Here is a 57,369-nt window from a genome sequence, read left to right on the forward strand (position 1 = left end):
GTGCCGCCCGTGGCGCCGCCCGTGGCGCCGATCAGGCAGGCCCGTTGCCTGCGGCGGCTTGGGGTCAGGCGTGGGTGAGTGGGGGGATTGGGGGGGCGTCTACTGAGCGGGCGGCTCGGTCTAGGGCGCTGGCCAGTAGGGCCAGGTCTGTGGGGCCGTTGCCTAGTTCTCGGACCGGGCGGCGGGTCGGGGGGTCGCCCATGCGGTCCCATTCCAGGGGGACGACGGTCGGGCGGAGGGTTGCCGTGCGGGGGATTCGGCCTGTGACGCGGCCTGCCTGGAAGGGGGTCACGCGGCCGTCGGGGTGTCCCAGCCGGCCGCGGCCGGGGGACGGTACGTCCGGGCCGGGTGTGCTTGGCGGGGCGTCCAGGACCACGCGGAGGCGGGCGCCGTGTGCCAGGTCCGTGTCGGCGGTTCGGTCGGGGCGGGCGGAGGTCGCGATCAGGTGGACGCCGAGTCGTTCTCCGTGCCGTGCGACCGCCTCCAGGGCGCGTACGACGGATCCGGCCGCCGGTCGGCCCGGTGCGCCCAGGGCGGGTGCCACCAGGGCGTCGAAGTCGTCCACGAGCACGATGAGCCGCGGCAGCGGCAGTCGGCCGGTGGTGGCCGCCGGTCTCGGGAGGTGGTCCTCCTCGGTCCCGGGCCTGGGCACGCGCGCGTTGGCGTGGCCGTCGTCCGTGCGCAGCGTCCTGCCGGAGGGGCGTTCGCCCAGGTCTGCCGCGCCCGGGTACGCCGTTCGGCCGCTCGGGGTGCCTCGGAGGTCGCCCGTGCCCGGGTACGGGGTGCGGTTGCTGGAGGTGCCGGTGACGTCTTCCGTGCCGGGGTAGGGCGTGCGGGTGGGGGGTTCGTCGGTGTGGAGGGTGCGGCCGCTGTGGGTGCGGGTGGTCAGGCGGTCGCTGGGGGTGGAGGGGAGTTCGTCCGCGGTCTGGTAGGGGGTTCGGGCGCCTGGCGGGGTGTCGCCCACCGCGCCCGCGCCCGTGCGGAGGGTGCGGCCGCTCGGGCGGTCGCCGAGGTCCGACGTGTCGGGGAGGCGGAGGGTCGCGCGGACGCCTTGGGGGACCGACTCCGTGGCGCTCGGGGTTCGTTGGCCGATCACCGCGCGGGGGTTCCGGCGGTCGCCGAAGTCCGCGTCGCCCAGCAGCTCCGCGCGGCGCTTCAGCTCCGCGCCCAGCGCCTGGGCGAACTCCCGCATCCGCACCGGGTCCGACGCCACCAGGTGCTCGGTGACGTGCGGCAGCTCCGTACAGGCCGCGAGGCCCTCGCCGCGCTCGCCGCCCGCGCCGTCCACCAGGAGCAGCCCGAGCCGGTCGGGGCGGCCGCCGGCCGCGAGGGAGGCGGCGACGGCGCGCAGCAGCTCCGTGCGGCCGCTGCCCGCCGGGCCCTCGATCAGCAGGTGGGGGCCCTCCGCGGTGAGGTCGACGGAGAGCGGGCCGCGCGGGCCCGCGCCGAGGACGGCCGTGCCCTCCCCGGCCGACGCCCAGCGGGCCATCAGCGACGCGGGCGTGGCCCGCGCGAGGCCCAGTTCGTCCAGGAGCCGGGCCGCCTGCGGCAGCGCGGCGGCCCGTCCGGGCGCGGCCGACGCCGAGTCCGTACGCAGCGGGGCCAGCGCCCGCCCGAAGCGCTCCGCCCAGGCGACGGAGACCGCGTCCACGACACCGACCGTGCCGTGGCCCGCGACCCGCCCGCCGGACGTCCGCAGCAGCCGCAGCGCCGTGGCCACGTCACCGCTGAGCAGAGCCGCCGCCCCGCACTCGCGGAAGGCGAGGGAGGCCGCGCAGGCCGCCTCGTAGGTGGCGGCCACCGGCGAGGCGGGGGAGGCGGACGGCGCCTCGGCCAGGCAGATCAGATGGATGCCGGCCGCCGCGCCCGCCCCCGCGAGCCGCGCCACCGTCTCGCGCAGCGCCGCCGTGCCGGGGTCGCCGTCCACGACGACGACCGTCGCCGGGCCCGCGTACCGCGCGGCCGCCTCCACGACCGCGGCCCGGTCCGCGCTGGCCCAGCCGGGCCCGAGCGGCCCGTCGTCCAGCCGCCGGGTCAGTTCGGCCGTACGGGCCTGCGCCTGCTCGCGGTCGTACGCGAGGAGCAGCCGGCAGTCCTGGCCGTGCGCGGGCCGCACGTGCGGGAGCCAGCCCAGCCAGCCCCAGGCGCGCCGCCGCTCCTCCAGGGAGCGGTTGCGGTCGGCGCTGACGAGCACGATCTCCAGGTCGGCGGGGGAGTGCAGCGCGGCCAGCTGGGCCACCACGGACCGGGCCAGGCCCGCCAGTCGGTCCGGCGGCCCCGCCAGGCCCAGGGAGCCCGCCTCGCGCAGTCCGACGGTGACCGGTACGCCGGACAGCTCGGCGCGGTCGGCGGTGCCGAGCCGCACCACCAGTGCCTCGGGGTGGCCCGCGGGCCGCTCCCACAGCCGGGGGCCGGGGCCGAGCGCGGTGAGCAGGACGGCCGCCGGGTCCGGCCAGGTGTCGGGCGCGGCGGTCTCGCCCGGCGCCTCCGACCAGGGTGCCTCGGGGGTGGCGGGCGACGGCCGCGCACCCGGCGCCGGGTCCGCCTCGCGTCCGCCCGCGAGCCGCCGGGCCCAGGCCCCGAGCCCGCGCCTACCGGTCCTGCGCGTGGTCGGGTCGGTGCCGTCGGAGGCCGTACGGACACGGCTGTGCGCCTCGCCCCCGTCACCGCCCTCGCCCTCCCGTGCGCGCGCGTGCCCGGCGTCCGGCCACGCGTCGGCGAACGGCACCCCCTGCGCACCACCGTGCGTCTCGGCCCCCCGCCCGCCCCACGCGGGCGCACCCGGGCCGCTTTCCCGGCCCGTGAGGCCCTCGCGGCCCGGGGTGCCCGCCCGGCCCGCGTGCTCGCGGCCCGTAGCGCCCTCCCGACCCTGAGAGCCCTCCCAACCCGGGGAACTTCCCCAACCCGGGGCGCTCTCCCGGCCCGCGCCCTCGCGGCCCGTAGCGCCCTCCCGACCCTGAGAGCCCTCCCAACCCGGGGAACTTCCCCAACCCGGGTCGCTCTCCCGGCCCGCGCCCTCGCGGCCCGTAGCGCCCTCGCGACCCGGAGAGCCCTCCCGACCCGGAGAGCCCTCCCGACCCGGAGAGCCCTCCCGACCCGGGGAACTCCCCCAACCCGGGGCGCCCTCGCGGCCCGTGGTCCCGCCGGGCCCGGTCCACGAGCCTGCGGGATCGCCCTGCGTCGTCCACGCCCCCGCAGAACCGTCCTGCGTCGTCCACGCGCCGGCCGAGCCGCCCTGGCCCGTCCACGCGCCCGCAGCACCACCCTGCGCCGTCCACGCGCCCGCGGCACCGCCCTGAGCCCCCCACGCGCCCGTGGAGCCGTCCACCGGCGGCAGCCCACCGCCGGCCGCGTCCACGTTCGCGCCCGCGTCCGTGAAGGTCGTCGCGGCCGGCAGGGGGACGCGGAGGTGGCCCTCGCCGTCGGGGGCGGTGGGGAGGGTGGCGGAGTCCGCCGGGGCTTCTTCGGGGCCTGTGAGGCGGAGGGTGGACTCGCCCAGGCGGAGGAGTGCGCCGGGGCGGAGGCGGACCGGGCGGTCGCCTACGGGGGCGCCGTCGAGTGTCGTGCCGTTGGTCGAGCCGAGGTCGGCGACGGTGACGCGGCCGCCTTCGGTGACGGTCACCGTGCAGTGGGCGCGGGAGACGTCGGGGTCGTCCAGGGGCACGTCCGCCTCGACGGAGCGGCCGATCCTGATCGGCCCGCCGTGCAGCAGGTGCACCCCGCCCGCGTCCGGACCGGCGACGACGTGCAGCCGGGCGGCGGAGGAGGCGGTGGCGGCGGCGCCGGCCAGGTCGTCCGGGTCGGGGGTCTGGAGCGAGAGGACCGCGCCGTCGACCAGCGGCGGCTCGCCCAGCACGCAGCGGCGGGCGTCCAGCCGCTCCGCGCCCGCGTACAGCACGGGCGTGCCGGTGCCGGCGGTGTCGGGGCCGGTCACGGCGGCGGCGAGGTTCGAGGCCACGGCGGACAGCGCGGTGCCCGCGGGGGCGGTGACGAGCACGTCGCAGGCGCGCCCGGCGCCGTGGCCGGCGTGCGGCGCGAGGACGGTCAGCCGGATCTGCATCGCCGTCAGCGGTCCCTTCTGCGCGACATGCCCGGCAGGGGACCGCCCCGTGTCACCCCCCACCCGGCACGGACGCGTCGCCCGGTACAGGTCGGCACGGCGCGGGGGCTCCCGACCCCACCGATGCGACGTGCTGGAGGCATCCTCGCACCTGCCGCCGACAGCCCGCCGCCGGGTCACCCCGAAGTGATCATGAACGGTCACCGGCGGTCGCCGCGTATGACGCGAAAACGCCAGGTCGGCCACGGCCGCGGGGCCGGTGCGGCAACCATCCCGGCCGGGGGAGCGTCTTCTTCCGGACAAGTTCGGTCGGAATCCGGGTGGGATTCCGTCAGTGATCACGGACGGAGGCGGACAGCCTTCCGGCGCCCCGGCGGTTCGAACGTGCCAGCGGAAATCCGCCTGTGGACGACGGGCTGTGACTCGTTCGGCGGCACTACAGTGGGTCGGACACCCGGACGGGTCACAACAGAGAACAAGAGGGACCTCCGGGGCCCCGGCTCGACACCCGAGCGGGACCGGCCACCCAGGACCACGATCAGCAGGGAGCGCGTGACGTGCGGCCAATCGGCAGCAAGTACCTGCTCGAGGAGCCGCTCGGCCGCGGCGCCACGGGCACCGTCTGGCGAGCCCGCCAGCGGGAGACGGCGGGCGCCGAGGCGGCCGTGGCCGGCCAGCCCGGCGAGACCGTGGCGATCAAGGTCCTCAAGGAGGAGCTGGCCAACGACGCGGACATCGTGATGCGCTTCCTGCGCGAGCGGTCCGTGCTCCTGCGGCTCACGCACCCGAACATCGTGCGCACCCGCGACCTGGTCGTCGAGGGTGACGTCCTGGCCCTGGTCATGGACCTCGTCGAGGGCCCCGACCTGCACCGCTACCTCCGCGAGAGCGGCCCGCTGACCCCGGTCGCCGCCGCTCTGCTCACCGCGCAGATCGCCGACGCGCTCGCCGCCAGCCACGCCGACGGCGTCGTCCACCGCGACCTCAAGCCGGCCAACGTGCTGCTGGCCGAGCGGGACGGCGCCATGCACCCGATGCTGACCGACTTCGGCATCGCCCGGCTGGCCGACTCCCCGGGCCTCACCCGCACCCACGAGTTCGTCGGCACGCCCGCGTACGTGGCGCCGGAGTCCGCCGAGGGCCGCCCGCAGACCTCCGCCGTCGACATCTACGGCGCCGGCATCCTCCTGTACGAGCTGGTCACCGGCCGTCCGCCGTTCGCCGGCGGCACCGCCCTCGAAGTCCTCCACATGCACCTCAGTGAGGAGCCCCGCCGCCCCTCCACGGTGCCCGCGCCGCTGTGGACGGTCATCGAGCGCTGCCTCAGCAAGAACCCGGACCTGCGCCCCAGCGCGGTCAACCTGGCGCGCGGTCTGCGCACGGTCGCCGCCGGCATCGGCGTCCACGCATCGCCCGCCCAGATCGAGGCCGCCGAGGGCGTCGGCGCCCTCCTCGCGCCCGACCCCGACCCGGCGCAGGTCCCCGGGACCCCCGGCGCCGCCGACCCCACGCAGGTGCTGCCCGCCGGAGCCGGTGCCGCTTTCGACCCGGCCGCCGCCACCAGCGTCCTGCCCACCGGCGGACCGGCCGGCGCCGCCGACCCGACCTCGGTCCTGCCGACGAGCGGCCCCGCCGGCGCGGCGGGCCCGACCGCCGTCATGCCCGCCGTGCCGCCGAACCCGCCGGGGGAGGACCCGCACCCCTGGCAGAACCAGCTCCGCGCGGCCCGGGATCGCAACGAGCAGACCCAGGTCCAGTACCTGGACCCCAGCGAGGACCCGCTGCGCCGCCGCCCCGCGCGCCGGCCCCAGCAGCCGCCGCAGGCCCCGCCGTACCAGCAGGGCCACCCGCAGCAGCAGTACCAGCAGCAGCCCTACCAGCAGCAGCCGCAGCAGCCGCCGTACCAGCAGCAGCGCCCGGCACCCCAGCGGCCCGCGCCGCACCCGCAGCAGTACCAGCAGCAGCCGCAGCAGCCGGCCCCGCAGCAGTACGCGCCGCCGCCGCAGCAGCAGTACGCGCCCCCGCAGCAGCCCCAGCAGCCGCAGCCGCAGCCGCCCGCCCCGCGCGAGCCGCGCCGGCGCAGCGCCAACCCGGTGCGGATCCCCGGCCTCGGCTGCCTCAAGGGCTGCCTGGTCATGATCGTCCTCTTCGTGGTGGCCGGCTGGCTCGTCTGGGAGCTCACCCCGCTCCAGGACTGGATCGCCCAGGGCAAGGGCTACTGGGAGGCCATCGGCGACGGCATCGGCACCGTCAGCGACTGGATCTCCACCATCGGGGACGCCACCGGATCCAGCGGATCGGGCGGCACCGGCCAGTAGTCGCCGGGCTCCCGGAGAGCAGCGACACAGGGCAGTACGGCCGCCGGAGGGCGGCCGTACTGCCGACTTATCGACTTCCGGGGGGTGATTTCGCTCCGGAAGTGACGTCCGGCGGCCCGGGACGCGTAACTTTGACGCGAACCGCAGCCGCTGAGGGAGCAGTCTTGGCACGGAACATCGGCAGCCGCTACACCACCCACCAGATCCTCGGGCGGGGCAGCGCCGGAACGGTGTGGCTCGGCGAGGGACCCGAAGGGCCCGTCGCCGTCAAACTGCTGCGCGAGGACCTGGCCTCCGACCAGGAGCTCGTCGGCCGCTTCGTGCAGGAGCGGACCGCCCTGCTCGGGCTGGACCACCCGCGCGTGGTCAAGGTCCGCGACCTCGTCGTCGACGGCAACGACCTCGCCCTCGTCATGGACCTGGTCCGCGGCACCGACCTGCGCACCCGCCTCGACCGCGAGCGCCGCCTCGCCCCCGAGGCCGCCGTCGCGATCATCCGCGACGTCGCCGAGGGCCTGGCCGCCGCCCACGCGGCCGGCGTCGTCCACCGGGACGTGAAGCCGGAGAACATCCTCCTCGACATGGAGGGCCCCCTCGGCCCCGGCGGTGCCCACCCCGCCCTCCTCACCGACTTCGGCGTCGCCAAACTCATCGACACCCCCGGCCGCACCAAGGCCACCCGGATCATCGGCACCCCCGACTACCTCGCCCCCGAGATCGTCGAGGGCCTGCCCCCCCGCGCCGCCGTCGACATCTACGCCCTCGCGACCGTCCTGTACGAGCTGCTGGCCGGCTTCACCCCGTTCGGCGGCGGCCACCCCGGCGCCGTCCTGCGCCGGCACGTCACCGAGACCGTCGTCCCGCTCCCCGGCATCCCCGAGGAGCTGTGGCAGCTGCTCGTCCAGTGCCTGGCCAAGGCGCCCGCCTCCCGGCTGCGCGCCTCGGAGCTGGCCGCCCGCCTCGCCGACGTCCTGCCGCTGCTCAAGGGCATCCCGCCGCTGGACGTGGACGAGCCCGACACGGAGCCCACGCCCCCGGAGCCGTACGAGGATCCCGCGTACGCCCCCTCGACCGGCGCCCCGACCGACACCGGCCGCCGCCGCGCGGCCGTCCCGCTGGTGCCCGGCGCCTCCGCCGACTCCCACCGCGACACCCACACCTCCATGCGCGTGCCGGGCCCCGAGGAGCTGTCCGGCGGCCCGCACGGCACCGCCAGGGCCCCGCGCCCGGCCGGGGCCAGGCGGCCCGGCTCGGCCCGCAACAAGGCCGGGGCCGTCCGCAAGCGCCGGATCGTCCTCGGCATCGCCGCCGCCGTGGCGGCGGGCGCGCTCGGCGCCGGCGGCTATCTGGCCCTCGCCGGGGACGGCGGAACGCCGCCGCAGGACTCCCGTCCCTCCTCGCAGCCGGCGCGGCCGTAGGGCCGGTTGTCCACAGGGCGGGCGGCCATAGGTTCGGCTCCCGCCCCGGAGCCGTTACGCTGGACGCGTGGCAGTCGTCGATGTATCCGAAGAGCTGAAGTCCCTCTCCTCGACCATGGGGTCGATCGAGGCCGTCCTGGACCTCGACAAGCTGAGGGCCGACATCGCCGTGCTCGAAGAGCAGGCCGCGGCCCCGTCCCTCTGGGACGACCCGGAGGCGGCGCAGAAGATCACGAGCAAGCTTTCGCACCTCCAGGCCGAGGTCCGCAAGGCCGAGGCACTGCGCGGCCGCATCGACGACCTCGGGGTCCTCTTCGACCTCGCCGAGGAGATGGACGACGCGGACACCCGCGTCGAGGTCGAGGCGGAGCTCACCTCCGTCCGCAAGGCGCTCGACGAGATGGAGGTCCGTACCCTCCTCTCCGGCGAGTACGACGAGCGCGAGGCGCTGGTCAACATCCGCGCCGAGGCCGGTGGCGTCGACGCCTCCGACTTCGCCGAGCGCCTCCAGCGCATGTACCTGCGCTGGGCCGAGCGGCACGGCTACTCGACCGAGATCTACGAGACCTCGTACGCGGAAGAGGCCGGCATCAAGTCGACCACCTTCGTCGTCAAGGCCCCCTACGCCTACGGCACCCTCTCCGTCGAGCAGGGCACCCACCGCCTGGTGCGCATCTCGCCCTTCGACAACCAGGGCCGCCGCCAGACCTCCTTCGCGGGCGTCGAGATCCTCCCCGTCGTCGAGTCCTCCGACCACGTCGAGATCGACGAGTCCGACCTGCGCGTCGACGTCTACCGCGCCTCGGGCCCCGGCGGCCAGGGCGTCAACACGACCGACTCGGCCGTGCGCATCACGCACATCCCGACCGGCATCGTGGTCTCCTGCCAGAACGAGCGCTCCCAGATCCAGAACAAGGCGAGCGCCATGAACGTCCTCCAGGCCAAGCTCCTGGAGCGTCAGCGCCAGGAGGAGCGGGCCAAGATGGACGCCCTCAAGGACAGCGGCAGCTCCTGGGGCAACCAGATGCGCTCGTACGTCCTGCACCCGTACCAGATGGTCAAGGACCTGCGTACGGAGTTCGAGGTCGGCAACCCGCAGTCCGTCCTGGACGGCGAGATCGACGGCTTCCTGGAGGCCGGCATCCGCTGGCGCAAGCAGCAGGAGCAGGCGAAGTAACCGCCCCGCAGCGTTCGTTCCGGGCCCCGCACCTCTCGGTGCGGGGCCCGGCGCGTTCGCCGGTGCAAGCGTTGCGCGGGTGAGTGAGGTGCTTTGTCGACAAGGGAACTGCCGCCGTGTGACCCGCAGTTCCGCGTTTACGTCACAGTTGCATCGTCACATGTCGTGCAACAGGTGATCTTTCGGGCATCGCACGCGCAACGGCCTTGACGCTGCTTCGGAAACTCGGAAGGGTGGCTGAATGGCATGCGCATATCTGGGGCGCGTGTGAAACGGGGGCAGGTCCAGTAACCATGACGCTTCCCGTGCCCGAGGCCCCTGGCGCTGCCCCATGACGAGATGAAGCTACTGGGGGTAGCAACCAGATGACCAACAAGACGCGAGTCCGCCTGGCGCGAGTCGCGGCCGGTGCCGTGATCATCGCCGGTGCGTCCCTGACCGCGGCCGGCGCCGCGCAGGCCGTCGGCGGGAACAACGCCCCTGAGGTGGAGATCAGCATCCAGGGCGGGCAGGGCGACGACGACCCCTGCGAGATCGACCCGCTGGGCTGCAACGAGGACGGCGGCGCTTCGACCGACGGTGGCGCCGATGGTGGCGACGGCGGTGCGGCCGACGGCGGTGCGGCCGATGGCGGTGCCGATGGTGGTGCGGCTGACGGTGGTGCCGATGGTGGCGCTGACGGCGGTGCGGCCGACGGCGGTGCCGATGGTGGCGCGGCTGACGGCGGCGCTGACGGTGGCGCGGCCGACGGTGGCGCTGACGGCGGTGCGGCTGACGGTGGTGCCGATGGTGGCGCGGCCGACGGTGGTGCCGACGGCGGTGCGGCCGATGGTGGCGCCGACGGTGGCGCGGCCGATGGTGGCGCCGACGGTGGTGCGGCTGACGGTGGCGCCGATGGTGGCGCGGCTGACGGCGGTGCTGACGGTGGCGCGGCCGATGGTGGCGCTGACGGCGGTGCGGCTGACGGCGGTGCCGACGGTGGCGCGGCCGACGGCGGCGCTGACGGTGGCGCGGCTGACGGCGGTGCCGACGCCGGTAACGGCGGCAACGGCAACGGCGGGTCCGGCAACGGCGGCAACGGCAACGGCGGCAACGGCTCCGACAGCGGCTCCGGCAACGGCGGCAACGACAGCGGCTCCGGCAACGGCTCCGGCTCGGACTCCGGCTCCACCAGCACGTCCGGCGGCTCGACCGACGGTGGTTCGACCGACGGTGGTTCGACCGACGGCGGCTCGACCGACGGCGGCTCGACCGACGGTGGTTCCTCCGCCGATGGTGGCTCCGGCACCTGCACCGTCGAGCTCGACGGCGTCGAGTGCGTCGCGGACGGCTCGACCGGCTCCAACGGGTCGACCGGCTCGAACAACAACACCGACACCCAGCAGGCCGGCTCGCAGCCGGTCCAGCAGGGTGAGGCCAAGGAGGAGCTCGCCGAGACCGGTGCGGCCGAGACCTCGTTCCTGATCATCGGCGCCGCCACCATGATCGCCGGTGGCATCGGCTTCCGCTTCCTGCCGCGCCTGGTCGCGGGCGGGCGCGGCGCCGCCGCCGCCTGATCGACGCGGTAAGCACGCCGAAGGGCCGGGGAGGCTTCCTCCCCGGCCCTTCGTCATTTCGTCATACCGCGTGCCGGCTCGTGTACGGATCAGACCGTGCGGACCGCCGCCAGCAGGGCCAGCGTCGCCACCAGGGCGATCACCAGGGTCAGTACCATCGCGGGGGACAGTCCCTGCGGCTCCAGGCGCTGGCGGCTGGCCCGGCAGACGGGACAGCGGCCCTCGGCGACCGGGGCCGCGCAGCTGGCGCACACCAGTCGGTCGTAGGTCATACGCTCTCCTCCTCCCGCACGGGACTCACACCAGGACAACGCCCGGCACGATCCGGACGTTCCCTCTACCACTGTGCCAGCTTCGCGGGGTTCCGGCGCGCCCCGGCCGCAAACCCCTCCGCCGGGCCTCTTTCGCGCTCCCGAGGGCCAAAAAGGATAAAGCACGCAAGCCCGGACCGCGACTGCGCGGGGCTCGCCGGTTCGCGTAAGGTCACGCACACCTACTCCCGGCCGACCGTGGTGCATTCGTGATCCGATTCGACAACGTCTCCAAGTCCTATCCGAAGCAGAACCGCCCCGCGCTCCGGGATGTCTCCCTGGAGATCGAGAAGGGGGAGTTCGTCTTCCTCGTCGGTTCGTCCGGCTCCGGAAAGTCGACCTTCCTCCGGCTGCTCCTGCGTGAGGAGCGCGCCAGCCAAGGGCAGGTGCACGTCCTCGGCAAGGACCTCGCCCGGCTGTCCAACTGGAAGGTCCCGCACATGCGGCGCCAGCTCGGCACCGTCTTCCAGGACTTCCGCCTGCTGCCGAACAAGACGGTCGCGCAGAACGTGGCCTTCGCCCAGGAGGTCATCGGCAAGCCGCGCGGCGAGATCCGCAAGGCCGTGCCCCAGGTGCTCGACCTGGTCGGCCTCGGCGGCAAGGAGGACCGCATGCCGGGCGAGCTGTCCGGTGGTGAGCAGCAGCGCGTGGCCATCGCCCGCGCGTTCGTCAACCGCCCGATGCTGCTGATCGCCGACGAGCCCACCGGCAACCTCGACCCGCAGACCTCCGTCGGCATCATGAAGCTGCTGGACCGCATCAACAGGACAGGGACCACCGTCGTCATGGCGACCCACGACCAGAACATCGTCGACCAGATGCGCAAGCGCGTCATCGAGCTGGAGAAGGGCCGCCTCGTCCGCGACCAGGCGCGCGGCGTCTACGGCTACCAGCACTGACGGCGGGGGAACCAGAACACCATGCGCGCTCAGTTCGTGCTCTCCGAGATCGGCGTCGGCCTCCGGCGCAACCTGACGATGACCTTCGCGGTCATCGTCTCCGTGGCCCTGTCGCTGGCCCTCTTCGGCGGTGCCCTGCTCATGCAGGAGCAGGTCAAGTCGATGAAGGACTACTGGTACGACAAGGTCAACGTCTCCATCTTCCTCTGCAACAAGACGGACGCCGCGGGCTCGCCGAAGTGCGCCAAGGGCGCCGTCACCAAGCAGCAGCGCGAGCAGATCCAGGTGGATCTGAAGAAGATGGACATCGTGGAGAACGTCATCCACGAGACGGCCGAGGAAGCCTTCAAGCACTACAAGGAGCAGTACGGCGACACCGCCATCGCCTCCGTCATCACCCCGGACCAGATGCAGGAGTCGATCCGGGTCAAGCTGAAGGACCCGGAGAAGTACCAGGTGGTCGCCACCGCCTTCGCCGGCCGGGACGGCATCGAGTCCGTCCAGGACCAGCGCTCCATCCTGGAGACGCTCTTCAACATGATGCGGAGCGTCAACTACGCGGCCGTCGCGCTGATGTTGCTCATGCTGGTCATCGCGCTCATGCTGATCATCAACACGGTCCGCGTCTCGGCCTTCAGCCGCCGCCGCGAGACCGGCATCATGCGGCTGGTCGGCGCCTCCAGCTTCTACATCCAGATGCCGTTCATCATGGAGGCCGCGTTCTCCGGCCTCATCGGCGGCGCCTTCGCCTGTGTGCTGCTCCTGGCCGGCCGGTACTTCCTCGTCGACCACGGCCTGAACCTCGCCGAGCAGATGCCGCTGGTCGACTTCATCGGCTGGGACGTGGTCTTCGCGCAGCTGCCGCTGGTGATCGTCATCGGCCTGCTGATGCCCTCCGTGGCCGCGTTCATCGCGCTGCGCAAGTACCTGAAGGTGTGAGAAGAGACCCCTGACGGCGGATGGCGTGCTGAGGCCAAAGCCTCGGTGGCGCCGCCGCCTTGTCCTAGAGTGGGCGCCATGCCGGCCGGCCCCGCGCCCCTCTGTCTCCGGCCCCGCGGTGTCGTCCGCGGGGCCGTTCTCACGTTGGTCTTCGCCGGGGTCCTCGCCACCGCCGCCGCGACCGGCGCGCTGCCCCGGGAGGACGGCGCCGGGCGGGAGCCCCGTACCGACGCCGCCGACCGCGCCGCGGCCTTCGACCGGGCCGCCCTCCACCGGGTCGCCGAGGAGGCCGTCGCCGACGGCAAGTCGGGCAAGCAGGCCGCCGAGGAGTTCGTGAGCCGCAGCGGCGACCGCTGGGGCGCGGTCTACGACCAGCGGGAGTACGCCGAGTTCGAGCGGTCCCTGGACGGCGCCTACACCGGCGTCGGGCTCTCCGCCGGGACCGAGGCGGGGGAGCGGGGCGGTACGTCCTCCGGGGGCGGCGCCGTCCGGGTCACCCGGGTGCGGACCGGCGGACCCGCCGAGCGGGCCGGGGTACGCGTCGGCGACCAGCTGCTCGCGGTCGACGGGCGCGCCACCGAGGGCCAGTCCGTCTCCGAGGTCGTCTCCCTGCTGCGCGGCGACGGCGTGGCCGGCTCCACCGTGGCCCTCCGGGTCCGGCGGGCGGGCATGACCTGGACCCAGACCCTGCGCCGGGAGCGGGTCGAGACCGACCCCGTCACCGTCAGCCGCCCCGACGCGCGGACCGTCGTCATCCGGGTCGCCGCCTTCAGCAAGGGCGTCGGCGCCCGGGTGCGGGAGGCGGTCCGCACCGCCCCGGCCGGCGCGGGGGTCCTGCTCGACCTGCGCGGGAACTCCGGCGGTCTGGTCGACGAGGCGGCGGCCGCCGCCTCCGCCTTCCTCGACGGCGGGCTCGTCGCCACGTACGACGTCGAGGGCGAGCAGCGGGCCCTGTACGCGGAGCGGGGCGGCGACACCGCCAGGCCCCTGGTCGCGCTGATCGACGGCGGCACCATGAGCGCGGCCGAGCTGCTGACCGGCGCGCTCCAGGACCGGGGCCGGGCGGTCACCGTCGGCTCGAAGACCTTCGGCAAGGGGTCGGTGCAGATGCCGAGCACCCTCCCGGACGGTTCGGTGGCCGAGCTGACCGTGGGCCACTACCGCACGCCCGCCGGGCACGAGGTCGACGGGCGGGGCATCGCGCCCGACCTGCCGGCCGCGGACGGGGCGGAGGAGCGGGCCCGCACGGTATTGAGTGGCCTCGGAGGGGGCTCGTAGTGCGAAAATGACCGCACTATGGCTAAGGGACTCGTCAACGTGCAGGGCAAGCCTGCGAAGAAGGCCCAGGACAAGGGGCCCGAGCGCAAGATGGTCGCGCAGAACAAGAAGGCGCGCCACGACTACCTGATCCTCGACACGTACGAGGCGGGCGTGGCGCTCATGGGGACGGAGGTGAAGTCGCTCCGGATGGGGCGGGCCTCGCTGGTGGACGGCTTCGTCCAGATCGAGGGCCACGAGGCGTGGCTGTACAACATCCACGTGCCCGAGTACATGCAGGGCAGCTGGACCAACCACTCGGCGAAGCGGAAGCGGAAGCTGCTGCTGCACCGCGCGGAGATCGACAAGCTGGAGCAGAAGTCGTCGGAGACCGGTCACACGATCGTGCCCCTGGCGCTGTACTTCCTGGGCGGCCGGGTGAAGTGCGAGATCGCGCTCGCCAAGGGCAAGAAGGAGTACGACAAGCGGCAGACGCTCCGCGAGCAGCAGGACACGCGCGAGACCGCGCGGGCGATCGCGTCGGCGAAGCGGCGTCAGCGCGCCCAGGAGCGTTAATCGCTGGCAACCGTGCCTACGGGTCACGTACGATGGACCACGCACCCCACAGAGGGTGCGCGGATTGAAAAATCAACATGGGGATGATCGGTTTCGACAGCGGATGTCGAAGCAGGGGAAGCGTGTCGAGGAAGCGGCAATGATCTCGTAAACCACGCGCCGAAACCAATAATCGCCAACACCAAGCGCGATTCCTTCGCCCTCGCTGCCTAAGTAGCGACTTGCGAAGTGTCAGCCCGGGGCTGTTCCCGACCCGGATCCTGGCATCATGAAGGGGACTAAACCTTGATCCCGGTCACGGGGTGAAGAGGGAAATCAAACAGTGACTGAGCCCGTTCCGGACTTGTCTGGGTGATCCGGAGGGCTGAGAAACTCGTACCAGACTGCACACGGAGAAGCCCTGGTTCCGCACCGTTGGACGCGGGTTCGATTCCCGCCATCTCCACTCATCCCATGTGGGCGAAGGCCCGGTGGTCCGTCAGGACCGCCGGGCCTTCGTCATGTCCGTCCGCAGCGACAGGAGCAGCGCCACGGCCGCCGCCGTCACCGGGAGGGCGAAGCCGAGCGCCGGGGACGGGGCGTGGTCGGCGGTCCAGCCCCCGGCGGCGGAGCCGGTGGCGATGCCGGCCAGCAGGGCGGTCACGGCCAGCGTCATGCCCTCGTTCAGCTGGGCGGGCGGGGTCAGCCGCTGCACCAGGGCCATGCCCGTGACCATCGTGGGCGCCGTCGCCATCCCCGCCACCAGGAGGCCGGCGGCGAGCGCCAGGAGCGAGCCCGTGGGGGCCATCAGCAGCGGCGCCGCCATCAGGAGCGTCATCGCCGCCAGGCAGGCGCGCAGGCCGGCCGTGCGGCGGGCCCGGCCGTAGAGCAGGCCGGCCGCGCAGGAGCCCGCCGCCTGGAGCGCCAGGACCGGGCCCGCGAGCGGGCCGTCCACGAACGCCAGGGTCGTCACCTCCATCGCGCCGAAGATCGCGCCCACCGCGAGGAAGACGACCAGCAGCGGCACCATCCCCGGGGCGCGCAGCGGCGAGCCCGCCGAGGTGCGCGGGGCGACCGGCGGCTCGGTCGCGCGCTGCGCGGTGAAGAGCAGCACGCCGGTCAGGAGGAGGGCGGCGGCCACCAGCGTGCCCGCCTCCGGGAAGAGCGCCGAGCCGAGCGTCGCGGCGAGCACCGGGCCGAGCATGAAGCACAGTTCGTCGGCGGCCTGCTCGAAGGCGTTCGCGGTGTGCAGCGCGGCCGCGTCGCCCCGCAGCAGGTGCGCCCAGCGGGCCCGGGACATGCCGCCGGTGTTCGGGGCGGCGGCGGTCGGCACGATCGCGCAGAACAGCGCCCACGCGGGCGCGTGCCCGTGCACACAGAGCAGCAGCGCCAGATGGCCCAGGACGGCGACGAGCGTGGCCGGGAGGGCGATCCTGGCCTGCCCGTGCCGGTCCACGAGCCGGGCCACCCAGGGCGCCGTCAGCGCGCCCGCCACCAGACCCGTCGCGGTGACCGCGCCCGCCAGCGCGTAGGAGTCGTACGCCCCCGAGATCATGATCACCGCGCTGACCCCGAACATGCCCGCCGGCAGCCGGGCTATCAGGTTCCCGGCGGTGAACGCGCGCGTGCCGGGGAGGGCGAAGAGCCGGAGGTAGGGGTTGCGGGGCGGCGGGGCCGGAGCCGGAGGCGGGGTGAGGTCCGGGGCGGGCGCGAGGTCCGGGTGAGACATGGCACCAGGCTCGGGGCGGGGCGGCCGCGGCGTCCAACACCTGTGAGGTCGCCATTCACGCACCTGTGTTGTTGAATGCGGCGGGTGGCCACTCCGTACGACATCGAACCCCGGCTGCTGCGCGCCTTCACCGCCGTCGCCGAGGAACTGCACTTCACCCGTGCCGCCGGGCGCCTCTTCGTCGCCCAGCAGGCGCTCAGCCGGGACGTCCGGCGCCTGGAGCGCGAGGTCGGCGCGCAGCTCTTCGTACGGACCACCCGGCAGGTCGCCCTCACCCCGGACGGCGAGCGGCTCCTGCCGTACGCCCGCCGGGTCCTCGACGCCCACGACGCGCTCCGCGACGCCTTCCGGGCCGAGCCGCGCCCGCTGCTCGTCGACCTGAACACGCCCGGCCTCGTCCACGACCGCATCCTGCGCCGCGCCCGCGAACTCGCCCCGGAACAGGAGCTGATGGCCCGCTTCGAGTCCGGGCTCACCGGCGCCGTGCGGGAGATCCTGGCCGGCCGGCTCGACGCCTCCTTCGGACGGTACGGGGGGCTGGCGCCCGGGCTGCGGGCCCGGCTCGACGCGCGGTTCGTGCGGTACGAGCCGATGGCGGTGATCCTGCCCGAGGACCACGAGCTGGCCCCCCTGCCCGAGGTGCCGCTGGCCCGGCTCACCGGCGAGGTCCTCTACGCCGGCGCGGGCAACGACCGCACCCCCGAGTGGACCGACCTCGCCGTGCGGCTCTTCGCCGGCCGCGGCATCCGCCTCTCGCCGCCCGCGCCGCTCGCCGTCGGCACGGAGGAGTTCCAGCGGATCATGGCCAAGCACCGGCACCCGGTCCTCGCCGTCACCGGCTTCCCGCCCATGCCCGGCTGCGTCCTGCGGCCCCTCGTCGACCCCGTCCCCCTGTCGCCCGTGAGCCTGGTCTGGCGCAAGGGACTGCGCCACCCCGGCCTCGACGCCCTCCGGCGGGCCGCCGCCGAACTGGGGGAGCGGGAGGGCTGGCTGGAGCGCCCGGCGGACTCCTGGCTGCCGGAGGACGAGCCGGGCGTGCCCGGAGTGCCGGGCGTGCCCACGGCTCCGCTCACACGGCCCGGCCGGTCCGGGTGAGAGCAAGGTTCCGCCGACGACACGTCGCGGCACGGCCTTGAAACGCGTCCTCCCTAGCGTCGGGGACACCAGGATCCGGGACCGGGTCCGACACCGTGGAGGTGCGAGATGGGCGGGCGCTGGATCGATGTCTGGGAGCCGGAGGACGAGACCTTCTGGAGGGAGAAGGGCGAGCGGATCGCCCGGCGCAACCTCGCCTTCTCCGTCCTCTCCGAGCACATCGGCTTCTCCATCTGGAGCCTGTGGTCCGTGATGGTCCTCTTCATGGGACCTCAGTACGGCATCGACCCCGCGGGCAAGTTCTTCCTCATCGCCACCGCGACCTTCGTGGGCGCGCTGATCCGCATCCCGTACACCTTCGCCGTCGCCCGCTTCGGCGGCCGCAACTGGACGGTCTTCAGCGCCCTGTTGCTGCTCCTGCCGACCGGCTTCGCGTACGCCGTGATGGAACCCGGCACTTCCTATTCCACCTTCGTCCTGGTGGCGGCCCTCACCGGCGTCGGCGGCGGCAACTTCGCCTCCTCCATGACCAACATCAACGCCTTCTTCCCGCTCCGGAAGAAGGGCTGGGCGCTCGGCCTCAACGCGGGCGGCGGCAACATCGGCGTCCCCGTCCTCCAGCTCGTCGGCCTCCTCGTCATCGGCACCGCCGGCGCGATGCACCCGAGGATCGTCCTCGGCGTCTACCTGCCGCTCGTCGTGATCGCCGTCGTCTGCTCCGCGCTCTTCATGGACAACCTCACGCCCGTGAAGAACGACACCGGGGCCGTCCGCGAGTCCGTACGGGCCCGCCACACCTGGATCATGGCGTTCCTGTACATCGGCAGCTTCGGCTCCTTCATCGGCTACAGCTTCGCCTTCGGCCTGGTCCTCCAGACCCAGTTCGGCCGCACCCCGCTCCAGGCCGCCTCGCTCACCTTCATCGGCCCCCTGCTCGGCTCCCTCATCCGCCCCTTCGGCGGCTCCCTCGCCGACAGGCACGGCGGCGCCCGCATCACCCTCGCCACCTTCGCCGCCATGTCCGCCGCCACCGGAGTCGTCATCTACGCCTCGGTGACCGAGTCCCTCACCGTCTTCCTCGTCGGCTTCATCGCCCTCTTCGTCCTCAGCGGCCTCGGCAACGGCTCCACCTTCAAGATGATCCCGGCGATCTTCCTCGCCCAGGGCCACCGCAAGGGCCTCGCCGGCGAGGCCGCCGAGTCCTACGGACGCCGCCTCTCCGGCGCCTCCATGGGCCTCATCGGGGCCATCGGCGCCCTCGGCGGCCTCGGCATCAACCTCGCCTTCCGCCAGTCCTTCCAGACCGTCGGCACCGGCACCGGGGCCTTCGTCGCCTTCCTCGCCTACTACGCCGCCTGCATGGCCGTCACCTGGGCGGTATACCTTCGCCGCCCGCCCGTCGTCCCCGACACCGCAGAGACCGCCGAGGAGCCGGAGACCCGGCCCGGATTCGCGAAGGTGTGAGCCGGCGTGCAGGGCGCGTACCGTAACGACCAGGAAATACGCGTGAACCCCGACCGTCACGCGTCCGCGCCACTCTCGATGCCCATGGACCAGCACGAACACGGACCCCTCGCCGGCTTCACCGTCGGCGTCACCGCGGCCAGGCGCGCGGACGAACTCATCGCCCTGCTGCGCCGGCGCGGCGCGGCCGTCGTGCACGGACCCGCGCTGCGGATCGTCCCCCTCGCCGACGACACCGAACTCCTCGCCGCCACCAAGGAGATCATCGGCAACAGGCCGGACGTCGTCGTCGCCACCACCGCGATCGGCTTCCGCGGCTGGGTCGAGGCGGCCGAGGGCTGGGGACACGGCACCGAACTCCTCGACACCCTCCGCGGGGTCGAACTCCTCGCCCGCGGGCCCAAGGTCAAGGGGGCCGTACGGGCCGCCGGACTCACCGAGTCCTGGTCGCCCTCCTCCGAGTCCATGGCCGAGGTGCTCGACCGGCTCCTCGCCGAGGGCGTCGCCGGGCGTCGGGTCGCCGTCCAGCTCCACGGCGAACCGCTCCCCGGCTTCGTCGAGGCGCTCACCGCCGCAGGGGCGACCGTCCTCGGCGTCCCCGTCTACCGGTGGATGCCGCCCGAGGACCTGGGCCCGCTCGACCGGCTCATCGACGCGGTGCTGTCCGGCTCCGTCGACGCCGTCGCCTTCACCAGCGCGCCGGCCGCCGCCTCGCTCTTCGCGCGGGCGGGGGACCGGGGGGTACGGGACCGGGTCGTCGAGGCGCTGCGGCACGAGGTGCTCGCGGTGTGCGTGGGGCCCGTGACGGCGCTGCCGCTCCAGGCCGAGGAGATCCCCACCCACCAGCCCGAACGGTTCCGGCTCGGGCCGCTCGTGCAGCTCCTGTGCACCGAACTGCCCGCGCGGTCCCGGGCGCTGCCCGTCGCGGGACACCGCGTCGAGATCCGGGGCCACGCCGTCCTCGTCGACGGCGAGCTGCGGCCCGTACCGCCGGCCGGGATGGCGCTCCTCGGCCTCCTCGCCCGGCGCCCCGGCTGGGTCGTCTCCCGCGCCGACCTCCTCCGCGCGCTGCCCGGCTCGGGCCGCGACGAACACGCGGTGGAGACGGCGATGGCCCGCCTCCGCGCCTCCCTCGGCGTCCCCAAGCTCATCCAGACCGTCGTCAAGCGGGGCTACCGCCTCTCCCTCGACCCCCTCGCCGAGGGCCCCGACACGCCGTGACCCGGGCCGGGTACCGTACGGCACATGAGCGATGGGGTGGGCATCAGGGAGGCGCGCGCGGCGGACGCGGGGGCGCTCGCCGACGCGCTCGCGCGGAACCGGGCCCACATGCGCCCCTGGGAGCCGGATCGGGCCGAGAGGTACTACACGGCCGAGGCCCAGGCCGAGCGGCTCGCCGACGGCGGACGGCGGTGGTTCGCCGTCGACGGGGAGCGGATCGTCGGCGCCGCGACCCTCTCCGGGATCGTCCTCGGACCCTTCCGGAGCGCCTCGCTCGGGTACTGGGTGGACCCCCGGTACGGCGGGCGGGGCATCGCCACCGCCCTCACCCAGGAGGTCTGCCGGGCCTCCCGCGACGTGCTCGGGCTGCACCGGATCGAGGCGTGCACCCTGCTCGACAACCACACCTCGCAGCGCGTCCTCGCCAAGAACGGCTTCGAGCGGATCGGCACCGCCCCGCGCTACCTCCACATCGCCGGGGAATGGCGCGATCACCACCTCTTCCAGCGGATCCTGCACGATCAGGCCCCTCCCCTCGCCTGACACGGAAGCCACCGGTGGCGTACCTTTGACGGCTGCCCAGTGCACGTCAGAAGGGGGCCTTAGTGGCCGCGCAGGAAGCCGTCGACACGGTCAGAGACCGTGAGATCGGCGTCGAGCAGGAACATCTGGATCAGGTCTACCGCCGCCTGGAGGAGAAGATCCACGAGGCGGAGTTCCTGATGAACGACGCCGCCCAGAAGGGACACGTCGGCACACCCGGCGCCCTCGCCGAGCGCGACGCCCAGGTCTTCCGCGCCGGTGTCCACCTCAACCGGCTCAACAACGAGTTCGAGGACTTCCTGTTCGGGCGGATCGACCTCCTGGAGGGCAAGGACGGGGTCAGGGGACCCGACGGCGCCCACACGTCCGTCGAGCCCGCCGACGACGCCATCCGGCCCGACAACACCGCCGACATCGGCGAGACCCTGCACATCGGCCGCATCGGCGTCCTGGACGCCGACTACTCCCCGCTCGTCATCGACTGGCGCGCCCCCGCCGCCGCGCCCTTCTACCGCTCCACGCCCGTCGAGCCGGGCCGCGTCGTCCGGCGCCGCGTCATCCGCTCCAAGGGGCGGCGCGTCCTCGGCGTCGAGGACGACCTGATGCGCCCCGAGCTCAGGGCCACTCTGGACGGCGCCGAACTGCCCGTCATCGGCGACGGCGCCCTCATGGCCGCCCTCGGCCAGGCCCGCGGCCACTCGATGCGCGACATCGTCTCGTCCATCCAGGCCGAGCAGGACCTCGTCATCCGCGCCCCCGCCGCCTCCGTCACGTACGTCGAGGGCGGACCCGGCACCGGGAAGACCGCCGTGGCCCTGCACCGCGCCGCGTACCTGCTCTACCAGGACCGCAGGCGCTACTCCGGCGGCATCCTCATCGTCTCCCCGACGCCGCTGCTCGTCTCGTACACCGAGGGCGTGCTGCCCTCCCTCGGCGAGGAGGGGCAGGTCGCCATCCGGGCCCTCGGCGACCTCGCCGAGGACGCCGCGGGCGGCGTCGCCGACGCCTACGACGAGCCCGCCGTCTCCCGGATCAAGGGCTCCTCCCGGATGCTCGCCGTGCTCCGCAAGGCCGCCCGCGGCGCCCTGGACGCCCCCGACACGCCCAAGCTGCTCCGCGTCGTCGCCTTCGGGCGCCGGCTGGAGCTGGAGGAGGGCGAGCTGCGGCGGATCCGGCAGAACGTGCTGTCCGGCACCGCCCCCGTCAACCTGCTCCGGCCCCGCGCCCGCCGCCTCCTCCTCGACGCCCTCTACTCCCGCTCGGGCGCCGCGGGCCGGCACAGCGACCCCGAGCTCGCCGCCGAGCTGCGCTCCTCCTTCGACGAGGACGTCTCCACCGAGGACGCCTTCATCGGCTTCCTCGACGCCTGGTGGCCCGAACTGGCCCCGCGCAGGGTGCTCGACGCCATGGGCGACGAGAAGCGGCTCGGCCGCTGGGCCCGCCGGATCCTCAACCCCGGCGAGGTCCGCCGGATCGCCCGCTCGCTGCGCCGTCCGGGCCTGTCCGTCCACGACGTGGCCCTCCTCGACGAGCTGCACACCCTGCTCGGCGCCCCCGCCCGGCCCAAGCGGAAGCGGGAGTACGACCCGCTGGACCAGCTCACCGGCCTGGAGGAGCTGATGCCGGTGCGCGAGGAGACCCAGCGCGAGCGGGCCGAGCGGCTCGCCGCCGAGCGGACCGAGTACGCCCACGTCATCGTCGACGAGGCCCAGGACCTCACGCCCATGCAGTGGCGGATGGTCGGCCGCCGCGGCCGGCACGCCACCTGGACGATCGTCGGCGACCCCGCGCAGTCCTCCTGGTCCGACCCGGACGAGGCCGCCGCCGCCCGCGACGAGGCGCTGGGCTCCCGGCCGCGCCGCCGCTTCGAGCTGACCGTGAACTACCGCAACCCGGCGGAGATCGCCGAGCTGGCCGCCAAGGTCCTCGCCCTCGCCATGCCGGGCAAGGAGTCCCCGAGGGCGGTCCGCTCGACCGGCGTCGAGCCCCGGTTCGTCGCCGTGGCCAAGGGCGGCGACCTGGCCGGAACCGTGCGGGCCGAGGCCGAGCGGCTGCTCGCCGGGGTCGAGGGCACGGTCGGCGTGGTCGTCGCCATGGACCGGCGCGCCCAGGCCGCCCGCTGGCTCGACGGCCTGGGCGACCGGGTCGTCGCGCTCGGCTCGCTGGAGGCGAAGGGGCTGGAGTACGACGCCACCCTCGTCGTCTCCCCGGCCGAGATCGCCGACGAGTCCCCGGCCGGCCTGCGCGTCCTGTACGTGGCCCTCACCCGTTCGACGCAGGCGCTGACCGTGCTGGCGGGGGAGCGGGACCTGCCGGACGAGGCGGGGGTGCCGGACCTCCTGAGGGACTGAGCCCGCCCCCCCCGGAGAGGTGATTTCCGGTCAACACGCGCCGGGGGAATCACCTTCGGGGAGGGTTTGTTAGCCTGGTCGTGACACCGGCTCGATCCAAGCCCCCGGGCCCAACCTTCGTCCCTCAGAGGGACCACTTGCCGCGAGGCGAGCATGGCGGGTCGGTGTCACTTAGACATACATACGAAGTTGGGGCCCCGGTCGTCTTCCGATGACCGGGGCCTCTTCTGTTGCTCCGGCATCTCTCGTATGGTGGAAAGTACTTTCCGAAAACAAAATGACCGCATTACCTGCTACCGGCAGGTAGGTGCGACCATCGGAGGGCGCAAGCCGGGCGACCAGCCGGGGCGGCGTAGCAACGAAGCTAGGGAAAGCAGAGGAACCCGGCCATGGCAACGGCGCCCAGCGTCTCGTACTCGATGACGGTCCGGCTGGAGGTGCCCGCGAGCGGCACCGCGGTCTCGCAGCTCACCGCGGCGGTCGAGTCCCACGGAGGCTCCGTCACCGGCCTCGACGTGACCGCGTCGGGCCACGAGAAGCTCCGGATCGACGTCACCGTCGCCGCGACCTCCACCGCGCACGCCGACGAGATCGTCGAGCGGCTGCGGGACATCGAGGGCGTCGTCCTCGGCAAGGTCTCCGACCGTACGTTCCTGATGCACCTCGGCGGCAAGATCGAGATGGCGTCCAAGCACCCCATCCGCAACCGTGACGACCTCTCGATGGTCTACACCCCGGGCGTCGCCCGCGTGTGCATGGCGATCGCCGAGAACCCCGAGGACGCCCGCCGCCTCACCATCAAGCGCAACACGGTCGCGGTCGTCACCGACGGCTCCGCCGTCCTCGGCCTCGGCAACATCGGCCCGCTGGCCGCCATGCCCGTCATGGAGGGCAAGGCCGCCCTCTTCAAGCGCTTCGCCGGCATCGACGCCTGGCCGCTCTGCCTGGACACCCAGGACACCGACGAGATCGTCGCCATCGTCAAGGCGATCGCCCCCGGCTTCGCGGGCATCAACCTGGAGGACATCTCGGCGCCCCGCTGCTTCGAGATCGAGGCCCGGCTCCGCGAGGCCCTGGACATCCCGGTCTTCCACGACGACCAGCACGGCACCGCCATCGTCGTCCTCGCCGCCCTCACCAACGCGCTGCGCGTCGTCGGCAAGGGCATCGGGGACGTACGGGTCGTCATGTCCGGCGCCGGCGCGGCCGGTACGGCCATCCTGAAGCTGCTGCTCGCCGCCGGCGTGAAGCACGCGGTCGTCGCCGACATCCACGGCGTCGTGCACGCCGGCCGCGAGGACCTGGTCGAGGCCCCGGCCGACTCGCCGCTGCGCTGGATCGCCGACAACACCAACCCGGAGGGCGTCACCGGCACCCTCAAGGAGGCCGTCGTCGGCGCGGACGTCTTCATCGGCGTCTCGGCCCCGAACCTGCTGGGCGCCGAGGACGTGGCCGCGATGGGCGAGGACGCCATCGTGTTCGCGCTCGCGAACCCCGACCCGGAGGTCGACCCGGCCGCCGCGCGGCAGACCGCCGCCGTCGTCGCCACCGGCCGCTCGGACTTCCCGAACCAGATCAACAACGTCCTGGTCTTCCCCGGCGTCTTCCGCGGTCTGCTCGACGCGCAGTCCCGCACGGTGAACACCGAGATGATGCTCGCGGCCGCCAGCGCCCTCGCGGACGTCGTCACCGAGGACGAGCTGAACCCGAACTACATCATCCCGTCGGTCTTCAACGACAAGGTCGCGGGGGCCGTCGCGGGCGCCGTCCGGAACGCCGCGAAGACGGCGGGCGCGGGCGCCTGACGTCACCGGGGAGCGGTACCCCGAGCGTGTCGCGATTCGCGGAGTCGTAAACCCGCCTTTAGGGTGGCTTTTCGGCTCCGCACCGTTTGCGGGGAGTCGACGCTACGTCACCACCAGGGGGCTCCGGCGCTCTTCGTGTGACCCCAGGGGGTGCCGGATTGGCGTTCCCGCCGCTGGTGGGGGCAGGATGCTCCCCCGAGGACTTCGTCCAGGGGGGAACCCCCAGGGCGCGAGGGATCCACGAGAGGCAGACCCCGGGTCCGGGGACTGTCCGAGGCCCCTGGCAGCATCGGCTTCGATCTCACGCCTCACAGGCAAGAAGAACACGGGAGTAACAACATGAACCGCAGTGAGCTGGTGGCCGCGCTGGCCGACCGCGCCGAGGTGACCCGCAAGGACGCCGACGCCGTGCTGGCCGCCCTCGCCGAGACCGTCGGCGAGGTCGTCGCCAAGGGCGACGAGAAGGTCACCATCCCCGGCTTCCTGACCTTCGAGCGCACCCACCGTGCCGCTCGCACCGCTCGTAACCCGCAGACCGGCGACCCGATCAACATCCCGGCCGGCTACAGCGTGAAGGTCTCCGCGGGCTCGAAGCTCAAGGAAGCCGCCAAGGGCAAGTAAGCAGCCTGTAGGCGCACGAAAAGGGCGGCCACCCCCTCCGGGGTGGCCGCCCTTCCGCATGCCCTTCACAGGGCCCCTGGCGGGCTCAGACGAGCGCGCTGCCGGGCAGCTCGACCTTCGCGCCGAGCTCGACGAGCTTCTCCATGAAGTTCTCGTAGCCGCGGTTGATCAGCTCGATGCCGTGGACCCGCGAGGTGCCCTGGGCGGCGAGGGCCGCGATCAGGTACGAGAAGCCGCCGCGCAGGTCCGGGATGACCAGGTCGGCGCCCTGGAGACGGGTGGGGCCGCTGACGACCGCCGAGTGGAGGAAGTTGCGCTGGCCGAAGCGGCAGTCGGAGCCGCCCAGGCACTCGCGGTACAGCTGGATGTGGGCACCCATCTGGTTCAGCGCCGAGGTGAAGCCGAGCCGGGACTCGTACACCGTCTCGTGGACGATGGAGAGGCCGGACGCCTGCGTCAGGGCGACGACCAGCGGCTGCTGCCAGTCGGTCTGGAAGCCGGGGTGGACGTCGGTCTCCAGGTGGATCGCGTTCAGCGAGCCGCCCGGGTGCCAGAAGCGGATGCCCTCGTCGTCGATCTCGAAGGCGCCGCCGACCTTCCGGTACGTGTTGAGGAAGGTCATCATCGAGCGCTGCTGGGCGCCGCGCACGTAGATGTTGCCCTCGGTGGCGAGCGCCGCGGACGCCCAGGAGGCCGCCTCCAGGCGGTCCGGGAGGGCCCGGTGGGTGTAGCCGTCGAGCCGGTCGACACCGGTGATCCGGATGGTCCGGTCGGTGTCCATCGAGATGATGGCGCCCATCTTCTGGAGGACGCAGATGAGGTCCTCGATCTCGGGCTCCACCGCCGCGTTCGACAGCTCCGTGACGCCCTCGGCGAGCACCGCCGTCAGCAGCACCTGCTCGGTCGAGCCGACCGAGGGGTACGGGAGGCGGATCTTGCAGCCGCGAAGCCGCTGCGGGGCCTCCAGGTACTGCCCGTCGGCCCGCTTCTCGATGGTCGCGCCGAACTGGCGGAGCACGTCGAAGTGGAAGTCGATGGGCCGGCCGCCGATGTCGCAGCCGCCGAGGCCGGGGATGAAGGCGTGACCCAGACGGTGCAGCAGGGGGCCGCAGAAGAGGATCGGGATGCGCGACGAACCGGCGTGGGCGTCGATGTCGGCGACGTTGGCGGACTCGACGTGCGTCGGGTCGAGCACCAGCTCGCCGGGCTCCTCCCCGGGGCGGACCGTCACACCGTGCAGCTGGAGCAGCCCGCGGACGACGCGGACGTCACGGATGTCGGGCACGTTGCGCAGTCTGCTGGGGCCGCTGCCGAGCAGGGCGGCGACCATCGCCTTGGGCACGAGGTTCTTCGCGCCGCGAACGCGGATCTCGCCCTCCAGCGGGGTTCCGCCATGGACGAGCAGTACATCGTGACTGTCTGTGCCGGTCATGAATCTCGCGTTCCGGAGTCGTCGGTCGGGTGGCCAGAGAAAAGGGTAAGGGGCCATTGGACCCCGATCGGGCCGGTGGGGCCGCCTGGCAGATGTAATGAATTCGGCACAACACCCTCCGTTTCCGCGATCTTGCGGACTGTCACCGTCCGGTTGGTCGGTGCGGGCGGTCCGGGCCGTCCTGTCCCGCCCCTCCCGACCTGCGAGGCTCGCTCGGCTTCCACCGGTTTCCCGGGATCGCGCCCGAGAACCCCCGCACACGCCGAAGATGCGGGATCATGTGTCGCATGACCGAGGTGTCCTCGCTCACAGGACGGCTGCTCGTGGCCACCCCCGCCCTCGCGGATCCGAACTTCGACCGCGCGGTGGTGCTGCTGCTCGACCACGACGACGAGGGCTCCCTCGGCGTGGTCCTCAACCGGCCCACCCCCGTGACCGTCGGCGACGTGCTCGCCGCCTGGGCCGGGCTGGCCGGCGAACCGGGCGTCGTCTTCCAGGGCGGTCCCGTCTCGCTCGACGCCGCCCTCGGCCTCGCCGTCATCCCCGGCTACGAGGACCCTTCCCCAAGCTCTCGGCTTCGCTCGAGCAGGGGAGACCCCATTGGCTGGCGCCGGGTCTTCGGCGCGATCGGCCTGGTCGACCTGGAGACCCCGCCCGAACTCCTCGGCCCCGCCCTCGGCGCGCTCCGCATCTTCGCCGGCTACGCGGGCTGGGGCCCCGGCCAGCTGGAGACCGAACTGACCGAAGGAGCCTGGTACGTCGTCGAGTCCGAACCCGGCGACGTCTCCTCCCCGACCCCCGAGACGCTCTGGCGGCAGGTCCTGCGCCGCCAGCGCGGCGAACTCGCGATGATCGCGACCTATCCCGACGACCCTTCGCTCAACTGACCCCCGCCGCGTTCAGTACCCTTGGGTCCCATGAGCACTCTCGAGCCCGAGCGCGGGGCAGGTACGGGAACCCTCGTCGAGCCGACGCCGCAGGTGTCCCACGGTGACGGCGACCACGAGCGCTACGCCCATTACGTCCAGAAGGACAAGATCATGGCGAGTGCCCTCGACGGCACTCCCGTCGTCGCACTGTGCGGGAAGGTCTGGGTGCCGGGGCGCGACCCCAAGAAGTACCCGGTCTGCCCGATGTGCAAGGAGATCTACGAGTCCATGGGCGCGGGCGGGGACAAGGACAAGGACAAGGGCGGCAAGGGGAAGTAACCCCCTCCGCGGGCCTGTCGGGGACGGCCCCCGTCGTGCGCACCTCCGGGTGCGCGCGACGGGGGCCGTTCCGCGTTTCCGGGGCGGTTCGGGGGCTGTTCCCGGCCGTTTCGGGTACTGCCGTCGGGCCTGAATTGGTCGAGACCTCTTGTCGTGATCGCCGGGCGCGCCTAACCTCACCGTCGTTGTTGTGCAGAACGAAACGCCCGTTGCGCATACTGCAACGCCGCTCGGAGGGGAACCGCCATGAAGCTTCCTGCCCGGATCGCCGCGCCCGTCGCCCTGCCGCTCGCCGCCCTCGTCCTCGCCGCCTGCGCGCCCCAGACCTCCGCCCCCGCCGCCGGCGGGGACGAGAAGACCGGCACCCTGCGCGTCTGGCTCTTCCAGGAGGTCGCCAACCAGCCCAAGGAGAAGGTCGTCGACGAGGCCGTCGCCGCCTTCGAGAAGAAGCACCCCGGCGCGGAGGTCGAGGTCGAGTACATCCCCGTCGAGACCCGCGCCCAGCGCGTCAAGGCGGCCTTCAACGACCCGAAGTCCGCCCCCGACGTCATCGAGTTCGGCAACACCGACACCGCCGGCTACGTCAAGGACGGCGGACTCGCCGACGTCACCGCCGAGTTCTCCGCCTGGGACCAGGCCGCCGACAGCGACGCCACCGCCAAGGAGTCCGTCACCGTCGGCGGAAAGGTCTACGGCGCCCCGCTCTTCGTCGGCGTCCGCGCGCTCTACTACCGCACCGACGTCTTCAAGGAACTCGGCCTCGCCGCCCCCAAGAGCCAGGACGAGCTCGTCACGACCGCGAAGAAGATCCGCAAGGCCAGGCCCGAGCTGTACGGCATCGCCGTCGGCGGCACCTACACCTACGGCGCCCTCCCCTTCGTCTGGGCGGCCGGCGGCGACCTCGCCGCGAAGGACGGCTCCGGCGCCTACAAGGCGGCCATCGGCGACCCCGCCGCCGTCCAGGGCCTCAGCACCTACACCTCGCTCCTCGGCGACGACAACTGCCCCGCCGCCACCTGCGCCCAGATGGGCGGAAACGCCACCGTCACCGCCTTCGCCGCGGGCAAGGCCGGCATGGCCATCGGCGGAGACTTCAGCCACGCCGCCGTCGAGGCGGGCCAGGTCAAGGGGAAGTACGCCGTCGTCCCGCTGCCCGGCACGACCCCCGGCTCCATCGCCCCCGCCTTCGCCGGCGGCAACAACATCGGCGTCCTCAAGTCCACCTCGCACCGCACCCTCGCCGTCGAGCTGATGAAGGGCCTCGCCGGCAAGGAGACCCAGACCAAGCTCTTCGACGCCATGGGCTTCCTGCCCACCTTCACCGACGTCCGCGCCGCCGCCGCCGAGCGCAAGCCCTTCGTGAAGCCCTTCATCGACACCCTCGCCGCCGGCACCAAGTTCGTCCCCGCCACCGCCGCCTGGGGCCGGATCGACTCCTCGCTCGTCGTCCCCACGATGCTCCAGGAGATCGCCAGCGGCCGGAAGGACGTGAAGACCGCCGCCGGCGACGCGGCGAAGAAGATGGACGCGGCCTTCGCCGAGGCGGGCTGACCCCATGACGGTCACCGCCCCCGCACCGCCCGCGCCCACGGGCACCGCGAAAGAACCCGCGCGCCGCCCCCGGAGCCGTACCGGCACATCCGCCTGGACCCCCTGGCTCTACCTCCTGCCCGCCCTCGCGGTCCTCGGCGTCCTCCTCGTCCACCCCGTCTACCAACTGGGCCTGATCTCCTTCCTGGAGTACACCCAGGCCCAGGTCAGCGGCGGCGAACCCACCTCCTTCCAGGGGTTCGCCAACTACACCGCCCTCTTCACCGACCCCCAGTTCCGCGAGGTCCTCCTCGCCACCGTCGTCTTCGCCGCCGCCTGCGTGACCGGCACCCTCGCGGTCGGCTGCGCCCTCGCCGTCCTCCTCACCCGGGTACGGGCGCTGCCCCGGCTGGCGCTGATGCTCGCCGCGCTCGGCGCCTGGGCCACCCCCGCCGTCACCGGCTCCACCGTCTGGGTCTTCCTCTTCGACGCCGACTTCGGGCCCGTCAACCGGCTCCTCGGGCTCGGCGACTTCTCCTGGACCTACGGGCGGTACAGCGCCTTCGCCCTCGTGTTCCTCGAGGTCGTCTGGTGCTCGTTCCCCTTCGTGATGGTCACCGTCTACGCCGGGATCCGGGCCGTCCCCGCCGAGGTCCTGGAGGCCGCGGCCCTCGACGGCGCCTCCCCGTGGCGGATCTGGCGCTCCGTGACCGCGCCACTGCTCCGCCCGATCCTGGCCGTCGTCACCATCCAGTCCGTCATCTGGGACTTCAAGGTCTTCACCCAGATCTACGTGATGACGAACGGAGGCGGCATCGCCGGCCAGAACCTCGTCCTCAACGTGTACGCCTACCAGAAGGCGTTCGCCTCCTCCCAGTACAGCCTGGGCGCGGCGATCGGCGTCGTCACGCTCCTCATCCTGCTGGCCGTGACCCTGGTCTACCTGCGCCTGCTGCGCCGTCAGGGGGAGGAACTGTGAGCACCTTCCGGATACCCGGCGTGCGCCGCCCCGGGCGGCTGCTCGCCGAGGCGGCCGCCCTGCTGACCGCCGTCGTCGTCGCCTTCCCGCTGTACTGGATGGTCCTCTCGGCCTTCAAGCCGGCCGGCGAGATCCAGTCGACCGAACCGAGGCCGTGGACGCTCTCCCCGTCGCTCGACTCCTTCCGGCGGGTCTTCGAGCAGCAGGACTTCGGGCGCTACTTCCTCAACAGCCTGATGGTGGCGACCGCGGTCGTCCTCGCCTCCGCCGTCATCGCCTTCCTCGCGGCGACCGCCGTCACCCGCTTCCGCTTCCGGTTCCGCACCACGCTGCTGGTCATGTTCCTGGTCGCGCAGATGGTGCCGGTCGAGGCGCTGACCATCCCGCTCTTCTTCCTCATGCGGGACGCCGGACTCCTCAACACCCTCGGCTCGCTCGTCCTGCCGCACATCGCCTTCTCGCTGCCCTTCGCGATCTGGATGCTGCGCGGCTTCGTCCGGGCCGTGCCGGAGGCGCTGGAGGAGCAGGCCAGGATCGACGGGGCGAGCCACGCCCGCTTCCTGTGGACGATCCTCTTCCCGCTGGTCCTGCCCGGCCTCGTGGCCACCAGCGTCTTCTCGTTCATCTCGACCTGGAACGACTTCCTCTTCGCCAAGTCGTTCCTCATCAGCGACACCTCGCAGTCCACCCTCCCGATGGCGCTGCTGGTCTTCTTCAAACCCGACGAGAACGACTGGGGAGGCATCATGGCCGGGTCGACCGTGATGACGATCCCGGTGCTCGTCTTCTTCGTACTCGTACAGCGCCGCCTGGTCTCCGGACTGGGCGGGGCGGTGAAGGACTGACGTGATGACAGATGACGTGATGGTGGGTGCGGGTCTGATTCCGGCGCCCCTGACGGCCCGGACCGAGGGCGACGCCCCCGGGTATTTCTCCCTCGACGAGCGGACCACCCTCGACGCCGGACCCGGCACCGAGGCCACCGCCCGCTGGCTGCGGTCCGTCCTCGGCGCCGCCACCGGCCTGCCCCTGTCCGACGGCGAAGGCCCCGGCGCGATCCGGCTGCGGCTCTCCCCGGAGACGGAGAAGGAGTACGGCCCCGAGGGCTACCGGCTCTCCGTGACCGGCGACGGTGTCCAGCTCGACGGCGGCGGGCCCGCCGGGCTCTTCTGGGGCGCGCAGACCCTGCGCCAGCTCCTCGGGCCCGACGCGTACCGGCGCGCGCCCGTCCGGCCCGGCGCGGACTGGGACCTGCCGTACGTGACCGTCGCCGACCGCCCCCGCTTCGGCTGGCGCGGCCTCCTCCTCGACGTCTCCCGGCACTTCACCGCCAAGGAGGACGTGCTGCGGCTGCTCGACCTGATGGCCGCGCACAAGCTGAACGTCTTCCACTTCCACCTCACCGACGACCAGGGCTGGCGGATCGAGATCGAGCGGTACCCGCGCCTCACCGAGGCGGGGTCCTGGCGGGCCCGCTCCAAGTGGGGGCACCGGGCGTCGCCGCTGTGGAACGACACGCCGCACGGCGGCTTCTACACGCGGGACGACATCCGGGAGATCGTCGCGTACGCCGCCGAGCGGCACATCACCGTCGTCCCCGAGATCGACATCCCCGGCCACTCGCAGGCCGCCATCGCCGCGTACCCCTGGCTCGGCAACACCGACGTCGTCGACACCTCCGCCCTCACCGTCTGGGACACCTGGGGCGTGAACCCGAACGTCCTCGCCCCCACCGAGGAGGTGCTGCGCTTCTACGAGGGCGTCTTCGAGGAGGTCCTGGAGCTCTTCCCGTCGACCTTCGTGCACGTCGGCGGCGACGAGTGCCCCAAGGACCAGTGGAAGGAGTCCCCGGCCGCCCAGGCCCGGATCGCCGAGCTGGGGGTGGGCGACGAGGACGGGCTCCAGTCCTGGTTCATCCGCCACTTCGACCGCTGGCTCGCCGACCGGGGCCGCCGCCTCATCGGCTGGGACGAGATCCTGGAGGGCGGCCTCGCCGAGGGCGCGGCCGTGTCGTCCTGGCGCGGCTACGGCGGCGGGATCGCCGCCGCCGAGGCCGGGCACGACGTCGTCATGTGCCCCGAGCAGCAGGTCTACCTCGACCACCGGCAGGACGGCGGCGAGGACGAGCCGGTGCCGATCGGCTTCGTCCGCACCCTGGAGGACGTGTACCGCTTCGAGCCGGTCCCGCCCGGCCTGTCCGAGGCGGCGGCCCGTCACGTCCTGGGCACCCAGGCCAACGTGTGGACGGAGGTGATGGAGAACCGGGCCCGCGTCGACTACCAGGTCTTCCCCCGCCTCGCCGCCTTCGCCGAGGTCGCCTGGTCCGCGCTGCCCGCGCCCGCCGACCGCGACACGGGCGGCTTCCTGCGCCGCATGGAGACCCACTACCGGCGCCTCGACGCCCTCGGCGTCGCCTACCGCCCCGCCGCCGGACCCGCCCCCTGGCAGCGCCGCCCCGGCCTCCTCGGCCGCCCGATCGACGGGCCGCCCCCGATCGTGTGAGCCACCTCGCGTCCCGGGGTCACCCGGGAGCGGCGAAACGGGAGTTAGGTTCTGTGTCAGGGCGTCCCCGGGCGTCCCGGGGCGGTGGTGACCATCCCGGGCGTCCCGGGTGTCCCGGACGAAGGGTCCTTCGCAGCCCCTCGCTCCGGGCGGCTCGGAAGATGTGCCAGAGTTGCCACGTCCGGCCTGTGAGCACGTACGGTACGCCCACACACAGGCGCGCCGTGCGCCCGCTCGCAGGCGCGCGGCGGCCGGGCACAGTCGGGGACGTACCGGGACAACCGGGAAGGGGCAGCGGGTTGACCACGCACGCACCACAGACGGCGCAGTCCGTGACGCTGCCCGCCTCGCTCGACGAGGCGGTGGCCGCGCTGACCGCGATGCCGGCGGCCGTGCCCGTCGCCGGTGGCACCGACCTCATGGCCGCCGTCAACCGCGGTCAGCTCCGCCCCGCGGGACTCGTCGGCCTCAGCCGCATCAACGAGATCCGCGGCTGGCAGTACCAGGACGGCCACGCCCTTCTCGGCGCCGGCCTCACCCACGCCCGCATGGGCCGCCCCGACTTCGCCGCCCTCATCCCGGCCCTCGCCGCCGCCTCCCGCGCGGCCGGACCGCCCCAGATCCGCAACGCCGGCACCCTCGGCGGCAACGTCGTCACCGCCGCCCCGACCGGCGACTCGCTGCCCGTGCTCGCCGCGCTGGAGGCCGACCTCGTCGTCGTGGGCCCGCTCGGCAGCCGCGAGATCCCCGTCTCGCACCTCCTCGCCGGGCGCGACCTGCTCGCCCCCGGCGAGCTCGTGGCCTTCGTCCGGGTGCCGCTGCTGCACGCGCCGCAGGTCTTCCTCAAGGCCACCGGCCGCACCGGTCCGGCCCGCGCCACCGCGTCCGTCGCCGTCGTCCTCGACCCGGCCCGGCGCGGGGTCCGCTGCGCCGTCGGCGCGGTCGCCCCGATGCCGCTGCGCCCGCTGGAGGCGGAGCGCTGGATCGCGTCCCTGGTGGACTGGGACAACGACCGGGGGCTCGCCCCGGAGGCGCTGACGGCCTTCGGCGAGTACGTGGCCGCCGCCTGCATCCCCGATCCGCCGGGCGACGAGCAGTTGCCGCCCGCCGTCCTGCACCTGCGGCGCACCGTCGCCACACTCGCCCGCCGGGCACTGGGGAGGGCCCTGTCGTGAGCACCAGCAGCAACGAGCCGAACGAGACCGTGGCCCCCGCCGCGCCGGGCGGCTGGGAGCCGATCCCGCAGAGCGAGGGGTACGACGAGGGCGCGACGGCCTTCGTCCACCTGCCGCCGGAGTTCATGCTGGACGGCGTGCCGCTTGAGGCCCCCGGCCACGGCTACACCCCGCCGATGATCGTGCCGCTCCAGCCCCTGACGCAGACCGCCCCCGTCGACCCCGAGGCGAGCGGCTGGCCGGCGCACCTGTCGACCGAGGGCGTCGAGTTCCTGTCCCCGGAGCCGGGCCCCGAGCCCCTGCCCCACGGCTACGGCGAAGAGCCCGCGGCCGCACCCACCGCCCGCCCCTACGCCGACCACGACCCCCACGCGACGGCGGAGTGGCACTTCGGCGCGCCGGGCCAGTGGGAGGCTGCTGCGGCCCCCGCCCCGGCTCCGGCCGAGCCCGTCGTCGAGCGGGCCGAGCCCCTCTCGTACGAGCAGGCCCCCCCGACCCTGCCGGGCGGCGCGGCGGCGCCGTGGGCGGTGCGGGAGGCTGCTGCCGGGACGGCCGGGGAGCTCGTTGGAGAGCTCGGGACGAGGCTGGAGCAGGGGCCTGAGACGGAGTTCGAGCGGGGGGCAGGGGCCGGGACCGGGGCCGGGACCGGCTTCGGGCACGACGCTGAGGTTGGGGCTGGGGCTGGGGCCGGGTACGGGGTTGGGCCGGAGGCCGGGGCTGAGTTTGAGCGCGAGCCCGGGGCCGGGTTCGGGCCGGAGGCCGGGGGCGAGCCCGAGGCCGTATACGGGCACGAGGCAGGAGCCGAGGCCGGGTTCGAGTCCGGGGCCGGGGCCGGGACAGCGCCGGAGGCCGAATTCGAGGCCGGGTACGGACACGAGGGCGGCGCCGGGGCCGGGTTCGAGGCCGGGGTCGGGCCGGAGGCAGGGGCCGGGCACGAGCCCGAGCCCGAGTCCGGTTACGGACACGAGGGCGGCGCCGGGACCGGGTTCGAGACCGGGGTCGGGCCGGAGGCAGGGGCCGGGCACGAGTCCGGGTACGGACACGAGAGTGGCGCCGAGGCCGGGTTCGAGGCCGGGGCCGGGACCGAGACAGCGCCGGAGGCCGCATTCGAGGCCGAGCCCGAGGCCGGGGTTGGGCCGGAGGCCGGAACCAGGTTCGGGCACGAGGCAGAGGCCGGGTTCGGGCCGGAGCGCGAGGCCGGGTTCGGGCCCGAGGCCGGGGCCGGGCCGGAGGCCGGGGCCGCGCCCGTGCCCGCCGTCGGGGGCGACGCCGTTCGGGACCTTGCCGTGGTCGTGCCGGATGCGCCGGTTACCTCGTACACCTCTGTCGACAGTGACGAGCATCCGCACACCTCCTACGTGCTGCGGGTCAACGGGGCCGATCGGCCCGTCACGGACTCGTGGATCGGGGAGTCGCTGCTCTACGTGCTGCGGGAGCGGCTCGGGCTCGCGGGGGCGAAGGACGGGTGCTCGCAGGGGGAGTGCGGGGCGTGCAACGTGCAGGTGGACGGGCGGCTCGTGGCGTCCTGCCTGGTGCCGGCCGCGACCGCCGCGGGGGCCGAGGTGCGGACCGTCGAGGGGCTCGCGGTGGACGGCGAGCCGTCCGACGTGCAGCGGGCGCTCTCCCGCTGCGGCACCGTGCAGTGCGGCTTCTGCATCCCCGGCATGTGCATGACCGTGCATGACCTGCTCGAAGGCAACCACGCCCCCACCGAGCTGGAGACCCGCCAGGCCCTCGCCGGCAACCTCTGCCGCTGCTCCGGCTACAAGGGGGTGCTCCAGGCCGTCGAGGACGTCGTCGCCGAGCGCTCCGCCACCGCCACCGAGCACGCCACCGCGGGCGAGGACGACGCCTCGCCCCGCATCCCGCACCAGCACGACGGAGGCAGGGCGTGAGCAGCGACGCGACGACCGCCATTCCCACGCTCCCCTTCGCGGAGGCGGCCGGTTCCGCGCCGGAGCCCGAGACCCCGCTCCACGGGCTCGGCGCCTCCCTCCCGCAGGCCGACGCGCGGGCCAAGGCCGAGGGCACCTTCCCGTACGCCTCCGACCTGTGGGCCGAGGGCCTGCTGTGGGCCGCGATCCTGCGCTCCCCGCACGCCCACGCCCGGATCGTCTCGATCGACACCACCGCCGCCGAGGCGATGCCCGGCGTACGCGCCGTGGTGACGGCCGCCGACGTGCCCGGCGCGGCCACCTACGGGCGGCGGGTCGCCGACCGCCCCGTCTTCGCCGACGGACTGGTCCGGCACCACGGCGAGGCCATCGCCGCCATCGCCGCCGACCACCCCGACACCGCCCGGCTCGCCACCGCCGCCATCCTCGTCGAGTACGAGCTCCTGGAGCCCGTCACCGACCCGGAGCGCGCCTTCGCCGCCGAACCCCTCCACCCCGACGGCAACCTGATCCGCCACATCCCGCTCCGCTTCGGCGACCCCGAGGCCACCGGCGAGATCGTCGTCGAGGGCCTCTACCGGGTCGGCCGCCAGGACCCCGCCCCCATCGGCGCCGAGGCCGGACTCGCCGTGCCCCGCCCCGACGGCGGCGTCGAGCTGTACACCGCCTCCACCGACCCGCACACCGACCGCGACCTGGCCGCCGCCTGCTTCGGACTGACGCCGGACCAGGTCAAGGTCGTCGTCACCGGCGTGCCCGGCGCCACCGGCGACCGCGAGGACCCCGGCTTCCAGATCCCGCTCGGCCTGCTCGCGCTGCGCACCGGCTGCCCGGTGAAGCTCACCGCCACCCGCGAGGAGTCCTTCCTCGGGCACGCCCACCGCCACCCCACCCTGCTGCGCTACCGCCACCACGCGGACGCCGAGGGCCGGCTGGTGAAGGTCGAGGCGCAGATCCTCCTCGACGCCGGGGCCTACGCCGACTCCTCCTCGGAGTCCCTGGCCGCCGCCGTCGCCTTCGCCTGCGGCCCGTACGTCGTCCCGCACGCCTTCGTCGAGGGCTGGGCCGTCCGCACCAACAACCCGCCCTCCGGCCACGTCCGGGGCGAGGGCGCGATGCAGGTGTGCGCCGCCTACGAGGCGCAGATGGACAAGCTCGCGGGCCGGCTCGGCATCGACCCGGCCGAGCTGCGCATGCGGAACGTGCTGGGCACCGGCGACCTGCTGCCCACCGGCCAGACCGTCACCTGCCCGGCGCCCGTCGCCGAACTCCTCGCCGCCGTACGGGACTTCCCGCTGCCCGCCCTTCCCAAGGACACCCCCGAGGAGGACTGGCTGCTGCCCGGCGGACCCGAGGGCGCGGGCGAACCCGGCGCCGTGCGGCGGGGCGTGGGCTACGCGCTCGGCATGGTGCACATGCTCGGCGCCGAGGGCACCGACGAGGTCTCCACCGCCACCGTGCGGGTCCTCGACGGCGTCGCCACCGTCATCTGCTCGGCCGTCGACACCGGTTCGGGCTTCTCGACCCTCGCCCGCCAGATCGTCCAGGAGACCCTGGGCCTCGACGAGGTCCACGTCGCCCCCGTCGACACCGACCAGCCCCCGGCCGGCGCCGCCACCCACGGCCGCCACACCTGGGTCTCCGGCGGCGCCGTCGAGCGCGCCGCCAAGATGGTCCGCACCCAACTCCTCCAGCCGCTGGCCCACAAGTTCGGCATGTCGACGGAGCTGCTCCAGATCAGCGACGGCAAGATCACCTCGTACGACGGCGTCCTCTCGACCACCGTCGCCGAGGAGATGGACGGCAAGGAGCTGTGGGCCACCGCGCAGTGCCGCCCGCACCCCACCGAGCCGCTGGACGAGTCCGGCCAGGGCGACGCCTTCGTCGGCCTCGCGTTCTGCGCGATCCGCGCGGTGGTGGACGTCGACATCGAACTCGGCGCCGTCCGGGTCGTGGAGATGGCCGTCGCCCAGGACGTCGGCCGGATCCTCAACCCCGCCCAGCTCGCCACCCGCATCGAGGCGGGCGTCACCCAGGGCGTCGGCGCGGCCCTCACCGAGAACCTCCGCACCGCCCGCGGTCTGGTCCGCCACCCCGACCTCACCGGCTACGCCCTGCCGACCTCCCTGGACGCCCCGGACATCCGCATCGTGAAGCTCGTCGAGGAGCGCGACGTCGTCGCCCCCTTCGGAGCCAAGCCGGCGAGCGCCGTCCCGGTCGTCACCTCCCCCGCCGCGGTGGCGGCAGCCGTCCGCGCGGCCACCGGCCGCCCGGTCAACCGCCTCCCGATCCGGCCCCAGTCGGCGGTGTCCGCCTCGTAGCCGGAACATGGCCGGTACACGCTCCTGCGCGGGGGGACCGTCCGTGCCCGTGGGTAGAGTGACGGGCCGGTTGGACGTGTCCACGGGGGAGGGGGCTTCCCGCTGACGCGGCGATGGCCGGCCGGGCGGTACGTCCGCCGACCGCCGTCCCGTCGTACCCGTACGGCACGCGCCGACCTGCGACGTACAGCCACCGCCGTCGTCACGCGGTGCGCGATCCGACGGGAACCGGATGAACGGGGGACATGATGGCCTGGCGGGAGTGGGAACAGCTCAAGGCCGAAGCCGCTGAGCGGCAGCCGACGCAGATGCGGCTGAATCGAGCCGACGGGGGCACCGGAGCTCAGGGCGGTGCCGGCGAGGGCTTCGTGCTGGGAAGCGTGCCGGAGAAGAAGAAAGCGGCCAACACCATCGAGACCACGCTGGAGCCGGGCACGCGAAAGGCGGCGGACGCCGCCGACGAGCCGACGAGCGCGGTGGTCAGGGCCTTCGAGGGCTGGGAGACGGCCACGGGCCTCAAGAAGGCTCACGAGAAGTGGGACGACCAGGTGAAGCGCCTGATGGGACGGCTGAGTTCGCACAAGGTGGGCTTACGGGGCGCGGTCACCACCCTGACGGGAACCGACGTCACGGCAGGTCTGACGGTCGGCTCCGTGCGGTCCGGTCTCTTGCCGACCTGGGATGCAGCCAGGTCGCATCTTCAGCCGCCGAAGTGAGGGTGAAGATGCGTAAGCGCTTCGTCGGGCTGCTCGCCCTCGCCGTGATGGTCACGTCCTGTACGTCCGAGTCTCCGCCGACGCCCCCCGTGGAGTCTCTCTGTGTCATGGAGGAAGGGTCGGACGGCGAGAAGTCGGTTCAGCGGACACTTCGGTCCGATCAGTTCGACACCACCTTCTACGTGACGACAGAGGAGCTGGTGCAGCGGCTCGGCGTGTACCTGCGTCAGATGAATCACGGGACCGCTTCCTGGTGTGACTACGCTCCTCGGCCCAAGCGGGGCAAGGAGAGCGTGGGCGTCCGATTCTCATGGGCCCCGTCCGGCGAGTTGAGCTGGGGCAGAGCGCGGCCGGAGGAGATCGCCCGCTACGACGTCAACGGTGTGCGCGTCGAGTCGACCTTCTGGCTCGCCCAGCTTTCCGTGGCATGCCGGCTGCCGGGAGAGCTTGCGGAAGCCTCCGGGAAGGTGATGTTCGAGGTCGTACTCTCGAATGGGCTGAACTCCGAGAGGCGCGACGACGCGGAGGCCAAGAAGCGGCAGATCGAGCTCCTCTACATCCTGGCGGGACGGGCCACCGACGCACTCGGTTGTGAGGGCGATCCCCTCAAGGGCGATCCCGTGGTGAAGCCGTTGCCCGCCGCGTAGGGCTTCGCGGTCGGACAGACCGAGTCCCGCACCCGTTCGTACGGGTGCGGGACTCCGTTTCTGGAGACCGTGGCGGGATTCGAACCCGCGTCACTCGCTTTGCAGACGAGCCCCTGAACCACTCGGGCACACGGTCGGGGTGGTGTGGCGACAACGACGACGTTAGGGGGCCTGGGGGAGGGGCTCAAGGGGGATCGGGGGCGTGCCATGGGACTGCAATACGGCTGCCACATTGCGTTCATGGTGGGCGGGTGCGGACCTGATGGATTCGGGTCAGGGAAGGTTGGCTGATAGCAGGAGTAAACGTTTCAGTAGTCGGTGAAAGAGGCATGCTCGGGCAGGGGGGGTTGGGAGTTTGCACGCGCGGCCGGATCTCGACGCGTACGCCTGCGTGTGTCCGTGTGCATGCGTAAACTCCGGCTCCTCAAGCGTGGACTGGGGAATCGTGTCGTTCGAGGGCGCCGCGATGCGGCTCAATGGGCTGCCCGCCGACCAGGGGCGGTGGAGTCCGAGCGTCGATCTCTCCGCGAGGCAGGACCACCTCGGCGCGATCGGCCACGCCGCGTACGCGCTGCACGGGCGGCTGGTGAAGGACGGGAGTCACGCGCGTACGGACAGTGCGGAGGCGGCGAGTGCGCTGAGCGCCCACCAGTTCCGTACGGGATCGGCTCTGACGGCCGTCCCCGCCTCGCACGCGAAGGACGATGCGGAGGTCCAGACCTCCCTCTCCGTGTCCAGGATCAGCGACTCGGCCGGCTGAAGGACGCGGCGGATCGCTGGTCCGAGATGAAACGCAAGCTGGACGTCCTCGCCGAAGACGCCCACATGGCGATGTCCACCCAGGCCAGGTCCGAGGACTGGCGTGGCCTGAACGCCCACCTCACCGTCCTTCACTGCGTGACCCTCGCCGTCGTCCGGAAGCTCGGCTGTGAGGGCGATGCCGGGCTGGCCGAGAAGCCCGTTCTCAAGGCGTTGCCCGAGTAGGGGGCGTAGGACCAACGGGGGAAGTGGGGATACGACCCGCGACAGGGGTCATGTGGGGGTTCGGCCCTTACTCTGGGGGGATGAGTGCCCTTGAACCCCGTGAGGCCGGCGTCGACGCCGGGCCCGTACCCGCCGTCGACGCGCCTCGTGGCTCCGTTCTGGACGGGGCGCATCGTGCGCTCAGTATCGGGATCGTGTCCGTCGTGCTGCTCATCGCGTTCGAGGCGACGGCGGTCGGGACGGCGATGCCGGTGGCCGCGCGGGAGCTGGACGGGATACCGCTCTACGCGTTCGCCTTCTCCGCTTACTTCACGACCAGCCTGTTCGGGATGGTCGTGGCGGGGCAGTGGTCCGACCGGAACGGGCCGCTGGTGCCGTTGACGGCGGGGATGAGCGCGTTCGCCGCTGGGCTGGTGTTGTCGGGGACTGCCGGGGCCATGTGGGTGTTCATCCTCGGGCGGGCCGTGCAGGGGCTTGGCGGCGGGCTGGTGATCGTCGCGTTGTACGTGGTCGTGAGCCGGGCGTACGAGGAGCACCTGCGGCCCGCGATCATGGCGGCGTTCGCGGCGGCCTGGGTGGTGCCGTCGGTGGTCGGGCCGCTCGCGTCGGGGACGATCACCGAGCATCTGGGGTGGCGGTGGGTGTTCGTCGGGATCCCTGTTCTGGTCGTGCTGCCGCTCGCTCTCGCGCTGCCGGCGATCCGGCGGACCGCGTCCGGGCCCGCCGATCCTTCCGCGCCCGTCGCGGCCTGGGACCGGCGCCGGATCCTGCTGGCGCTCGCGATCTCGGCGGGGGCGGGGCTGCTTCAGTACGCGGGGCAGGAGCTGCGCTGGCTGTCGCTGGTGCCGGCCGTCGTGGGCGCGGCGCTGCTGGTGCCGGCCGTGCGGGGGCTGCTGCCGCGGGGCACGGTGCGGGCGGCGCGCGGGCTGCCGGCGGTGATCCTGCTGCGCGGGGTGGCCGCGGGGTCCTTCATCGCGGCGGAGTCCTTCGTGCCGCTGATGCTCGTCACCCAGCGCGGGCTCAGCCCGACGCTGGCCGGGCTGTCGCTGGCTCTCGGCGGTCTGACCTGGGCGCTTGGATCCTGGATCCAGTCGCGGCCTTGGACGGAGCCGTACCGGGAGCGGCTCGTCGTGCTCGGGATGCTGCTGGTCGCGGTCTCCATCGCGGCCGCCCCGAGCGTGCTGCTGCCGGGCGTCCCGGTGTGGGTGGTCGCCGTCGCCTGGGCCTTCGGCTGCCTGGGCATGGGCGTGGTGATCGCGTCGACGAGCGTGCTGCTGATGAAGCTGTCCCCGCCGGAGGAGGCGGGCGCGAACTCCGCCGCGCTCCAGATCTCCGACGGCCTCTCCAACGTCCTGCTGCTCGCGGCGGGCGGCGCGGCGTTCGCCGCCCTCGGCGGCGGGGCGGTCGGTCACGCGGTCACCTCCGCCGCCACCCCCGAGGCGTCCCACCCCGGCGCCTTCGCCGCGGTCTTCCTGCCGATGGCCGCGGTCGCGGCAGCCGGGGCGTGGGTCGCCACGCGGCTGCGCGGAGCCTCGGGGGGCTGAACGCGGGGCTGACCGAAGGGCCGGGCGCGGGGCTGACTGCGGGGCCGACCGCGGGACTACCGCAGGGCCGGCCACGGGACCGGCCGCGGAGCTGGCCGCAGGGTCGACCGAGGGGCTGGCCGCCGGGATTACCGCAGGGCCGACCGCAGGGCCGACCGAGGGGCCGACCGAGGGGCCGGCCACGGGACCGGCCGCGGAGCTGACCGACCGAGGGGCTGACTGCGGGGCCAGCCGCGGGACCGGCCGCGGAGCTGGCCGCCGGGCGCCAACCGCAGGGCTGACTGCGGGGCCAGCCGCAGGGTCGACCGAGGGGCTGGCCGCCGGGCCAACCGCCGGGCCAACCAGAGGGCCGGCCGAGGGCCGACCTAGCGGCCGGTCGCGGAGCTGACCGCCAGGCCAGCCGCGGAGCTGACCGCCGGGCTGACTGCGGGGCCAGCCGCGGGACCGGCCGCGGAGCTGGCCGCCGGGCGCCAACCGCAGGGCTGACTGCGGGGCCAGCTGCGGAGCAGACCGCGGAGCTGACCGCCGGGCCAACCGCAGCGCCGACCGAGAGGCCAACCGCAGGCCCGACCGCAGGCCCAACCGTAATCCAGTACCAGTTTGGCCCCACATCACTACCATTCCGGTATGGCCATGAACCTACGTCTCCGTGACGACCAGACCGAAGCCCTCAAGCGGCGGGCCGAGGAGGAGGGTGTGAGTATGCACGCGCTGTTGCTCAGGGCTGTGGACGACTACCTGGCGCGGACCGCGCAGGAGGCGATCGTGCGGAAGACGGCTAGGGAGCAGGCGGCCAAGTGGCATGAGCTGATGGAGCGGCTGAAGTGAGCTGCGTCTACCTCTCCACGGAGGACGTTCCGGTCGTCGCCGAGCACGCGGTCGACGACCAGAAGGTCGTCCTCCGGGACGCGGGGCTGCTGGACTCCGCCGTGCACCGGCCGTCCGCCGCGATGTTCGGGGAGGAGGCGTACCCGGATCTCCTCGAGAAGGCCGCCGCCCTGCTCCAGTCGCTCGCGATCAACCATCCGTTCGTCGATGGCAACAAGCGGACCGCCTGGCTCTCCTGCGTCACGTTCCTCGCCATGAACGGCATCCAGTTGCGCCCGGACATCGACGCGGCGGAACGCCTGGTCATCGACGTCGCCACCGGCTCGCTCGACGAGGTGGAGGCGATCGCGCGGGGGCTGCGCGCGCTGATGCTCCCGGCGTGAGCTGGGTCGCACCCGGCCCGTGTTCGATCGAGGTTTCCGCCGGGCCGCCGGTAAGGTGGCCCGGTTGTCATATCTGGACGAGCGTCTGGACGAGCGTCGAACCGTGACCGGAGATCGTGACTACCACCGCAACCTCCTCTCATCACCTCTCTCCCGCCTTCCCCGGCCGTGCTCCCTGGGGCACCGCCAACAAGCTGCGAGCCTGGCAGCAGGGCGCGATGGAGAAGTACATCCAGGAGCAGCCCCGTGACTTCCTCGCGGTCGCCACACCCGGCGCCGGCAAGACCACCTTCGCCCTGACCCTCGCGTCCTGGCTGCTGCACCACCACGTCGTGCAGCAGATCACCGTCGTCGCCCCCACCGAGCACCTGAAGAAGCAGTGGGCGGCGGCCGCGGCGCGGATAGGGATCAAGCTGGACCCGGAGTACAGCGCCGGGCCGCTCAGCAAGGAGTACGACGGCGTCGCCCTCACCTACGCCGGCGTCGGCGTACGGCCCATGCTCCACCGCAACCGCTGCGAGCAGCGCAAGACCCTCGTCATCCTCGACGAGATCCACCACGCCGGTGACTCGAAGTCCTGGGGCGAGGCGTGCCTGGAGGCGTTCGACCCGGCCGCGCGCCGGCTCGCCCTCACCGGCACGCCCTTCCGCTCCGACACCAACCCCATCCCCTTCGTGACGTACGAGGAGGGGAACGACGGCATCCGGCGCTCCTCCGCCGACTACACCTACGGATACGGGAACGCGCTCGGCGACGGCGTCGTCCGGCCGGTCATCTTCCTCTCCTACAGCGGCAACATGCGCTGGCGGACCAAGGCGGGCGACGAGATCGCCGCGCGGCTCGGCGAGCCGATGACCAAGGACGCCGTCTCGCAGGCGTGGCGCACCGCGCTCGACCCGCGCGGCGACTGGATGCCGAACGTGCTGCGCGCAGCCGACCAGCGCCTCACCGAGGTGCGGAAGTCGATCCCGGACGCGGGCGGCCTCGTGATCGCCTCCGACCAGGACTCGGCCCGCTCCTACGCCAAGCTGATCCGCGAGATCACCGGCACCAAGGCCACGATCGTCCTCTCGGACGAGGCCGCCGCCTCGGACCGCATCGACGAGTTCAGCGAGTCCACGGACCGCTGGATGGTCGCGGTCCGCATGGTGTCCGAGGGCGTCGACGTGCCCCGCCTCGCCGTGGGCGTGTACGCGACGACGATCTCGACGCCGCTGTTCTTCGCGCAGGCCGTCGGGCGTTTCGTGCGATCGCGCAGGCGCGGCGAGACCGCGTCCGTGTTCCTTCCCACCATCCCCAGCCTCCTCGGCTTCGCCAGCGAGATGGAGGTCGAGCGCGACCACGTGCTCGACAAGCCGAAGAAGGAGGGCGAGGAGGACCCGTACGCGGAGTCCGAGAAGGAGCTCGCCGAGGCGGAGAAGCTCCAGGACGAGGACACCGGCGAGCAGGACATGCTGCCCTTCGAGGCGCTGGAGTCCGACGCCGTCTTCGACCGGGTCCTCTACAACGCCGCCGAGTTCGGCATGCAGGCCCACCCCGGCAGCGAGGAGGAGCAGGACTACCTCGGCATCCCCGGCCTCCTCGAACCCGACCAGGTGCAGCTGCTGCTCCAGAAGCGGCAGGCCCGGCAGATCGCGCACAGCCGCAAGAAGCCCGACGCCGAGGCGGACCTGCTGGAGCTTCCTGCGGAGCGGCGTCCCGTCGTTTCCCACAAGGAGCTGCTCGAACTGCGCAAGCAGCTCAACACCATGGTCGGCGCGTACGTGCACCAGAGCGGCAAGCCGCACGGCGTGATCCACACCGAGCTGCGGCGGGTCTGCGGCGGCCCGCCGAGCGCGGAGGCCACCGCCGGGCAGATCCGCGAGCGGATCAAGAAGGTGCAGGAGTGGGCCACCCGGATGCGGTGACCTTCCCGGGCGCCTGGCCAGTTCCGGACAGGCTCCGGACAGGTTCCGGACAGGAGAGAGGCCCGTACGACGGCGGTCGTACGGGCCTCCTTCTCATCCCGCGCGAGGCGGGATTCGACGCCGGGGCCGGCCCCCACGGACGGCCATCCGGCACCCTCCACGCTACGGGCACGACATAGGCGTTCTTGTCAGCCAAAGTCCCGAGGAGGGCCGACGAAGGTCCTGAACCGTCCGCATCCGGTCGCCCGCGCCCGGATTCTGGACGAGGTCTTCCGCTGAGCGGAGCGGGTCGCTACTGTCCCGGCTCAAAAGCAATCGCCCCGTGGCAGCGCCGCCGCGGAGCGCAGCCGGTGTACCCCTTCCTGCCGGCGGCCTCTGACGTGCGTCGCCGACGGGACCGGCGCCGCGAACCCCGTGGGAGCCCGCCGCCACTCACTTTCGAAGGAGAGGGCGTCGTGACCGCGGAGACCTCCCAGACGCTCGACCGGGGACTCAGAGTCCTCAAACTGCTCGCCGACACCGACCACGGCCTGACGGTCACCGAGTTGTCCAACAAACTCGGTGTCAACCGGACCGTGGTCTACCGCCTGCTCGCCACCCTGGAGCAGCACGCCCTCGTCCGCCGCGACCTCGGCGGCCGGGCCCGCGTCGGCCTCGGCGTGCTGCGCCTCGGCCGGCAGGTCCACCCGCTGGTGCGGGAGGCGGCCCTGCCCGCCCTGCGCTCGCTCGCCGAGGACATCGGCGCGACCGCGCACCTGACGCTCGTCGACGGGGCGGAGGCGCTTGCCGTCGCCGTCGTCGAGCCGACCTGGACGGACTACCACGTGGCCTACCGGGCCGGCTTCCGCCACCCGCTGGACCGGGGCGCCGCCGGCCGCGCGATACTCGCCGCCCGCCAGGGCACCCTGATCGAACCCGGCTTCACCCTCACCCACGGCGAGCTGGAGGCCGGGGCGAGCGGGGCGGCCGCGCCCCTGGTCGGCGTGACCGGCATCGAGGGCAGCGTCGGCGTCGTCATGCTGGCGGACGCCGTGCCGGAGCGGGTCGGCCCCCGCGTGGTGGACGCGGCCCGAGAGGTGGCGGACGCGCTGCGCTGACGGCCGCGAACCCGTTCCGTCTCGACCGCGCCCGGTCGCGACCGCGTCCGGTCGGTGCGGCGCCGACCCCCCACCGACCCTTCGGACCGATGGGACCGAGGAACAGATACCTATGGAGACATAGGTATCTGTTCCTTCCGATGGTGAACCCTGCTGCCCGCCGGGCGCCCTCAGCGCACCAGCAGCTCCGCCACCGCCGTCCGCGTGTGGTGGACCGAGCGGCCCGTGCGGACCGTGGTCAGCAGGCCCGCCGCCCGGAGCGCCGCCGTGTGCGCCGAGACCGTCGCCGCCGACACCCCCAGCGCCCGGGCCAGCTCCGTCGTCGTACGCGGCCCGCCGAGCCCGCGCAGCAGCGCCGCCCGCGTCGCCCCCAGCACCCCCGCCAGCGCCTCCCCGGGCCCCTCCGGAGCCGGAGGCAGCCCCGGACCCGCCGGATACGCCACGACCACCGGCCGGCCCGGCACGTCCTGCACCAGCGGCCCGCCCCGCCAGTGGAAGGTCGGCAACAGGACGAGCCCCCGCCCGCCGAGCCGCACCTCCCCGTACCCGCCCGGCCACGCCCACACCCCGCCGTCGAACCGCGACCCCGGCGCGAGCCCCGTCAGCGCGGCCCCGAGCCCGCCCTCGGCCAGAGCGACCGCGTACCGCGCGAACTCCGCCCGGTGCAGGTCCTGCACCCGCCCCCACACCGGCGCCAGGACCGCCCCGTACGCCGCCCGCTGCGCCCGCCCGAGCGTCCGCCACGCCTCCTCGTCCCCGGCGTGCAGCGCCCCCACCCACGCCGGTGCCGGGCGCCGTCCCGCGTACACCCGCTCAAGCTCGGACCGTACGAGCTCCGGCCGCGCCGACCGGATCAGCGCGAAGCCCTCCTCCCGCGTCTCGCCGAGCACGTCGAGGAAGGCCGGCGGCGCCACCCCGCTCGGCGCCAGGTCCGCCAGCGGCAACGAGGCGGCCGGCAGGCCCCGCAGCAGGCGCGCCCGCCACCGCCCGAAGAACACGCCCTCGTGGGGCGCGCCCAGCATCAGCAGCGTCGCGTGCAGCTCCGGCACCGGCGAGGGCCGCGGCGCACACCGCACCCGAACCAGGTCCTCCACCGCGAAGTGAATCCTCAGCAACCCCCACAACCCCTCATGCCGCCCACAGCCCCACCTGTCCACACCCCCATGCCGTCCCCCAGCCGTTCCGTCCAGCCCTGAGGGCAGGGCCGAAAGCCTCGCTGCGGGGCCCTGCCTCCCACCAGCATGCCCGTCATGAACAGCCTCTCCCGTCGCGGCCTCGGCAAGGCCGCCGTCCTCGGTGCCGCGAGCCTTCTGCTCGGGCCCCGCGCCCACGCCGCCCTGCGCGCCGCCGGGCCGCTCGTGCCGGTGCTGCCCGCGCCTACCGGGCCGCACCCCGTCGGGGTCGTCCGGCATGCGTTCACCGACCGGGCGCGCATCGATCCCTGGGAGCCCGCACTGGGGGCCCGGCAGGTTGTCGTCAGCGCTGTCTACCCTGCCCGGACCGTCACCGGGTTCTCGCGCGCGCCTCAGCTCACCCCCGCCGAGGCGCCCGTGTTCGGTGCGCTCGCGCCGGTGGTTCGGGGGCTGCCGGGTGGTGGGGTCGACTGGGGCGGGGTGCGGAGTCATGCGTACATCGGCGCGCCGCCGCTGGCCGGGCGTAGGCCCGTTGTGCTGTACACGCCCGGTGGCGGTGACGCCCGCAGCCTTGGCACCGGGCTTGCCGAGGAGCTGGCCAGCCATGGCATGGTCGTCGTGCTCGTCGACCACCCGGGGGAGGCGAGCCAGGTGGAGCTGCCCGACGGGAGCGTGCGGGAGACCGTGCTGTACGGGCCGCCGGACGCGGTGACCTTCCGAACCATGATCGACACCCGGGTCGCCGACCTCCGCCTCGTCCTCGACCGGCTCGGTGAACTGCCCACCCGCGCGGTGACCGACCCCCGCCGCACCGGGATCTACGGGCACTCCGCGGGTGGTACGGCCGCTGCCCTCCTCGCCGCCCGGGACCCGCGGGTCCGGGCCGTCGCCAACCTGGAGGGCTATCTCGACCTGGAGCCCTGGCCGGGGCGCCGGCCGCTGCTCCTGCTGAACACCGACGGCTTCGAGGGCGAAGAAAGGATCGCCCGTTCCTGGGAGGGGCTGCGGGCCCGGCGCCGTACCCTGCGCGCCGCGAACCACTGGGTCCTCACCGACCACGCGGCGCTCGTCCCCCCGCTGCACGCCGCCGGGCTCGTCACGGACGCGGTACGGGACGGGCTCGTCGGACCGGGCGACGCGGCGGCGTCCTTCGCCACCGTCCGCCACGAGCTGCGGGCCTTCTTCGGGCACGCCCTGGCCCGCCCCTGCCGCTGACCCCGGCCCGCCGGCCGCCCGGTGCCCAGTAGATTGGGGGCGTGCTCTCGCGTCTCTCCCGTATGCCCCGGTCTCGTGTGCTCGCGGCGTGCGCCGTGCCCGTCGTCGCGCTGGTCGCCGTGGCGGGGCTCGCGCCGCTGCCGTTCGCCATCGCCCAGCCCGGGTCCACCGCCGACGTCCTCGGGAAGGACAAGGGGCGGGAGGTCATCACGATCACCGGCGCCCCGGTCCGGCCCACCACCGGTGAGCTGCGGATGACGACCATCCTCGCCACCGGGCCCGGCACGGACGTGGACCTCGGGGACGTGGCCGACGCGTGGTTCCGGGCGGACCGGGCCGTCCTGCCGCACGACTCCGTCTACCCGCCGGGGAAGTCCGACGCCGAGATCGAGAAGCGGAACCTCGGGCAGATGAAGCAGTCCCAGGACGCCGCCGCCCTCGCCGCCCTCGGCTATCTGAAGCTGGACCCGGAGGAGGTGAAGGTCGACCTCCACCTCGCCGACGTCGGCGGACCGAGCGCCGGCCTGCTCTTCGCCCTCGGGGTCGTCGACAAGCTCGACGGGGACGGCGACGGCGGCGACCTCACCGGCGGCAAGACCGTCGCCGGTACGGGCACGATCGCGCCGGACGGCAAGGTCGGCGCGGTCGGCGGCGTCTCCCTCAAGACCCAGGCCGCCTCCCGCGACGGCGCCACCGTCTTCCTCGTACCGAAGGACGAGTGCTCGGACGCGGAGGCCGAACTGCCGGACGGGATGCGGCTCGTGCCCGTCTCCACCCTCAGCGACGCGGTGGCGTCCCTGCGGGCCCTGGGACAGGGGCAGGAGTCGAAGGTCCCGTCCTGCTAGACGATGAAGTCCCCGCTACCGGCTTCGCGTCCAGGCCGCGCCAGGCGGGGAAGACCGCCGGGGTGAGCGTCACCACGAAGTAGAGCGCCGCGACCCCGAGCAGCGTCGCCGTCAGGCCCGCCCGCTCGACCAGCAGACCCGTCACCAGGCCGCCCAGCGGGGTCGCCATCAGGACGCCCGCGGTGCTGGCCCCCGCCACCCGGCTGCGCAGCTCCTCCGGCACCCGCTCGTACATCACGGTCGTCAGGATCGGGTTGAGCACCCCGGCGCCGAGTCCGGCCGCCACCGCCGTCACGAGCAGCGGCGTCACCGTGCTCGTCGTCGCCGCCACGACGAACAGCGGGGCGCCGGTGAAGAGGAAGCCGACCGTGAAGATCCCCCGGCGCGGGAAGCGGTGGCCCACCGCGCCGTAGAGCAGCGCCCCGGCGAGCGCGCAGCCCGCGAAGACGGCGACCAGCAGGCCCTGCACCGCCGGGCCGCCCAGGTGCTCCCGGGCGTGCAGCGGCAGCAGCACCGAACTCCAGCTCAGCGCCAGGCCGTTGGTGACCATGACCATCAGCATGATGCCGAGCAACAGCCGGTCGCCGAAGAGGTACGCGTACCCCTCGCGCAGGTCGGCGCGGTAGCGCTCGGGGGAGAGCGGCGGCCCGTCGCGGCGCGGCGCGGCCGCGGCGATCCCGCGCAGCCCGGCGGCCGTGAGCGCGGCGGAGACGCCGAAGGTCGCCGCGTCGAGGAGCAGTACGGTGTCGGCGCCGGCCACCGCCACCAGCACCCCCGCCAGCGCGGCGCCGCCCATCCGCGCCCCGCGCGAGACCGCGTCGTACAGACTCGCGGCCCGGCCCAGCGGGGTCCCGGCCAGGGCGGCGAGATCCGGCACGAGGACGTACCGGGCGGTCTCCCCGGGCGCGTGGAAGAGCCCGTTGAGCGCCATCAGCGCACAGAGCATCCAGTAGGCGAGGTGCCCGGTGTGGTGCAGCAGCGGGATCGCGGCGAGGGCGAGCCCGCACACGACGTCGGAGGCGACGCTGACCCGCCGCCGGCCGATCCGGTCGACGATCGGTCCGCCGGCGATCGCCGAGAGGACCACCGGCAGGGCGGCGCAGAACGCGACGAAGCCGGCTTTGCCGGGGCTGCCGGTGGTTTCCAGGGCGAACCAGGGGACGCCGATGAGGGTGAGGGAATTGCCCGCGATCGAGACCGCGTTGGCCGTCAGGACGGTGAGGAGGGGGCTCTTGGTGGCGGCGGCGTGCATGCGGGCGCGGTCCCTTCCGGGGGGTGGGGATGGGGGTGCGGGGCGCGGGCGCGGGTGCGGGTGCGTGGGCGGGTGCGGGTGGGTGGGCCGCTGCGCGGGGCCTTCCCCCACCCCGCCCCTTCCCGAAACTGGGGGCAAGCCCCCAGGCCCCCGTACGGCCTGCGGCCGTGCCCTCAAACGCCGGGCGGGCTGATTTCAAGGGGCGGGGTGCGGGAGAAGCCCCGCGCAGCGGCAGCCCCCGCCCCGCCCCGCCCCGGCCCCGTTCAGCTCTCGGGCTGCGGGAACGTGTGCAGGTGGAGTCGTACGCGCGCGGCGTCCGGCGCTTCGGACGCGGGGGAGTCGCGGTACTCGTCGATCAGCGCGTGCAACCGCTCACCTAGCTCGCGCGCGGCCGCCGGCGGCAGCCGCAGGGTGAAGTCGCTCAGGTCGGACGCGCCGGCCCAGGCGGGCCAGTCCTGGCGGGTGGCGATCCAGGTGGACAGTTCCTGGGTGTGGTTGGTCGCGGTCTCGTGGAGGAGGAGGTCGGCGGCGCCCCGCACCTGGGGGTCGGGGTCGGCGTGGAGCGACTCGTCCCAGCTGATGCCCTGCTGGGCGGCCGTCCACCACCGCTCGCGCCCCTTGCCGAGGCTCGGGTCGTCCTCGACGAAGCCGTGCGCGGCGAGCTGGCGCAGGTGGTAGCTGGTGGCCCCGCTGGACTCGCCGAGGCGTTCCGCGAGCTGGGAGGCGGTGGCCGGTCCCTGGTGGCGCAGGGAGCGGAGGAGCTGGATGCGGAGGGGGTGGGCGAGGCCGCGCAGGGAGCGCGGGTCGAGCACGCGGGTCTCGTGCTTCTGCGGGGCCTTCACGGCCTTCTCGGGCTCGGGGGGCATGATCTCAGCGTAGGCATGCAAAGAAGACGTTGCAAGGCTTTCTTTGCAACGTCTTCTTTGCATGCCTACATACGCGAAACCGCCCGCCGCCCGCCCGCTCCCTACCCCGGCTCCCCACCCGCCGCCTGCTCCACCAGCGGGATGATCCGCAGCGGCACCGCGTTCTCCATCACGATCGCCGTCGACGCCCGCACGATCCCCTCGAAGGCCACCACCTTGTCGATCACCCGCTGGAGGTCCGCGTTCGACCGCGCCACCAGCCGGCACAGCATGTCGCCGTGGCCCGTCGTGGTGTGCAGCTCCAGCACCTCCGGCACCGTCGCCAGGTGCTCCCGGACGTCCGCGCCCTGCCCCTGCTTGATCTCCAGCGTGGCGAAGGCCGTCACCGGATAGCCCAGCGCCGCCGGATCCACCTGCGGGCCGAACCCGCGGATCACCCCGCTCGCCTGGAGCCGGTCGAGCCGTGCCTGGACGGTGCCGCGGGCCACCCCGAGCCGCCGGGACGCCTCCAGGACGCCGATGCGCGGCTCGCGCGCCAGGAGCACGATCAGCCGCCCGTCCAAATGATCGATCGCCACAGCACCCTCCGAATGGTCACGATGTACAAGTCGCCCGCACATACTCCCGGGTCGCTGTACAGATTGACCACCCCAACAGCGAACTATTGCGCACCTTGCCGGTCGGCGGGACGCTGCTGCCATGACTGAGACCCTGGATCACACCCCTTCCACCGCGCGTGAGGCCGACCCCTTCCCGGTGAAGGGCATGGACGCGGTCGTCTTCGCCGTGGGCAACGCCAAGCAGGCCGCGCACTACTACTCCACCGCCTTCGGCATGAAGCTGGTCGCCTACTCCGGACCGGAGAACGGCAGCCGCGAGACCGCCAGTTACGTCCTCACCAACGGCGCCGCCCGCTTCGTGTTCACCTCCGTCATCAAGGCGGGCACCGACTGGGGCCGCTTCCTCGACGAGCACGTCGCCGAGCACGGCGACGGCGTCGTCGACCTCGCCATCGAGGTCCCGGACGCCCGCGCCGCCTACGCCCACGCCGTCGCCCACGGCGCCACCGGCCTGGTGGAGCCGTACGAGCTGAAGGACGAGCACGGCACCGTCGTCCTCGCCGCCATCGCCACCTACGGCAAGACCCGCCACACCCTCGTCGAGCGCGGCGACTACACCGGCCCCTACCTCCCCGGGTACACCGCCGCCGCCCCGATCGTCGAGCCGCCGGCCAAGCGCACCTTCCAGGCGATCGACCACTGCGTCGGCAACGTCGAACTCGGCCGGATGAACGAGTGGGTGGCGTTCTACAACGACGTCATGGGCTTCACCAACATGAAGGAGTTCGTGGGCGACGACATCGCCACCGAGTACTCCGCCCTCATGTCGAAGGTCGTCGCGGACGGCACCAAGAAGGTGAAGTTCCCGATCAACGAGCCGGCGATCGCGAAGAAGAAGTCGCAGATCGACGAGTACCTCGAGTTCTACAACGGCCCCGGCGTCCAGCACATCGCCCTCGCCACCAACGACATCGTCGCCACCGTGCGCGCGATGCGCGCCGCCGGCGTCCAGTTCCTGTCCGTCCCGGACACCTACTACGACACCCTCGGCGAGTGGGTCGGCGACACCCGCGTGCCGATCGACGAGCTCCGCGAGCTGAAGATCCTCGCCGACCGCGACGAGGACGGCTACCTGCTCCAGATCTTCACCAAGCCGGTCCAGGACCGCCCGACCGTCTTCTTCGAGATGATCGAGCGCCACGGCTCCATGGGCTTCGGCAAGGGCAATTTCAAGGCCCTCTTCGAGGCGATCGAGCGCGAGCAGGACAAGCGCGGCAACCTGTAGAGACCGGCTTCCGCGTCCGGGGCGGGGCACGGGGCCCGCCCCGGACGCGAGGTCAACCCGCCTTCTTCTCCAGCTCCTTGTCCGTCTCCTTCTCCGTCTCCGTCTCCTTCTCCGTCTCCTTCGGCTTCCTCAGGTCCTTCTCCGACAGCGCGTCCTTGGGGACCACCTCCGGATCCGGCTCGCCCAGCTCCGCCAGCGCCGCCTCCGCCCGCGACGCGTGCAGCGGCGAGAACGACGGGTGGATCCGCAGCGCCTCCTCCAGGTGCCGCCGCGCCGGCGCCGTCCGCCCCAGCGCCCGCTCGATCTCGGCCAGGTGGTACGTGAACGGGGCGCTGCGCGGCCCCTCGTCGGTCGCCGTCCGCGCGTACGGCAGCGCCTCCTCCGGCTCGCCCGCCCGCAGCAGCGCCCAGCCCAGCGCGTCCGCCACCGCCACCGAGCGGTGGCCCTTCGCCCAGGCGGCCTTCAGCCGGGTCACCGCCGCCGCCGGATCGCCGTGCTCCGCGTCCAGCAGCCCGAGCACCACCTCGGCCGACGGCGAGGCCCAGTCCCCGCTCCGCAGCCGCTCGTACGCCGCCCGCGCGTCCCCGTCCAGGCCCAGCGACTCCGCCAGCTCCCCGGACTCCAGGACGTACTCCGGCAGCGGCTGACGGGCCAGCGCGGCCCGCCACTCCCGCTGCGCCTCCTCGGTCCGCCCGAGGGCCGCCAGCGCCCGCGCCCGGCCCGCCAGCGCCGGCCCGTGGTCCTTCACGAACCGCAGCGCCGCCGCGTACCGCTCCAGCGCTTCGGCCGGCTCGCCCCGCTCCCACGAGAAGTGCCCGAGCCGGGTGTGGGCCGCCGCCTTCTCCGCGTCCGTGGCCGCGAGCGCCGCCGCGTCCAGCGCCGTGGCGTCGGCGTCCTCCCGCCAGCCCCGGTCCCGGTGGATCTCCGCCGCCCGGCCGCGCACCACCGCCCCGCCGTGCAGCTCTTCCAGCTTCTCCATCGCCTTGCGCGCCGCCGTGTGGTCCCCGAGGCCGTTGTACGCGTCGATGAGGAGCGGATACGTGTTCCACCGCCGGGGAGCGGCCTTGCGGACCCGCTCGCCCCACTCTTTCGCGCCCTTCCAGTCGCCCCGCGCCCCCGCGAGCACCCCGAGGCCCAGTTGCGCGTCCACGTTCCCCCGGGCCGCCGGCAGCTCCGCCAGCGACCGGTTCAGCGCCCGCTCGGCCCGCGGCAGATCCCGTACGTCCCCGAGCCGGGCGCCCCGCTCCGTATAGGCGGCGCCGAGCACCGCCCACGACGCCGCGTCGTCCGGGTGCTTGCGCAGCCACCCCTCCCGGTCCCCGATCAGCGCCACCAGGTCGGGCAGGGCGGCCGGGGCGCCCGCGTGCGCCGCGCTCGCCGCCCGCTCGGCCGGGCCCGGCGGACGGGGCGGAGCGCCCCGGTCCAGGAACTCCGGCAGGTACAGCAGCGCCGTCGCCGCGAGGACCGCGCCCACCCCGGAGGCGAGCACCACCCGCGACACGTTCTGGCTCTTCATGGGGCTCATGCGCCTCACTGTGCGCCCGCCCGCGCTCGTACGAAGAGCACATGAGCCGCCCGTCCCGGCGGGTTCACACCGTTGGCCCCGAGTGCCAGGCTGGAGGCATGGACGATCTTCAGACGCTCCACGCGGCACTCCGCGCCGGGCTCCCCGCCGACGCCGTCCTCACCGACCCGGACGTGACGGCCTCCTACACCCACGACATGGCGAGCTTCTGCGACGCGGGCACCCCCGCCGCCGTGGTGCTGCCCCGCACCGTCGAACAGGTCCAGCACGTCATGCGGACCGCGACGGAGCACCGCGTCCCGGTCGTGCCGCAGGGCGCCCGCACCGGACTGTCCGGGGGCGCCAACGCCTCCGAGGGCTGCGTCGTGCTCTCCCTCGTCAAGATGGACCGGATCCTGGAGATCGACCCCGTCGACCGCGTCGCCGTCGTCGAGCCGGGCGTGATCAACGCCGTCCTGTCCCGCGCCGTGTCCGAGCACGGCCTGTACTACCCGCCGGATCCCTCCAGTTGGGAGTCGTGCACGATCGGCGGCAACATCGGCACCGCCTCCGGCGGCCTGTGCTGCGTCAAGTACGGCGTCACCGCCGAGTACGTCCTCGGCCTCGACGTCGTCCTCGCCGACGGGCGCCTGCTGACCACCGGCCGCCGCACCGCCAAGGGCGTCGCCGGATACGACCTCACCCGCCTCTTCGTCGGCTCCGAGGGCAGCCTCGGCATCGTCGTGAAGGCCGTCCTCGCGCTCAAGCCGCAGCCGCCCGCCCAGCTCGTCCTCGCCGCCGAGTTCCCCTCCACGGACGCCGCCTGCGCCGCCGTCTGCGCGATCATGGAGCGCGGCCACACGCCGTCCCTCCTCGAACTGATGGACCGGACCACCGTCCAGGCCGTCAACCGGATGGCGAGGATGGGCCTCCCCGAGACCACCGAGGCGCTGCTCCTGTGCGCCTTCGACACGCCCGACCCGGCCGCCGACCTCGCCGCCGTCGGCGCCCTGTGCACGGCCGCCGGGGCCACCGAGGTCATCCCCGCCGCCGACGCCGCCGAGTCCGAACTCCTCCTCCAGGCCCGCCGGCTCTCCCTCACCGCCCTGGAGACCCTCAAGCCCGCCACGATGATCGACGACGTCTGCGTGCCCCGCACCCGGCTCGCCGAGATGCTCGCCGGGACCACCGCCATCGCGGAGAAGTACGCCCTCACCATCGGCGTCTGCGCGCACGCGGGCGACGGCAACACCCACCCCGTCGTCTGCTTCGACCACGCCGACGAGGACGAGTCCCGGCGCGCCCGCGAGTCCTTCGACGAGATCATGGCGCTCGGCCTCTCCCTCGGCGGCACCATCACCGGCGAACACGGCGTCGGCGTCCTCAAGAAGGAGTGGCTGGCCCGCGAACTCGGCCCGGTCGGCCTCGAACTCCAGCGGGAGATCAAGCGCGTCTTCGACCCGCTGGGCCTCCTCAACCCCGGAAAGCTCTTCTGACCCCGTCCGTACGGACACGGGTACGGGCTCACAGCTCGCCGTCCTGCGACTCGTCCGACGGCCACGGGTCGCGCAGCCACAGGTCGTCGCCGACCACCGTGGTCGCGAGCAGCTCGGCCAGCCCGTCGTCGATGCCCAGCCGGTCCGACTCGGTGCCCGGCGGGACCGTGCGCAGGGTCCGCTCCAGCCAGGCGGACACCTGCGCCGACGGGGCCTCCAGGAGCGCGTCGCCGTCGGGGGAGGAGAGGGCCATCAGGAGGACGCTGCGGCCTTCGACCTTCGTCGGCCAGATCCGCACGTCCCCGTGGCCGCAGGCCCGGAAGACGCCCTCGACGAGCAGTTCGCGGGCGAAGGTCCAGTTCACCGGGTGGTCGGAGCCGACGTGGAAGGTCATGTGCACGGCGTACGGGTCGTCGGTGCGGTAGGCCAGCCGGGCCGGCACCGGGACCGAACGCTCGGGGGACAGGACCAGCTTGAGCTCCAGCTCGCGCTCGACGGTGGTGTGCTCGGTGTTCCGCATGGCGGTGCCTCTCGCGTCGGGGCCCCGGACGGGCCTTCACCTGGAGAGAGCGCGGTATCCCGGGTTCATTACGCGACTTCGGGAAGTTTTTTCGGGAAGTTTTTTCCGGACCCCTCCGCACCCCGCCCCGAGCCCCCATCCGCGGGCCCGAACCTCACGTGGAGTGAGTGATTCCGGCCCGCGTCGCCCGAAGGACGCCTTTCTCGTGGGCTCTTTCCTCCCTCGG

47 protein-coding genes, 1 tRNA gene and 1 other RNA gene are annotated in these 57,369 nt (G+C 73.4%); 38 read left to right on the plus strand and 11 right to left on the minus strand.

Features of this window, described 5'->3' with window-relative positions; translation table 11 throughout:
* Window positions 1–64: 64 nt before the first annotated feature.
* Window positions 65–4,060, minus strand: coding sequence for an FHA domain-containing protein (locus ACFXMG_RS31390; RefSeq protein WP_383828311.1), 3,996 nt, complete (start codon window positions 4,058–4,060; stop codon window positions 65–67).
* A 557-nt stretch (window positions 4,061–4,617) separates the two neighbouring features.
* Here ACFXMG_RS31390 and ACFXMG_RS31395 point away from each other — a divergent pair.
* The 4 genes from ACFXMG_RS31395 to ACFXMG_RS31410 all read left to right on the plus strand — a co-directional run bounded on the left by ACFXMG_RS31395 (window position 4,618) and on the right by ACFXMG_RS31410 (window position 10,529).
* Window positions 4,618–6,378, plus strand: coding sequence for a serine/threonine-protein kinase (locus ACFXMG_RS31395; protein WP_383828313.1), 1,761 nt, complete (start codon window positions 4,618–4,620; stop codon window positions 6,376–6,378).
* Between the two features lie 164 nt (window positions 6,379–6,542).
* Window positions 6,543–7,796 carry a serine/threonine-protein kinase gene (locus ACFXMG_RS31400; RefSeq protein WP_383828315.1) on the plus strand — a complete coding sequence of 418 codons (1,254 nt, stop codon included), beginning with the start codon at window positions 6,543–6,545 and terminating at the stop codon, window positions 7,794–7,796.
* 67 nt (window positions 7,797–7,863) lie between these two features.
* Entirely contained in the window at window positions 7,864–8,973 is a 1,110-nt protein-coding gene (prfB, locus tag ACFXMG_RS31405) for a peptide chain release factor 2 (protein WP_383828317.1), read from the plus strand.
* Window positions 8,974–9,338: 365 nt separating this feature from the next.
* Window positions 9,339–10,529: an LPXTG cell wall anchor domain-containing protein gene (locus ACFXMG_RS31410; protein WP_384120002.1), complete on the plus strand. Its 1,191-nt coding sequence runs from the start codon at window positions 9,339–9,341 to the stop codon at window positions 10,527–10,529.
* An 89-nt stretch (window positions 10,530–10,618) separates the two neighbouring features.
* Here the strand turns inward: ACFXMG_RS31410 and ACFXMG_RS31415 are convergent, their stop codons facing one another.
* Entirely contained in the window at window positions 10,619–10,801 is a 183-nt protein-coding gene (locus tag ACFXMG_RS31415; protein ID WP_043227494.1) for a hypothetical protein, read from the minus strand.
* Between the two features lie 248 nt (window positions 10,802–11,049).
* Between ACFXMG_RS31415 and ftsE the strand changes: the two genes are divergently transcribed.
* The 5 genes from ftsE (at window position 11,050) to ssrA (ending at window position 14,959) form a co-directional block, all read left to right on the plus strand.
* A complete protein-coding gene (gene ftsE / locus ACFXMG_RS31420) occupies window positions 11,050–11,739 on the plus strand; it encodes a cell division ATP-binding protein FtsE (protein ID WP_053648390.1) in 690 nt (229 codons plus the stop codon).
* Between the two features lie 21 nt (window positions 11,740–11,760).
* Window positions 11,761–12,678: a permease-like cell division protein FtsX gene (gene ftsX / locus ACFXMG_RS31425; RefSeq protein WP_383829919.1), complete on the plus strand. Its 918-nt coding sequence runs from the start codon at window positions 11,761–11,763 to the stop codon at window positions 12,676–12,678.
* Window positions 12,679–12,756: 78 nt separating this feature from the next.
* The gene (locus ACFXMG_RS31430; RefSeq protein ID WP_383829915.1) at window positions 12,757–13,956 is read left to right on the plus strand and encodes a S41 family peptidase; all 1,200 of its coding nucleotides are present in this window, start codon (window positions 12,757–12,759) and stop codon (window positions 13,954–13,956) included.
* Window positions 13,957–13,974: 18 nt separating this feature from the next.
* Window positions 13,975–14,511, plus strand: coding sequence for an SsrA-binding protein SmpB (gene smpB / locus ACFXMG_RS31435; RefSeq protein WP_383829912.1), 537 nt, complete (start codon window positions 13,975–13,977; stop codon window positions 14,509–14,511).
* A 79-nt stretch (window positions 14,512–14,590) separates the two neighbouring features.
* Window positions 14,591–14,959: a transfer-messenger RNA gene (gene ssrA, locus ACFXMG_RS31440) on the plus strand.
* Window positions 14,960–14,989: 30 nt separating this feature from the next.
* Here ssrA and ACFXMG_RS31445 read toward each other — a convergent pair.
* On the minus strand, window positions 14,990–16,219 hold the full coding sequence (locus tag ACFXMG_RS31445; RefSeq protein ID WP_383829909.1) for an MFS transporter: 1,230 nt from the start codon (window positions 16,217–16,219) through the stop codon (window positions 14,990–14,992).
* 84 nt (window positions 16,220–16,303) lie between these two features.
* On the opposite strand from ACFXMG_RS31445, the gene ACFXMG_RS31450 reads away from it, so the two are divergent.
* The 7 genes from ACFXMG_RS31450 to ACFXMG_RS31480 all read left to right on the plus strand — a co-directional run bounded on the left by ACFXMG_RS31450 (window position 16,304) and on the right by ACFXMG_RS31480 (window position 25,319).
* Window positions 16,304–17,314 carry a LysR family transcriptional regulator gene (locus ACFXMG_RS31450; protein ID WP_383829907.1) on the plus strand — a complete coding sequence of 337 codons (1,011 nt, stop codon included), beginning with the start codon at window positions 16,304–16,306 and terminating at the stop codon, window positions 17,312–17,314.
* Between the two features lie 108 nt (window positions 17,315–17,422).
* A complete protein-coding gene (locus ACFXMG_RS31455) occupies window positions 17,423–18,778 on the plus strand; it encodes a nitrate/nitrite transporter (RefSeq protein ID WP_383829904.1) in 1,356 nt (451 codons plus the stop codon).
* Between the two features lie 84 nt (window positions 18,779–18,862).
* On the plus strand, window positions 18,863–19,999 hold the full coding sequence (locus ACFXMG_RS31460; RefSeq protein WP_383829901.1) for a uroporphyrinogen-III synthase: 1,137 nt from the start codon (window positions 18,863–18,865) through the stop codon (window positions 19,997–19,999).
* 24 nt (window positions 20,000–20,023) lie between these two features.
* Window positions 20,024–20,542 (plus strand): GNAT family N-acetyltransferase, encoded by a 519-nt coding sequence (locus tag ACFXMG_RS31465; RefSeq protein ID WP_383829898.1) that lies wholly within the window; start codon window positions 20,024–20,026, stop codon window positions 20,540–20,542.
* Window positions 20,543–20,604: 62 nt separating this feature from the next.
* Window positions 20,605–22,893, plus strand: a complete 2,289-nt coding sequence (locus ACFXMG_RS31470; protein WP_383829892.1) for a HelD family protein — start codon at window positions 20,605–20,607, stop codon at window positions 22,891–22,893.
* 389 nt (window positions 22,894–23,282) lie between these two features.
* Complete coding sequence (locus ACFXMG_RS31475) at window positions 23,283–24,698, plus strand: NAD-dependent malic enzyme (protein WP_383829889.1); 1,416 nt, start codon at window positions 23,283–23,285, stop codon at window positions 24,696–24,698.
* Window positions 24,699–25,037: 339 nt separating this feature from the next.
* Window positions 25,038–25,319 (plus strand): HU family DNA-binding protein, encoded by a 282-nt coding sequence (locus ACFXMG_RS31480; protein ID WP_017237029.1) that lies wholly within the window; start codon window positions 25,038–25,040, stop codon window positions 25,317–25,319.
* An 85-nt stretch (window positions 25,320–25,404) separates the two neighbouring features.
* On the opposite strand, the gene murA is transcribed toward ACFXMG_RS31480, so the two are convergent.
* The gene (gene murA, locus ACFXMG_RS31485) at window positions 25,405–26,751 is read right to left on the minus strand and encodes a UDP-N-acetylglucosamine 1-carboxyvinyltransferase (protein ID WP_030324469.1); all 1,347 of its coding nucleotides are present in this window, start codon (window positions 26,749–26,751) and stop codon (window positions 25,405–25,407) included.
* Window positions 26,752–27,038: 287 nt separating this feature from the next.
* Between murA and ACFXMG_RS31490 the strand changes: the two genes are divergently transcribed.
* The 11 genes from ACFXMG_RS31490 (at window position 27,039) to ACFXMG_RS31540 (ending at window position 39,724) form a co-directional block, all read left to right on the plus strand.
* Window positions 27,039–27,638 (plus strand): YqgE/AlgH family protein, encoded by a 600-nt coding sequence (locus ACFXMG_RS31490; RefSeq protein WP_383829885.1) that lies wholly within the window; start codon window positions 27,039–27,041, stop codon window positions 27,636–27,638.
* 30 nt (window positions 27,639–27,668) lie between these two features.
* Window positions 27,669–27,959, plus strand: coding sequence for a DUF3039 domain-containing protein (locus tag ACFXMG_RS31495; protein ID WP_382535969.1), 291 nt, complete (start codon window positions 27,669–27,671; stop codon window positions 27,957–27,959).
* 246 nt (window positions 27,960–28,205) lie between these two features.
* Window positions 28,206–29,510 (plus strand): extracellular solute-binding protein, encoded by a 1,305-nt coding sequence (locus ACFXMG_RS31500; RefSeq protein WP_383829614.1) that lies wholly within the window; start codon window positions 28,206–28,208, stop codon window positions 29,508–29,510.
* Window positions 29,511–29,514: 4 nt separating this feature from the next.
* Window positions 29,515–30,468, plus strand: coding sequence for a carbohydrate ABC transporter permease (locus tag ACFXMG_RS31505; RefSeq protein WP_383829611.1), 954 nt, complete (start codon window positions 29,515–29,517; stop codon window positions 30,466–30,468).
* On the plus strand, window positions 30,465–31,313 hold the full coding sequence (locus ACFXMG_RS31510; protein WP_383829608.1) for a carbohydrate ABC transporter permease: 849 nt from the start codon (window positions 30,465–30,467) through the stop codon (window positions 31,311–31,313). The genes ACFXMG_RS31505 and ACFXMG_RS31510 overlap by 4 nt, the downstream gene beginning before the upstream one ends.
* A 4-nt stretch (window positions 31,314–31,317) precedes the next feature.
* Window positions 31,318–32,970, plus strand: coding sequence for a beta-N-acetylhexosaminidase (locus ACFXMG_RS31515; protein ID WP_383829605.1), 1,653 nt, complete (start codon window positions 31,318–31,320; stop codon window positions 32,968–32,970).
* Between the two features lie 299 nt (window positions 32,971–33,269).
* The gene (locus tag ACFXMG_RS31520) at window positions 33,270–34,145 is read left to right on the plus strand and encodes an FAD binding domain-containing protein (RefSeq protein WP_383829602.1); all 876 of its coding nucleotides are present in this window, start codon (window positions 33,270–33,272) and stop codon (window positions 34,143–34,145) included.
* Window positions 34,142–36,040 (plus strand): (2Fe-2S)-binding protein, encoded by a 1,899-nt coding sequence (locus tag ACFXMG_RS31525; protein WP_383829599.1) that lies wholly within the window; start codon window positions 34,142–34,144, stop codon window positions 36,038–36,040. The genes ACFXMG_RS31520 and ACFXMG_RS31525 overlap by 4 nt, the downstream gene beginning before the upstream one ends.
* Window positions 36,037–38,361: a xanthine dehydrogenase family protein molybdopterin-binding subunit gene (locus ACFXMG_RS31530; protein WP_383829596.1), complete on the plus strand. Its 2,325-nt coding sequence runs from the start codon at window positions 36,037–36,039 to the stop codon at window positions 38,359–38,361. The genes ACFXMG_RS31525 and ACFXMG_RS31530 overlap by 4 nt, the downstream gene beginning before the upstream one ends.
* Before the next feature lie 245 nt (window positions 38,362–38,606).
* Entirely contained in the window at window positions 38,607–39,077 is a 471-nt protein-coding gene (locus ACFXMG_RS31535) for a hypothetical protein (protein WP_383829593.1), read from the plus strand.
* 8 nt (window positions 39,078–39,085) lie between these two features.
* On the plus strand, window positions 39,086–39,724 hold the full coding sequence (locus ACFXMG_RS31540) for a hypothetical protein (RefSeq protein ID WP_383829590.1): 639 nt from the start codon (window positions 39,086–39,088) through the stop codon (window positions 39,722–39,724).
* 61 nt (window positions 39,725–39,785) lie between these two features.
* On the opposite strand, the gene ACFXMG_RS31545 is transcribed toward ACFXMG_RS31540, so the two are convergent.
* Window positions 39,786–39,860 (minus strand) — tRNA-Cys (locus ACFXMG_RS31545).
* Between the two features lie 294 nt (window positions 39,861–40,154).
* Here ACFXMG_RS31545 and ACFXMG_RS31550 point away from each other — a divergent pair.
* The 7 genes from ACFXMG_RS31550 to ACFXMG_RS31580 all read left to right on the plus strand — a co-directional run bounded on the left by ACFXMG_RS31550 (window position 40,155) and on the right by ACFXMG_RS31580 (window position 46,467).
* Window positions 40,155–40,484 carry a hypothetical protein gene (locus ACFXMG_RS31550; protein ID WP_383829587.1) on the plus strand — a complete coding sequence of 110 codons (330 nt, stop codon included), beginning with the start codon at window positions 40,155–40,157 and terminating at the stop codon, window positions 40,482–40,484.
* 26 nt (window positions 40,485–40,510) lie between these two features.
* The gene (locus tag ACFXMG_RS31555) at window positions 40,511–40,708 is read left to right on the plus strand and encodes a hypothetical protein (protein ID WP_383829584.1); all 198 of its coding nucleotides are present in this window, start codon (window positions 40,511–40,513) and stop codon (window positions 40,706–40,708) included.
* A gap of 80 nt (window positions 40,709–40,788) precedes the next feature.
* Window positions 40,789–42,252: an MFS transporter gene (locus ACFXMG_RS31560; protein WP_383829581.1), complete on the plus strand. Its 1,464-nt coding sequence runs from the start codon at window positions 40,789–40,791 to the stop codon at window positions 42,250–42,252.
* Window positions 42,253–42,879: 627 nt separating this feature from the next.
* Window positions 42,880–43,080 carry a ribbon-helix-helix protein, CopG family gene (locus ACFXMG_RS31565; RefSeq protein WP_383829578.1) on the plus strand — a complete coding sequence of 67 codons (201 nt, stop codon included), beginning with the start codon at window positions 42,880–42,882 and terminating at the stop codon, window positions 43,078–43,080.
* Window positions 43,077–43,463 (plus strand): type II toxin-antitoxin system death-on-curing family toxin, encoded by a 387-nt coding sequence (locus tag ACFXMG_RS31570; RefSeq protein ID WP_383829575.1) that lies wholly within the window; start codon window positions 43,077–43,079, stop codon window positions 43,461–43,463. Before ACFXMG_RS31565 ends, ACFXMG_RS31570 begins: the two co-directional genes overlap by 4 nt.
* Before the next feature lie 113 nt (window positions 43,464–43,576).
* The gene (locus tag ACFXMG_RS31575) at window positions 43,577–45,370 is read left to right on the plus strand and encodes a DEAD/DEAH box helicase (protein ID WP_383829620.1); all 1,794 of its coding nucleotides are present in this window, start codon (window positions 43,577–43,579) and stop codon (window positions 45,368–45,370) included.
* 455 nt (window positions 45,371–45,825) lie between these two features.
* Window positions 45,826–46,467, plus strand: coding sequence for an IclR family transcriptional regulator (locus ACFXMG_RS31580; protein WP_169084335.1), 642 nt, complete (start codon window positions 45,826–45,828; stop codon window positions 46,465–46,467).
* A gap of 170 nt (window positions 46,468–46,637) precedes the next feature.
* On the opposite strand, the gene ACFXMG_RS31585 is transcribed toward ACFXMG_RS31580, so the two are convergent.
* Entirely contained in the window at window positions 46,638–47,561 is a 924-nt protein-coding gene (locus ACFXMG_RS31585; protein WP_383829571.1) for an ArsR/SmtB family transcription factor, read from the minus strand.
* A gap of 156 nt (window positions 47,562–47,717) precedes the next feature.
* On the opposite strand from ACFXMG_RS31585, the gene ACFXMG_RS31590 reads away from it, so the two are divergent.
* Both ACFXMG_RS31590 and ACFXMG_RS31595 read left to right on the plus strand, forming a co-directional pair.
* A complete protein-coding gene (locus ACFXMG_RS31590; RefSeq protein ID WP_383829568.1) occupies window positions 47,718–48,815 on the plus strand; it encodes an acetylhydrolase in 1,098 nt (365 codons plus the stop codon).
* 62 nt (window positions 48,816–48,877) lie between these two features.
* On the plus strand, window positions 48,878–49,660 hold the full coding sequence (locus tag ACFXMG_RS31595; RefSeq protein WP_383829617.1) for a S16 family serine protease: 783 nt from the start codon (window positions 48,878–48,880) through the stop codon (window positions 49,658–49,660).
* Here ACFXMG_RS31595 and ACFXMG_RS31600 read toward each other — a convergent pair.
* From ACFXMG_RS31600 to ACFXMG_RS31610, 3 genes are all read right to left on the minus strand, one after another.
* Entirely contained in the window at window positions 49,593–50,912 is a 1,320-nt protein-coding gene (locus ACFXMG_RS31600; RefSeq protein ID WP_383829565.1) for an MFS transporter, read from the minus strand. The two genes, ACFXMG_RS31595 and ACFXMG_RS31600, sit on opposite strands and share 68 nt — an antisense overlap.
* Window positions 50,913–51,175: 263 nt before the next feature.
* Window positions 51,176–51,778: an ArsR/SmtB family transcription factor gene (locus ACFXMG_RS31605; protein ID WP_383819970.1), complete on the minus strand. Its 603-nt coding sequence runs from the start codon at window positions 51,776–51,778 to the stop codon at window positions 51,176–51,178.
* Window positions 51,779–51,879: 101 nt separating this feature from the next.
* Window positions 51,880–52,356, minus strand: a complete 477-nt coding sequence (locus ACFXMG_RS31610) for an Lrp/AsnC family transcriptional regulator (protein WP_150228406.1) — start codon at window positions 52,354–52,356, stop codon at window positions 51,880–51,882.
* A 121-nt stretch (window positions 52,357–52,477) separates the two neighbouring features.
* Here ACFXMG_RS31610 and hppD point away from each other — a divergent pair, with 121 nt between their 5' ends.
* Window positions 52,478–53,623, plus strand: coding sequence for a 4-hydroxyphenylpyruvate dioxygenase (gene hppD / locus ACFXMG_RS31615; RefSeq protein WP_383819967.1), 1,146 nt, complete (start codon window positions 52,478–52,480; stop codon window positions 53,621–53,623).
* A 52-nt stretch (window positions 53,624–53,675) separates the two neighbouring features.
* Here the strand turns inward: hppD and ACFXMG_RS31620 are convergent, their stop codons facing one another.
* On the minus strand, window positions 53,676–55,148 hold the full coding sequence (locus ACFXMG_RS31620) for a tetratricopeptide repeat protein (RefSeq protein WP_383819965.1): 1,473 nt from the start codon (window positions 55,146–55,148) through the stop codon (window positions 53,676–53,678).
* A 98-nt stretch (window positions 55,149–55,246) separates the two neighbouring features.
* On the opposite strand from ACFXMG_RS31620, the gene ACFXMG_RS31625 reads away from it, so the two are divergent.
* Complete coding sequence (locus ACFXMG_RS31625; RefSeq protein WP_383819963.1) at window positions 55,247–56,623, plus strand: FAD-binding oxidoreductase; 1,377 nt, start codon at window positions 55,247–55,249, stop codon at window positions 56,621–56,623.
* A 28-nt stretch (window positions 56,624–56,651) separates the two neighbouring features.
* Here ACFXMG_RS31625 and ACFXMG_RS31630 read toward each other — a convergent pair whose 3' ends face one another.
* The gene (locus tag ACFXMG_RS31630; RefSeq protein WP_383819960.1) at window positions 56,652–57,143 is read right to left on the minus strand and encodes an SsgA family sporulation/cell division regulator; all 492 of its coding nucleotides are present in this window, start codon (window positions 57,141–57,143) and stop codon (window positions 56,652–56,654) included.
* Between the last annotated feature and the right edge of the window lie 226 nt (window positions 57,144–57,369).

The sequence above is a fragment of the Streptomyces sp. NPDC059201 genome (assembly GCF_042754585.1).
Lineage (GTDB): Bacteria > Actinomycetota > Actinomycetes > Streptomycetales > Streptomycetaceae > Streptomyces.

Bases quoted from the DNA above. Each gene is read 5' to 3' on its own strand.
- ACFXMG_RS31605 (WP_383819970.1), bottom strand. From the start codon at position 51,778: ATGCCCCCCGAGCCCGAGAAGGCCGTGAAGGCCCCGCAGAAGCACGAG.
- ACFXMG_RS31630 (WP_383819960.1), bottom strand. From the start codon at position 57,143: ATGCGGAACACCGAGCACACCACCGTCGAGCGCGAGCTGGAGCTCAAG.
- ACFXMG_RS31415 (WP_043227494.1), bottom strand. From the start codon at position 10,801: ATGACCTACGACCGACTGGTGTGCGCCAGCTGCGCGGCCCCGGTCGCC.
- ACFXMG_RS31625 (WP_383819963.1), top strand. From the start codon at position 55,247: ATGGACGATCTTCAGACGCTCCACGCGGCACTCCGCGCCGGGCTCCCC.
- ACFXMG_RS31475 (WP_383829889.1), top strand. From the start codon at position 23,283: ATGGCAACGGCGCCCAGCGTCTCGTACTCGATGACGGTCCGGCTGGAG.
- ACFXMG_RS31600 (WP_383829565.1), bottom strand. From the start codon at position 50,912: ATGCACGCCGCCGCCACCAAGAGCCCCCTCCTCACCGTCCTGACGGCC.
- ACFXMG_RS31595 (WP_383829617.1), top strand. From the start codon at position 48,878: ATGCCCCGGTCTCGTGTGCTCGCGGCGTGCGCCGTGCCCGTCGTCGCG.
- ACFXMG_RS31465 (WP_383829898.1), top strand. From the start codon at position 20,024: ATGAGCGATGGGGTGGGCATCAGGGAGGCGCGCGCGGCGGACGCGGGG.
- ACFXMG_RS31480 (WP_017237029.1), top strand. From the start codon at position 25,038: ATGAACCGCAGTGAGCTGGTGGCCGCGCTGGCCGACCGCGCCGAGGTG.
- ACFXMG_RS31540 (WP_383829590.1), top strand. From the start codon at position 39,086: ATGCGTAAGCGCTTCGTCGGGCTGCTCGCCCTCGCCGTGATGGTCACG.
- hppD (WP_383819967.1), top strand. From the start codon at position 52,478: ATGACTGAGACCCTGGATCACACCCCTTCCACCGCGCGTGAGGCCGAC.
- ACFXMG_RS31445 (WP_383829909.1), bottom strand. From the start codon at position 16,219: ATGTCTCACCCGGACCTCGCGCCCGCCCCGGACCTCACCCCGCCTCCG.
- ACFXMG_RS31515 (WP_383829605.1), top strand. From the start codon at position 31,318: ATGACAGATGACGTGATGGTGGGTGCGGGTCTGATTCCGGCGCCCCTG.
- ACFXMG_RS31495 (WP_382535969.1), top strand. From the start codon at position 27,669: ATGAGCACTCTCGAGCCCGAGCGCGGGGCAGGTACGGGAACCCTCGTC.
- ACFXMG_RS31460 (WP_383829901.1), top strand. From the start codon at position 18,863: ATGGACCAGCACGAACACGGACCCCTCGCCGGCTTCACCGTCGGCGTC.
- ACFXMG_RS31490 (WP_383829885.1), top strand. From the start codon at position 27,039: ATGACCGAGGTGTCCTCGCTCACAGGACGGCTGCTCGTGGCCACCCCC.
- ACFXMG_RS31500 (WP_383829614.1), top strand. From the start codon at position 28,206: ATGAAGCTTCCTGCCCGGATCGCCGCGCCCGTCGCCCTGCCGCTCGCC.
- ACFXMG_RS31535 (WP_383829593.1), top strand. From the start codon at position 38,607: ATGATGGCCTGGCGGGAGTGGGAACAGCTCAAGGCCGAAGCCGCTGAG.
- ACFXMG_RS31455 (WP_383829904.1), top strand. From the start codon at position 17,423: ATGGGCGGGCGCTGGATCGATGTCTGGGAGCCGGAGGACGAGACCTTC.
- ACFXMG_RS31590 (WP_383829568.1), top strand. From the start codon at position 47,718: ATGAACAGCCTCTCCCGTCGCGGCCTCGGCAAGGCCGCCGTCCTCGGT.
- ACFXMG_RS31430 (WP_383829915.1), top strand. From the start codon at position 12,757: ATGCCGGCCGGCCCCGCGCCCCTCTGTCTCCGGCCCCGCGGTGTCGTC.
- ACFXMG_RS31620 (WP_383819965.1), bottom strand. From the start codon at position 55,148: ATGAGCCCCATGAAGAGCCAGAACGTGTCGCGGGTGGTGCTCGCCTCC.
- ACFXMG_RS31390 (WP_383828311.1), bottom strand. From the start codon at position 4,060: ATGCAGATCCGGCTGACCGTCCTCGCGCCGCACGCCGGCCACGGCGCC.
- ACFXMG_RS31555 (WP_383829584.1), top strand. From the start codon at position 40,511: ATGAAACGCAAGCTGGACGTCCTCGCCGAAGACGCCCACATGGCGATG.
- ACFXMG_RS31410 (WP_384120002.1), top strand. From the start codon at position 9,339: ATGACCAACAAGACGCGAGTCCGCCTGGCGCGAGTCGCGGCCGGTGCC.
- murA (WP_030324469.1), bottom strand. From the start codon at position 26,751: ATGACCGGCACAGACAGTCACGATGTACTGCTCGTCCATGGCGGAACC.
- smpB (WP_383829912.1), top strand. From the start codon at position 13,975: ATGGCTAAGGGACTCGTCAACGTGCAGGGCAAGCCTGCGAAGAAGGCC.
- ftsX (WP_383829919.1), top strand. From the start codon at position 11,761: ATGCGCGCTCAGTTCGTGCTCTCCGAGATCGGCGTCGGCCTCCGGCGC.
- ACFXMG_RS31560 (WP_383829581.1), top strand. From the start codon at position 40,789: ATGAGTGCCCTTGAACCCCGTGAGGCCGGCGTCGACGCCGGGCCCGTA.
- ACFXMG_RS31565 (WP_383829578.1), top strand. From the start codon at position 42,880: ATGGCCATGAACCTACGTCTCCGTGACGACCAGACCGAAGCCCTCAAG.
- ACFXMG_RS31505 (WP_383829611.1), top strand. From the start codon at position 29,515: ATGACGGTCACCGCCCCCGCACCGCCCGCGCCCACGGGCACCGCGAAA.